Consider the following 57,671-nt stretch of genomic DNA (forward strand, 5'->3'; position numbering starts at 1 on the left):
AATCATCGCTTCTTGCTGCCTTCGACGCCTCACGGAAACTGATCTACGATGCTGCTCGCGAGGTCTATTCAAAGGCTCGGCAAACTTCCTATCGCATCACCGTGGAGGACATGAAGTAGCTTTTTATGCAATGATTGTGCCGGTCTGCCGTCGCAATTCAGCCTCAGTTGCTTTGCTCAAATTTAAAGCGCATGGTGCATGTCTCGACAGCTTTTGAAACGGGCGCTGTCGGTTGCGAGTGCATACTCCAGCCCCAATACAAGGAGGACGAAATGTCTTCCAAAATTATCAAGCCCTACTTTGGACCTACCGACTTTCGAATGATGCGTGAAATACTGCGACGCGCCGGCTATCGGCTTTACGATACCGCAGAAAACCGTGCCGCTCACATATTCGCAGCAAGGCTACTCATTCAGGAATTTCAATCTGGACGCTCACCATCGTGAGGGATGCCGCAGGTTTCTCGGCAACATGCCCGTAAGAATGTGGAAGTATCTCCAGCGGTGATTTGAACCATCACTGGATTGGTCCGGTAAAAGAATTAGTTAATTCCTCAAAAACAGGAAGTTTTCAAAATGCCCCGTGGTCAGAAAAGAAGTAACCGAGAAATAAGAAAGCCAAAGAAAGATAAGGTCAAGGAGAAAACTGCGTCAACAGATGTTGTTGCAGGTCGCTTTCCTACTCCTGCCAATGACTTGATCAAAACCAAACGGCATTAGTTATAGCTGTGTCTCCCACTTTGCTTGGTGAGGAGACACAACCCGTATCGGGGTGCAATCATGCCAACATCTAAATTTAGTTCAATAGGCAATTTGTATTGCGAAGGAAAGAACCTCGGTTCTGTTAGCTACAGTATTTCCATACTCACGGAAGGCGAGAAGACGTTTACAAAGGGCGTCTTGTGGGCAAGCATGGATATACTCCGGCAGGCTTATCTAGGAGATCTTGTTCAATTATCATCGGAAAAAGGTAACGGTTTGCTGAACGTGGACGTAAAGAACGTCGGCACACATGGAAATGCTGACTTCATTATAGTTGGAAAGCAGACGTTTTAGGACGTTGCATACCAGTACTTAATAGACGTAGGAACCGAGCACCCACGCGACCAATCCGATGTCGATGCATATGATGAGAAACGCGATCAGATACACACTCAATTTACGATCCAAAGATTTTTGGGCTGACATTTTATCCTCGCCAGATTGATCACGTGTCATTGAGACGATGCCAGCCCGGTAAGCTCCTCGTGAAACAGGCCTCTCGATGCTTACTCGAAGTCGCCATGTTCAGCTCGACGTCAGGAAACGCGGATTATCAGCCATGGGCCAACCTCAATCGGAGCCGCTTTCGAGGAGGCCATCGCAAGACCAAGGATTTTGCAGTGACTTGCGGGGCCGTATAGCCACCCTCATTCTCCCAGGCTTCCAGTTCTCTTTGATTGGATTGTGATAGCCGTTGGGCGCGGATTGCCAAAAGCATATCCAGCATCTGCACAGGATCATGGCTTCCGTCGCTGAAAATTTCACAAAGGTGTTTGGCGGCTTCCAGGCGAGTCTCTGGTTTTTCGCAACCCTCCAGCGAATATCCGGAACGTTGCAGGAAAGCACGAAGCGAAGGGAAATCTTCTGGGCCAAAGTAGGATAGACGTGAAGCGGAAGACATCGCGTGTCCCCCTTCATTTTGGGGCAGGAGATTATTCTCTCCCAACGACAGCGCCCGTTTCAACTGCTGTGCATAATAAACAGTGCGCCTTTTCGACCTAAAGCGCAAGCAGACATTAGGGGGCGGCCCAAGCAAGGATATCTTCACATTTTTGCCAACAGTTTCCACTGACCCGGAAAACGGCGATACCCTATTGGTCGAACGGGGGGATCGCACCTCCTGAACTGATCCGCGATCCCTTCGAAGCGCCGCCGAACGAACTCGAGGAAGCAAGAGTTCCCAGGTAGGTAGAATTCGTGCAAGCTATTCAGATAAGAGTGGTATAATCCATTTCAACGCGCAATAAGGCGCGTTCGATCGTTGAAGATCGGATTTCATCATGAAAAATGCCCAATGGATAAATTCCGCTTTTGGCGGAGCGATAGTTGGTGCGATTGCAACAATGGCTGTTGGCTTTACCTTCGGCGGCTGGGTCACGGGAGGGACGTCAGAACGTCTTATCGCGTCCAATATGTCTGACGGTGTGGCACTCGCGCTTACACCATACTGCCTGGAAAAATCGAAGAATGATCCCGAGGCCGTAAAGGTGATGGCCGAATACAAAGCCGCACCGGCCTATTCGCGCCGCACGCTTATCGAAAAATCCGGCTGGGCCACGCCGTTGGGAGCGGAACAACCGAATGCTGCGCTCGCCACAGCATGTAGCAATGCGCTTGCTAAAGCGCTTTAGCGCGAATGCAAGCGTGCATTAACAGGAGGCTGAAATGAAAAAGGAGCGTTCATCCCCATCGTCCGAACACAATCAACCTGTACGTCCGCGCCATGAAGAGGATCAGGCAGCCAGTAAAGGCGACCTTAGAAATGCTCATCGGCAGATGAGTGAACCCTCCCGGGATTGGACCAGGCTTGCAAACATCTTGCGACGTGCGTGCGGTGGATTTTCCCGCTCGCGCACGGGACGTCATGGACCGAGAGGTGGTAAACCCGATGAGAAATGATACAACCGCGCTCGAACGGAAGGTTCTGGCTCACGAACAGATACTTCAGGTCCTTATCGGCCATCTGGCTGAGACTGAGCCCAAGTTTCTGGATCGATTGAAGGCAGTGTTTACCCGTCATCATAATCTGGGAGTAAATGAGCAGGACTATTTTGACACAGCTCAATATGCAGAGCAATTCATTCGTGAAATTGAGAAAATGCAGGAATACAAGGCAACAAGATAATCCTCGTTGGTTCATTGGAATTTAAGAAAAATTCGAAGGCAATTACTATCGACTTTCAATCACTGCTGGAAGCATTATCGCGCTTAAATCCTGGACTTGCTTATCGCGCTCCGCGCACGACGCTTGTACCGGGCTATTCGGCGACATACACGGAAGGCAATTAAAGGCGGCACTCCAAGAGCGCAGAGCCTAGTTTCGTCGAACAGAGCACATTGCCAACCCAAAAATGCGGAGTGTTGGTTGGTGGCCAGTATTCGAATAAAAAACGTGTGCCGACTGCCAATCGAACCAAGCGGCTCCTTTTTTATCTGCCATCCTCAAACAGGATGAGAACACCATCGTTTATGGTCCTTCTATTAAACCTGACAGCCTCATAGAAACGCCCGGGAGCACTTCAGCTCACCATCAATTGCTCCGGCAAACGATAAGAAAGGGAATGTAATGATTGTAAACGTTGGAGCCGCAAGGCGCGAATGGGCAGATACAGCCACAATCTATAACGAAGCACTCAGAGTATCTCATACAGAAGCTACATCTGATGGAGGGCTGCAGATCAGTTTCGTAGCATGCGCCATTCATGGTCGAGAGCGTGGTTCATCCCATTATCGATATACCGTCATCCTTACATCAAGCGAGTTGGCGATCCTAACTGCACAAACTAAACTTGATTGAGCGAGACTGTGAGCCTCGAAGGAGCCGGCCACTAATTGGTATAAACGTTAAACGCTGGACTGATAGCAGGCTCAGTTCTTGCCGCATCGTTCCTGACTGGCAATTAGCGCATCTCAATAGCAGGGCCAGCGGTTCAGACCCCTGCACGGTATTTGAGAATTCTGGAGTGAGGGCAGGGATCAAGAATCTTGACTTTGAATCAGAAACAGAAATTCGCCACTCAATTTGCTCCGCTTACATAACGCGTGAACCGCAACTGGCCGCTGCGCGTCAGGGCGCCTTTGTCGACCATATCCTGCAGATCGCGGGTGGCGGTGGCACGCGAGGTTTTTGTAATGGCCAGATAATTGTCGGCGCTCAGACCACCAACAAAGCCTTCGGGCCCGGCTTCAAACAACCGTGCTACAACCTTTTCCTGTCGCGGATTGAGGACACCGCGAAATCGGCCATAAAAATGCGCTTTGGCGATATAGAAGTGCACCCGTTGCAGGGTGAGCTGCTGCGCTGCCAGCACGGTTTGCCCAAACCAAACCAGCCATTCTGTCACATCAAGCGTGCGCTGATGCTGTTCCAGTTGCGCGTAATAGGCTTTGCGGTTCTGTTCGATGGCAAAACTCAGCAGGATCAGACTGGGCTGGCCCAGCGATTGGGCGAGGGCTTTTTCGGCCAGTGCGCGGCCCAGCCGCCCATTGCCGTCTTCAAAGGGGTGAATGCTTTCAAACCAGACATGGCTTAGCGCAGCCCTGGTCAGCGCGGGGAGGGGCGTACCGCCGGTCAGAGCGCTTTCGTTGAACCACGATATGAACCGATGCATTTCGTCCGGTACCTGCGCTAATGGCGGCGCCTCGAAATGAATCGTCGGAAGGTCCAACTGGCCAGAGACGATCTGCATGGCGTTGGAATGGCAGCGATAAGCACCGATACTTTCCAGATGTCGGCTGCCTGCCATCAACATGGTATGCCACCGAAACAGAGTGGCGTCATCAAGTGGCAGGGCATAGGTGCCATAAACGTCGACCGTCATTTCGGCGATGCCGTGTTCGCGCGGTTGCACTGCACGCCGATCTGTTGCCAGACCCAACTGCCGTCGCAGCGATGACTGCACACTGAGTTGGTCCAGCGTTTCGCCCTCAATCGCGCTCGTTTTGATCGCTTCATCGCTCAAAAGTTCGATGCGCAACAGATCACGCTCATCCGGATGGATGTGGCGCACGGAACCAATCACCTCGCCGGAGGAGAGCAGGAATTGCTGCTCCAGACTGCGTAACGCCGCAGCATCGTAGCGGAAATTCGGCCAGTCAGGTTGCGCCAGTTCCAGATCATGAGCGATAGTGTCCTTTGCTATAGATCATCTATCTTAGTATACTGAGTGATAGGAGCGTCTCTTATCGCTCAGGAGCGCTGCTCGTCAAATTTCTGCCTCGCAGTCTCAACTGTCTGAAGATTGGCCTCTGCCCAAATCCAAACGCCGCAGAACGCCGCTCCTAAACTCATACCAAGATCAGTCAGTCGGTAGTCCACGCGTGGTGGTACAACTGCATGCACTGTGCGCGACACCAGTCCATCACGTTCCATTTGGCGCAGCGTCTGGGTCAGCATCTTTTGACTAATGTTAGGGATATGACGCGCTAGCTGCGTAAAGCGTAACTCTTCATGCTCATTGAGTATTTCGAGAATAATCATTGTCCATTTATCCGCGACCCGACCAATGAGATCATTGACCAGTGCCTCGACTTTTGGATCAGGCGCTCTTGCGTGATTTTTCTCTGGGAGACTTGACGGTGTCGTGTGTTTCAAACCGGACAATACTCTCTTTTTGGTAAGTATAAATCTTTCAGGTGCCTTCTTTCCTTTAGATAGCAATAAGCTCATTTAAGAACCAGTGGTATTAGAGCGCGGTTCGATCTGACAGGAACAAATCGTTGCTCTCACGAGCTTTTCTAACGCGCATTCCTGAAAGCCGTTTCATACTTTCGGGATGCACTCTGACGGAGTAAGTCGCATGAAAACAACTGGTAATACGATTCTGATCACCGGCGGCGGGTCAGGTATCGGGGAAGCATTAGCGCACCGTTTTCACGATTTGGGCAACACTGTCATCATTGCCGGGCGGCGCAAGGGTGTGCTTGAGCGAGCATGCATCGGACGTGACAACCTGCATGCGATAACGGTTGATGTAGAAAGCGACTCAGACATCTCGGATTTTGCGCTGGATGTGATCACGCAATATCCGAGACTAAATGTACTTATTAACAATGCTGGTATCATGCGGTCTGAAACTCTGGATCGTCAGCGAGATCTCACTGACGCTGAAGCAATGATTACGACAAACTTGCTTGGTGCTATCCGTATCACCAATGCGTTTATCAATCACCTTGTGGTCCAGCCTGATGCGGCAATGGTGAACGTCAGTTCCGGTCTTGCTTTTGTTCCACTGTTTAGCGCCCCGACTTATAATGCGACCAAAGCAGCAATCCATTCATATACCATTTCATTGCGCGAAGCTTTGAAAGGCAAGATTGAAGTCATTGAACTCGTCCCACCTGCTGTTCAGACAACACTCACGCCGGGGCAGGAAACACGTACGGGCTATCAGCCATTGTCTGAGTTTACGGATGAGGTCATGGCGTTGTTTTCACAGAAACCGACGCCGACAGAAATACTTGTCTCGCGCGTGGGATTCCAACGCTTTGCAGAGGCCGAAGGACGTTTTGATGAGGCGCTTGATAAGCTCAATGGTATGGCGAGAAAGTTTGGGGTTGGCTGAAAATCAGAGGCCCTTCTTTTTCATGTTCAAAATGATGTATGAGTGCCTGTACTATTGATATGACTACCAGGCCTTTAAAGAGCATCCTCACTGAACATGTGCGGTCCCTTCGCCATTCGCCATCAGGGGATTGTGCCGGATTGGCAGTGCATTAAATCCAACATCGACTTTTTGCTTGCGTGAAGTACCTCGCCCCATGTCGGCTTTGCGTCTTCATTGCAGACGTTACTGTACAATTCACACGCACTCCAAAGCGGTCATTCCGCTTTTTCTTGCTGCTAACGACCATTATGGGGTGGAAAGCTAAATGACCGCTTTTGGCTGGCGTGGCAAACAACCGGACGGCGCGCGCGACTCCACAGGCCTCATCGCAAATGAACTGGCGAAGTGCCGTCTCCGATGTTCGGCCAAGACCGGACCTTTCCGGGGCGCACGTATCAATTCAAAAAGATGCGCGGCTCGGGCTGCCGGCTTGTGACTTGATCACTGTTTTGGTTCTTGAGCCAGAATTCGAACAAATCGAAGCCTGCGTCGAGTTTTTCGATATGAACGACCTGGTTGGTTTCCTCCTCATCATAAGGCGCAGCAAGCCCTTCAATGATCGAGGCGTCGCCGACCACAACGTAGTCGAAGCGCTTCAACATTCTTTCTGCGATCGTTCCATGGCCGCCGGTATAGATGAGGGCCGCCTTCGGCTTAACTCCAACACGGTAGATCTCGGGACCAACTACCTCGTAGTAGACCTGATCACCCATCGGGCGATGGATAAGCAAGTGCGGCGGAGCCAAAAGACTGCTCGCCACATTTACCTGCAGCCGTGCGGTTCGAACAGTTGTGTTCTCACGGTAGACAGTCAGCTCGAGAGTTTCCTCTCGAGGGCGGTTGGACGTCGTTTGAAATCTAATGACCCCATCAGAGGACATCGCAATACGACGCAAATCCTCATCTGACTCTATGGCGGGTAAGCTGGTCAAATAGACGTAGGCGACGTTTGCTAGCTCCCTCGTGCCCTGCAGGTTCCACCGGGACGACCTCAGCTCCTGGCTGCCCACAATACTGGCGAACGCCTTGGGATTGGTAATGTGGGACAGACGAAGATCGAAGTCATTGTCCGCTCGTGGCCGACATGTGCCTGAGGCAAATCGCGTCAGCCGCTTCGGCCCGTTAATGATGCACCGATAGAGCTGCGCCCCGTCGTCATAGCGCCTCACCAGACCATTAGATCGCACTTCCACAATCAGCCGTGTTAAAATTGTCGCGCGCGGGCTGCCGACGTCCACAGAGAAACGCGCGACATGAATATTCGGACCAACGTTGAACCCAAGTATTGGCGGGCCGAAGAAGCTCAATTGAAAAAAGCGCCAGTATGGCCGCTCGAGGAAGATCAGCTCTGGCAGCAGCACGCTCCCGAAAGTCGCATGCCCGAGTCTCAACTTCACTAGGCCGTGAAAACGGTTCTGAAGGCTCTCATCGAGTGCGGGAGAATGACGGACTAGCGGCCCGGCGAGTCGCCAATCAAACGACGTGTTCAATTCCTGATTCTCCAGTGGATCATGTGTTTTCGTGAACGAGAATGCGAATTGGTGTCGCTCCAGTCGGTGAACAGATTATCAGCTCGGAGCCGTAACATTACGCGCCGATCAAGCGCTGATGAGCCATTGGGCTCGTGAAGCACCGCCCCGCTGCGCGTAATCCAACCCGTAGATCATAAGATCGGCAAGATGCGTATCCACAGCACCTTTGGATATTCCCGGCTGAACGCCGAAGACTTCGAAGGTCAATCCTGTTGGAGGTGCCTCTTCCAATGTCTGCCTAAACGTCTGGAAGTCGCCGATCGCAAACCGGGAGGGACTGCGGTGACGTCCTGCATTTATGCGGTGCTCGATGTGCTGGACCAGTACAGCGGCATCACAATAGGTGATGGATTTCAGCATCTGCCCCGAAACTTCGTAGACGTCGTTGACGCGTCCGCCGGACGGGGCGCCGCCAGCGCCTTTGCAGTGATATAACCTGACCACTACGGTGTTATCGGGGTTTTGTATCGCGGCGATGTAGTCCGCCGCCTCACCGCTCCGGTGGTCATAGACCAGCGCAATGGTGTTGGGTACGGCCATCAGATGTCGCTCAAGCCATCGATGGACGCTCAGCCTCCCGTCCGGTTGATCTGGTCCGAACTCCAAATCGATCTTGCAATTGTGCCAGTCAAGAGCCTCCGCATCACCGTCGCGCAGCTGGGTCGCGACTGCTGTTGCAGCTGCGATCAAGTTCACGCCCACGAAGGAGGACTTGTCGGCCGCGTAGAAAACCGGCGGATGCTCGGACAGCCATGACGCCAAGTCCGACCATTCGTCATAGCCAGTATGGATCTCGACATCCTTCGCGCCAACTTTCGTGAACAACGCACCACCATCGATACCGAAGCGGAAGCTCTCGTTGAAATTGTCGGAGATGATATCGAAGGTCATGGCGGACCGCGAGCCATTCACCTGCCAATTGCCCAGCTCTAGGTCCGTTATATTGCCATAGGACCACGGTTCGCCCGCTTGGTTTCTCCATCGAATCCGTGGCGCGATCCGGTAAGCCTGTTTGTGCCAGCCAGCGGCGATGATCCGGTCGGGAAGCTGTCGAAGGGTACGGGCATGCTGAATAATGTCTAATTGCGAGGCCGAAATGCCGCCCCCTCCGCCGAGTCTTCCGTTGAGCTCGGTGATCCATTCGATGTATTCCGCGACGGTCAGGCGCTGATTGGACCAGATGCGAGAACTGCTGCTGGCGCCGATCGTCTCGCGGACGTCTTCATCACCGACACCGCTGCCGAAAAAGTGCCCTTGGGAATAGGCTCGGGCGTCACCGCTCGTTATCGCGCGCTCCGCAGCCGGACCTGTCATCACTCGGTAAGACTCAGCCTGAGAATTAACCGCAGTGTTTCTCAGGCCGACGTTGTAGAATCTTAGGCTGTTTAGTCCGCTCAACGCACGGCGCGTTCGCTCATAGCTAATAGGCCTATGCTGGTCGGGCAGCGCGGTCTGAATGAGGTCCTGATAGATGCGTGCCGTTCGGCGAGTCGAGCCGATGAAGCACAGATGAGAGGCTTGATTGTAGGCCAGGAGGAAGGCGTCATGGCGCACGTTGACCAGAACGTCGGACGTCGCCCAACTCGGCGGTGAAGTGTCGACGGTTAGCAGTAGCGACATTAGCCCGTCCTCCGATGACCATTGCTTCACTACCCTCAGATCACGGCCTATGGTATCGCCGAACTGCGAGAAGTCCGGTTTCGCGTGGCATTCGAAGATCTGCGCGTGTGCGTAAAGCTCCAACAGAAGCGGCGTCACGGAATCGTAGTCCGAGTCTGTCTGCTTTTTGATCTTGAGCAGGTCCAGGACCTCCCGATCCGCTTCTGCATCCGCGATCTGCGCCCGAGCGACTTCATCGATCAACTCGGCGACGTCGATCCCTTCCTTGAATAGCTTCAGCGACGCCGCCTTAAGTCGCGAAAGTGGCGCCACCAGCGTAGCATCGCCGGTCGCAGCATCGCTCGTCCGTGCGAAGCGGCCGATGAACTGCAATGTAGGCACCAGGGAACGATGGGGCGCGTGGAGGGCCGCGATCTTCAGCTTGGGAAAATCGTACCCCTCACCGAACATGTCGACGCAGACCACACCATCGATCTCTCCTGCGAGCAGTTCCATCTCCGCCGTGTCCTGGGCACGCTTAGAAGCGTGGCTATCGATGGTCCTGACGCGGGCCCCGGCCTCGGCATAGACCTCGACCAGCTTCCGCGCAGACGCGATCGTCGCCGCGCGGGCAAAAATGCGATGGTCAAAGCCAATCGCTTGGTCGGCACGCAGCCGCGCGACCGCAGTTCGGGCAACCGAACGATCGATCTCCTCGTCATCGTTTGCGTTCTGCACTGGCGCCGAAGTGAATGTCACACGACCGAATGCCGACTCCTTTGCGGCCTTCGATACCGGATAATAGTAAGCCATTCGTCCCGGAATTACCTTTCGATCACGGCGGAACGGCGTGGCGGTCAGGAAGACGAACCTCGCGTCCGGGTAGTGCGCAAGGAAGGCCGCCCATGTTTCTGCGGGTGCATGATGCGCTTCGTCGAAGATAATGACGTCGAACAAATCCGCTGGCGCCTGCGGCGCGATGGCTGGTGAAAGGCTCTGAGGGGTAGAGATCACTACGTCCTGTTCTGCAAGCTTCGACCACTCGGCCGCATCTGCAGGTGCACCTTTCTGACTGTAGACCTTGGGGTTGGGCGTGGTCTCGGCGACGACCCGGAGCCGCCGAAGGACGGAAAGCTCCTTGAAATGGCCGGTAGTCTGCCGCCGCAGTGCGTCGGACGGCTCGACGACTAGGAGGCGCCGTGCCCTCAGCGAAAATGGCAACGCCATCAGGAGAGCCGTCTTTCCGTAGCCAGTGGGCAACGAAATAATCGCCGGTTCATCGTAGACCGAGAAATGCGCCAGCGAAGAATGCAGGGCGCCCAACTGTCCAGGGCGAAAACCCGTATTGGGCGCACCTATCAGGTTCAGTGCGAGATCATTGTCTATGAAGTATGGCATCAAATCCCCCTGCAGCATTGGACTACATTCCATTTGATCTCGCAAGTCTCGCCTTTTAAACTGAAAATGGTGCCTTCACGAATGACCGCTTTCGGGACGCGACAATAGGTCATGGAACGGCCGATATGAGGGTCGCAACCGGCCGATCGGCAATGCGCCTTCCTTTCGGACGTAAACGTCGTTACCGCTCATGCCGAAGAGCGGACACAACTCCATGGCGGCGTCACGTCGCCTTTGCGCCAAGGGCGGTCAATCCGTCACTACTTAGCGCACTAGGAGGGTGGTGGTAGCTAAAGCACCGGCACCAGGAGCGGCTGGGCACCCTCATGCCGCAAGGAAACGAGATGTCTACATAGTCTACGCGTTGGTTTCGATCTTCACTTCAATAGCTCGTTCCACCCGAAGAGCTTTCAATTTGTCGGCAAGGGCACCCCGCGCCTGAGCAAAACCCTTCGCCCTAGGCAAGCCAAGCCCGAAGTCTCCCTCCGTGCATTCGAGCGTTCTCTTAAAGAGCGTCGTCACACGCCTGGCACTCATGTCTCGAACACGCATTTGCGTGTCTTCCAATACTGTCTTTGCGTTCAAGACCCTGACACCCCCCGTTCCATATACGAAGACATATGATGCATCGGTGATGCCCAACAATTTCGCGCAAGCATCGCGCAGTTCACCCTCAGCTCGATTAAGATTGCGCTGCAACTTCGCCTGCACCAGAAAGCCTTTGCTTTCCCTTCTTCCACCGTCTCCGACGACCTCGATCCCAACATACAAGTCCGCACCGATGTCCTTCTCAAGTGCACCTTGCCCTCGGTCGGGGATATCTTGTGTCATTATCCGGATATGATTTCCCAAGATGTCCTTGCCGTTAAGTTCACTTTCGAGCATCTGTCCAATCCGCGCGGTTAGCGGCGCCTCTTGTGTCAATCCAGCGATGTGCTCGCGGACTGCGGCGTCTATCGTTTTTCCCAAAGCCGAAGCGATGAGGTCTCTCGCAATTGGATCGTGGCCAAGCATCTCTGGGTCCTTTGTCGCGGTACGAGGCGGTTTCGAGGGCCTCAAGGCTGCTCAATTGGTCGGTCAAGCGCGATCTCTACACCTGCCCTGGCGGCGAGGATCTACTTTCTCGTCAGACAACCTACAAAAAGGGAGCGTTCATTTGTCGACGAGACTGGCGCGAACCAGGTCTGCTTCGCGCCTCCCACTCGGTCATTTGGCAAGTCATGGCATAACTTGTAAGCGGACATTCTCACGGCAACTAGCCTGCCATAGTCCGCAAGGAGCTTCAGCATCCGCCAACGATCGAAATAGTACGCTGTGCATATGTCCGGACTTCGTCGTCTACAAAAGCCGCATTTGGATCGTGGTGGAAAGGCGCCGTGAACTGATTGATGTCGTCCAAGTCGTTATACTGCGGCGTTAGAGGATGGCTGGCGTCCGCGCGAATAATCGCCAGCATGTCGCCCAGCCATTTTCCGTCTAGGATTTGGTTGGGAAACCGGTAGCGGATGTATTTTTCCAAGAGCGGCCGCATCGCAGTCCGCATTTCCCGCGCGTTGTTGTTGCGGCCCTCGGCGAACTCCTGAAGTAACATATGGTCTTGAAGATAGCCTTCCTTTACTTCCCACTCGATTTCCCAAGGCTCGATTGACGAGCCGGTGGAGGTCCCGGAAATTTGTATCGTCGTACAGGCCACGCTGTGGATCAGGACGCGTACAGCGTCGAGGAAGAACTTATCGTGGCTCAGGACGATCGTCTGAGCTGCCTCGCCGCCTGTCCTGACGATCTCCTTCGCCGTCATGGCGCGTCGGAAATCGTCGAGGCTCGTGAAGGGATCGTCGAACACTACGAGCTTGCGGGAAAGATCCGCGTCTCGCTTTAGCTGCGCGAGGAAGAAGGCCAGCGCGAAGGTATTCTTGTCGCCTGTGCTCATCGTCGTGTCGAACCCCGGATCGTTTTCGCCATTCCGTGTCACGTCGACGTCGTTGGAGTCGAACCGCAAGCAGTAGGTCGACTGCGGCACCTTCCCGATATAGTTTTTGCCGCACTTGGCCAGCCGGAACCCGGCCCCGAATGTGGCTAGGATCTTGTTGATGTCGACCTCATACGCTCCAAGAATTGCCTCGTCATAGATATCCAACTCCTTCTTCTTGGCGTCCTTTTCATCGACCAAAGCATTCTTTTCATCCAGCAGTTTCTGGTAGCCGGTTGCTAGCGTGAGAACCGGCTCGACATGCCGCTTCCGGACGGCTTCAAGCCCCGCCAAGGTCGCCTCCACCGCGGCTTTATTTGCCGCGGCGCTTCCCTCCTTCACGGCCTGGATAAGCTGATTTGCTGCGGCAACCTTTTCTGACGCGGCGTTGAGTTCCTTTACGGTTAAAGACCATTTCGCATTTGCTTCGATGAAATCGGCAGACTCTGGCACAGCTTCCAGAGGAACTTCTGTCTTATGTTGTAGAACGGCCTTCGCCGCCTGGAGGAGATCGTCAATCTCGGCAACTATCCGAGTCGCCGCTTCCGGGCCCTGGTATTGGTGGTCGCAGTAGCCTCCCCAGAAAGCCGCATCAGCCTCCGCGTCCTTGAAGGCCTGCTCGCACTTGAGCGCTTCCGCTGCCGACAATGCTCCAGTGAGCGCCTTACTCATGTCGGCAATTGTATCCTTGTGATCCGCATAGGCCTCGCTGAAATAGCCGCGATAGGCATTGATCAGGTCATTGTTCGACATCGTTTTGGCGCAGAATGGGCAATTTTCACCAGTGGTATGTTTCAGCCCCTGGGCTAGCCAAGTTTCACCACCCTCGTGAAAGTCGTGAGCCGCGATCTGTTGTCTGACGCGCTCGGCCGCATCGGCCGTGATCCCGTCAACACCCTTGGCAAGAAGTGCGGCGAAACCTTCCGGCAATGCTGGCAACTCTGGCACGCTCAAGAGCTTACGGGATTTGATGGCGTCTAAATCATTGATGGCCTTCAGTTTAAGCGTAGCATCCTCGATCTTCTTGTCGACTGTGGGATCAGCAGCGAGCTTGAGAAACGCTTCGAGCTTAAAGCCCTTCGGCACATGCTGCTCAAGCACCTTTTTCTCAGTCGTTATCTCGGCCTGCTTCGCGGTGGCGTCGGCATCTAACTTGTCAACCTCCTCCGCAAGAGCTACTCCGGTAGGACCGACGACAATGCGATAAAAATTGCGGCGGTGCTCGACATCCACCTGATCATCGCCATGGACGTTTTCGTTAACAAACTGCTGGTCGAAGATGTGAATGTCTGGGCTGGATCCGCTCCAGGCACCGTTCGAGAACCGTACCGGACCCGTGTCGAGCAGCAAGCCAATCGAAGGATCGGATGTGGCTTTGAACGTTTTCCGGCGCGTGACGAGCTTCGGGTCGTTGAGCCGAAGGGACCGAAGGATTGCGCCTAGAGTTGTTTTGCCGCGGCCATTACCTCCATAAATCAGCGTGAACGGCTCATAGTTGCCTCCGCCGATGCGCGCCGATTTGAAGCGGCCTACATTCTTTATCTCGGTTATTTTCTTTAGAAACAAACCCGCCCCTCCTCACCATTGGGGCTTCCCGGCCCACCTTCAATTGGCGAAAGCTACTATTGCGCGAGTAATTGATTGTTGCAACACATCACGTGCCCAAGCAAACAGGTGATACTCTCTTGAGCATTTTTAGAAGGCGAAGATAGGATTGCCCTCCACTATTGCGCTGTGGGAACTGCAAACTTCTCCCCCCGCTTTTGGTATAGCGTAAGTGGGCCAGATCCTATTGTGTGCCTCCGCCGGTAATGTCAGCTTTATATGTGGGATGCTCCAACAGCGAACAGTCCGCTCCCGTGAAGGGTTTCGGGCGCCGTTAGGCGTACGAAAGTCCCCGGGGACGGAACCCGCGGACCACAATCAACGGTTATGGGGATTTTTCTTTTTGGCTGATGTCATTGATGTTGCGCAGCCGGGAGGTGGTCCCATTGCTGCAGTCGGACAGCTTTGCGGTGTGTCCACATGGGATCGTCGACATAATGGTCGGTGAGCGCCGCTATGCCGCCGGTGATGATCATGCTCAGCACATGCGGGTGCGTTGCCGAAGATCGAGCGCTTTCGGCTGAATGTCGAGCTATGCCATGCCGGGTCATGGCGAGTTCTCCCGATTTGTTGTGGGTGTGTTTGGCGGCCCGCGCGGTTGTCGCCATCGCTCGAACACTTCGATGACGATCATGCGCCCTCCACAGCAAGAGCATGGCGGGCGGAATTCATCAGGCTCCTTCGACTGATCATTCGCCGCCGTTGGCGTGACAACGTTCAGCAGTTCGCGCACTAGCGCCAGGCTGATCTTGCGCGCGCCGCTGGCGAGCAAGCCATAGTGGCGGATGCGATGGAAACCGCGCGGCAGCACGTGGAGCAGGAAACGTCGAATGAACTCGCCTGTAGCCAGCGCCATGACCTGCTGGCGATCAATCCCGTCGCGGCGATAATCCTTGTAGCGGAATGTGACACTGTCATTGTCGAAGGCGATCAGGCGATGGTTCGAGATCGCGACCCGATGCGTGTAGCGTGAGAGATAAGCGAGAACGGCTTCCGTACCCGCGAATGGGGCCTTTGCATAGACCACCCAGCGCTTGGCTAGAACAGGCTTAAGGTGATGCAGGAAAGCGCGCCGGTCGGTGAGATGCGCCATCGATCCGAAGAAGACGAGACGGCCTGCATCGCGCAGGGCGTTGAGCCTTGTGAGGAACAAACGGCGAAACAGCTTGCCGAGAACGCGCACCGGAAGCAGGAAGGCTGGGCGTGACGAGACCCAGCGGCTTCCGTCAAGCGAGATGCCGCCGCCCGGCACGATCATATGGACATGCGGATGATGGGTCATAGCCGACCCCCAGGTGTGGAGCACGGCGGTGATGCCGATGCGCGCGCCGAGATGTTTTGGATCGGCAGCAATCGTCAGCAGCGTCTCCGACGCGGATTTGAACAGCAGGTCATAAACGACCGCCTTGTTCTGGAAGGCGATGTCGGACACCTCGGTCGGCAGAGTGAAACGACGTGGAAGTAGCCGACAGGAAGAAGGTCGGCGTGGCGCTCCGCGAGCCATGTCCGCGCAGCAGCGCCCTGGCACTTCGGACAGTGCCGGTTGCGGCAAGAGTTATAGGCGATCCGCCACTGGCCGCAGTCTTCACAAGCTTCGACATGCCCGCCAAGCGCTGCGGTGCGGCAGTTCTCGATCGCCGACATCACCTTCAACTGGTCGAGGCTCAGATGCCCGGCATGGGCGATCCGATATTCAGGACCAGCAGCATCGAAGATATCGGCAACCTCAAGCGAGGCCTTCATGGCTCAGCTGTCAGGCGCAGACCCTTCCGCTTTGAACAAACCAAGTCGATCCAGCGGACTCGTCACTGAGCGCACAGTGCGTGTCACAACCTTGGTGTAAAGGGCCGTGTTGTTCAGCTTGGCGTGACCGAGCAGTACCTGGATGATGCGGATATCGACGCCGTCGTCCAGAAGGTGGGTGGCAAACGAATGGCGCAGCGTGTGCAGTCCCACGCGCTTGTCGATGTCAGCCTTGCTTGCAGCTTCGACTACAACGCGGTGCAGTTGGCGCGTGCTGATGGGCCTCAGCGTGTTGATGCCTGGAAAGAGCCAGCCATCCCGCCGCATGACGCCCTGCCGGTAGCCGGCTTGCCACCATTGGCGCAGAAGCGTGAGCAGATCTTCTGACAGCATGGCGTTGCGTCCATGCCCGCCCTTGCCGCGCTCCACTCGCAGAAGCATGCGCTCGCTGTCGACGTCGGCGACTTTCAGCGAAGCCACTTCCTATACGCGCAGTCCCGAACCATAGGCAACGGCCAGTGCCTCCTGATGCTTGAGACAGGTTGTGGCATCAAGAAGACGCGTCACTTCCTCACGGCTCAGAACCACCGGCAGTTTGCGCGGGTGCGCCAGCCGCACGAGACGGCGGGCAAGGATCAGGGCGATCAATCGTGGTATTGAAGAAGAACCTCAGCGCCGACACGACACTGTTCATCGTAGGCACCGGGACGCCCTCGCTTTGCTGCCATATCTGGAAGCGGCGCAAATCGTCCACGGACGCGGTATCGGGGGGCCTCCCGAGAAAGCTGGCAAGTCGTCCGATGTCGCGCAGATAGTTGCGTTGAGTCTCGTGCCCGAAGTGGCGCAGGTTCATGTCGTCGATCAGGCGTTGACGAAGCGGGCTGATCGCGGGCGAATTCGGTTGGTTGTGCATGGTCAGGCTCCTGGTTGAAGAAGCCAGTCATTCTCTGCTCGCTCCGAGCGACACTCAACGCAGAGTGCAATGGTCGCTCTGTGCTTGTTACCTCAGTCGCACGCGCCTTCCTGCGAAGCGGGTTCGTTCTCCGGCCCCATTCCGGTCGTTAGGATCTGATGCCCGTTGTTTGACAATCAGCAAATCGCCCAATGACATGTGCCAGCGGTTCATATCCCTTCAAGGCGTTACGGAGCTAAATTGCTGCGGGTGAGAAGCAGGCCCCAGAATCTTGACTGGCGATCATACGGATCGCTTTCGAACTCCGACCGTCAACAACCGCCGCGAAAAATTTCTCAATTCGCAGCGGTGACTCTCGTCCGTTCATAATATCATGGATGATGCATGATATTTGACTCTACGTTCTCAATCTGATACAGCCTTTTGTGGTGGAGAACTAAGGGAGGGTGAAATGAGTGGTAGGAACGCACTGATTGTTGGCGTCACCGGCATCGTTGGTCGAAACTTGGCCGAGGAATTGCTAAGCGATGGCTGGGTGGTTTATGGGCTGGCGCGACGACCGGAATCTGCGCCGGCAGGCGTGATCTCACTGAAAGCAGATCTCAACCATTCGGAAGAAGTCCGCGCCGCCCTTGCTAAAGTCCCGGTTACTCACTTGTTTCAAGCAGCATGGACGCCAGCCGCCACGGAACAAGAAGCTTCAGACGTAAACGCGCGTCATCTAGATACGGTTCTGGATGCTATTCGCGCCGGCGCTGGACGGCTCCAGCATGTCGTGCTTGTGACTGGTGTTAAGCACTATCTTGGGCCATTCAAGGATTTTGGGTGTTATCTCCCAGAGACGCCTTTTCGGGAAGGCACCCCACGTTTGCCGCTTGAAAATTTCTACTACGCTCAGGAAGATCGATTGTTTTCGTCCGCCGAGCGCGATGGCTTTACGTGGAGCGTGCACCGTCCCAATGCGATTGTCGGGTTTGCAGTCGGTGCGCTCATGAATACGGGTGTGACACTTGCCTGTTACGCCACGATCTGCAGGGAAACAGGAAGGCCATTCGCTTTCACCGGCGCCGAAGAGCAATGGAACATGCTGACCGAAGTTAGTGACGCGCGTCTGATCGCCAAGCAACTTGCGTGGGCGGCGGTTACGCCTGCGGCGCAAAACATGGCCTTTAATACGGGCAATGGTGATGTGTTCCGCTGGCGTCGGATGTGGCGCGTAATTGCCGATTATTTTGGTCTTCAGGTTGCGCCCTACGAGGGCATTCAGCAATCCTTGCAAGAGCTGATGGCAGATGCAGGACCAATCTGGCGCGATATCGCCCTACGCAACGGTCTTGTTGAGCCAGATATCAATCGACTCGCGACTTGGTGGCACAGCGACGCCGACTTCGGGCGAAAGGTTGAATGTATTTCCGACATGACCCGTAGCCGCAAGGCAGGTTTTCTTGAGTACCAGTCATCCGATGAGACTTTTATAGATCTCTTTCGTCGGCTCCAGGTTGAGCGGATTGTTCCAGCCTACTGATGCAGCCAGTATCCCAAAGGTAAATAGGAATTATGATCGTCTTCGGTTCTCCATCGAGATATTATCAAGGGCCCGGTTGTCTTGACCGTATCGGTAGTATCGTTCGCGAAATAGGTGAACGCATTGTCGTTCTGGCGGATGCGTTTGTGTTGTCAATGCTAGAAAATCGGTTGCTCAAGAGTCTTGAGCAAGCTGAGCTTCAGGTACAAGTTCTGCCATTTTCAGGCGACGTCACATATGCCGCAATCGCAGATTTGGTCTCGGCGGTTAAGACAGGTCAATTTGGCGGACGAGTGGATGCGATCGTCGCAGTTGGTGGAGGCAAAGCTATTGATACAGGCAAAGCGCTCAGTGATCGGCTGCACTGTGCGATTGTCACCGCGCCAACGGCTGCAGCCAATGATGCGCCGACATCAAAAAACTACGTTATTTATGACGAGAACCTGGTGCTTGTTGAAGTCGCACATCTTGCTGCAAACCCGCGCGCGGTGATTGCAGACACCGAGATTATTGCGAGCGCGCCGCGCACTCTTCTTGTCGCGGGGATTGGGGATGCGATCACAAAAGCCTTTGAAGCGAAGCAATGTTACGAGGTTCAAGGCAAGACGATGTTCGGTGAGCGTCCTTCGCTTTCCGCATTGAGACTGGCCGAAGCGGCCTATGAAACGGTGCGCGAATACGCAGTGGACGGACTGGCGATAGCGGGAACCCAGCAGCCTGGTTCAGCGTTCGAAAAGCTGGTGGAAGCACTGTTCGTTATGGGAGGGCTCGGGTTTGAGAGCGGGGGTCTTTCAATCGCTCATGCGATGACGCGCGGCTTATCGCGTGTTCCAGAAGCGGCGAAAGCAATGCATGGACAACAGGTCGCCTATGGACTGCTTGTCCAACTGACACTTGAGGGGCGTTCGGATGATTTTCTGACCGATCTGCGCGCTTTCTATGAAGATGTCGGATTGGCAAAGTCACTATCAGCTTTGGGCGTCGCCGACGTCCGCGCTTCTGATTTGCAAGCAATCGCCGGGCCAACACTTGCTGCACCGCACGCCAGTAACTTTATTCGCACTTTAACCGAAGCCGATCTCATTGACGCAATGCGTCAAGTCGAGATCGCCGGTCGGTGCTCTTAGCAATCAAAACCAGGAGTACTATAATAATGGCTTCAATGGCTGGCGCATCGACAGCGCACAAGTCCAACAGCTTCGAACCGTCGGATGAGACAGTTGCAATGCTCAAGGAGCGTGCACAATTTATCCGTCTGGAAACAGTTCGAATGATTGAGATCGCGAAAACGGGTCATTATACGTCGGTATTCTCCGCGGCGGAGATATTCGCCGCACTCTATTACGATGTGATGCGTATTCGACGTGGCGAACCGAACTGGGCGTCGCGTGACCGGTTCACAATTGGCAAGGGTCATGCAGCGGTTGGACTGTTTCCGATCTATGCGGATCTCGACTTTTTTCCTACGGACTGGCTCGACAACTATACCCGTCTTGGCAGCCCGCTCGGTGATCATCCCGATATGCGCAAGGTTCCAGGCGTGGATTTTTCGTCCGGCTCAATCGGTCATGCGCTTTCAAATGGGCTTGGCATGATATTGGCGCAGCGCTGGACCGGCGAAGACTACAAAGTCTTCTGCATGATGGGTGATGGGGAAATGCAGGAGGGCCAGGTATGGGAGGCGGCTATCGGTGCTGCCCAACACAAGACCCGCAACCTGATCGCCATCATCGACCGTAACGGTTATCAGCTCGACGGTAAGGTCGATGATATCATGAACGTCGAACCACTGGATGAGAAATGGCGCGCCTTCGGCTGGGAGGTTCATGTCGTTGATGGACATGACGTGGCGGCAACGACCGAGCTACTACGGCGCGTGCGCGCCGATGACCAACGTCAGGTTCCTTGCTGCATTATAGCCAGGACCATGAAGGGCAAGGGCGTCTCCTATATGGAAACCGAGCCGGGCTGGCATCTGGGTTATCTCGATCCATCGGATGCCGAAGCCGCCATTGCTGAAATCAAGTCGCGGGAGATCTAACCATGAACCACACCCTTTCTCCCAATTCCTGGCAATATCGTGGCTTGAACGCAGCAAATCCCGGCCTTGATCATCTCTCGAACGGTCTGATTGATCTTGTGAAGGCTGGTCACAACGTTGTGGCGGGTTCTGCCGATCTGCAATATTCGAACGGCCTCAATCGGTTTGCATCGGTTTACCCTGACCGATACATTTCCTTCGGCATATCCGAACAGAACATGGTGAGTGTTGCAGCTGGCATTGCTTCCTGCGGTGTTACGCCGTTTGTCGCGACTTTTGCTTCTTTCATCGCACTGCTCGCCTGCGAGCAGATCCGCATGGACGTTGCTTACTCCGCGCAACCGGTGCGAATGATTGGCCATCATACTGGTATATCGCTGGGCTTCTACGGGACGTCGCATCACGCAACAGAAGATATAGCAACGATGCGCTCGATTGCCGATCTTTCCGTCGTCTCGCCTGCGGACGGTGCTCAGCTCGAAGCAGCCATTCGCGCGTCGGCCAATCATGATCGACCGATTTATTTCCGTATCGGTCGGGGTCGAGATCCAGTTGTTTACGACAAGGATACGACCTTCGTTTTCGGCAAGGCGCATGAACACATCCAGGGCGAAGAGCTGACGATTATTGCTTGCGGTATGGCTGTTCACGGGGCGCTTGAAGCGGCCCGTGCGATGAATGCCAATGGTCGCTCTATCGGGGTGATCGATATGGCTTCAATCAAGCCTCTTGATCGCGAAGCTATACTTTCTGCTGCTTCACGCACGAAGAAAATGATGACTGTTGAAGAGCACAATGTTCTGGGCGGGCTTGGCGCGGCTGTAGCCGAGGTTTTGGCTGATGAAGGCGCTGGCGTCAAACTCAAGCGGCATGGGATCTACGACGAGTACAGTCTCATTGCGCCACCGACCCATCTTTATGCGCACTACAAATTAGATGGTGCCGGCATTCGTTCAGTTGCCGAAGAGTTTTTGAATTCTTGAGGTTGAGCACGAATGTGCTGAAAGGAAACGACATGAAAACGGCTATTATTACGGGCGGTGGCACGGGTATCGGCCTTGCTACGGCAACGCAATTGGTGGCGCATGGCTATCGCGTCATCGCTGGTGGGATGGACCGAGAAGATGAGCTGCCGGAAGGCGTGGAGTTTGTAAAAACTGACGTTACAAGCATTGAAGAACTCGACAGCTTGATGCAACGCACGGATCGCATCGATGCCCTTGTCAATTGCGCCGGTGTACTCCGCCACGACAAGGAATGGGAGATCGACGATTTTCGCTTCGTTATGGATATCAACCTGACAGCCAGTCTTGCGGCGGCTAAAGCGGCGCTTTCGGGATTGGAGGCTGCAGGCGGTTCCATTGTGAACATCGCCTCTATGTGGAGTTTCTTTGGTTCGGCGGGCTCCCCCGCTTATTCTGCGTCGAAAGGTGCGATTGTTTCGCTGACGCGCTCCATGGCTGTCGCTTGGGGCAAGAAAGGCATTCGAGTGAACGCCGTGGCTCCAGGGTGGGTCAATACGCGTATGTCGTCGAAGGCCAAAAACGACCCGGAACGCGGCCCGCGTATCGCCGCGCGTATTCCGCTGGAACGTTGGGCCGAACCCGATGAAATCGGTAAAGTGATCCGTTTCCTTGTTTCTTCGGACGCATCTTACGTGCACGGCGTGGTTCTACCTGTCGATGGTGGCTACTCGGTCGCCTGATCGAAATTAAGATATATCATGCATCATGCCTTGAAAGACGCGTCGGTCTATGGCAATGCTGCAAGTTGGAGCGAGTGCTTAGGGGAGGCAAATGACAAACGGGTTCGCAATCAACCGTGAAAGCCGCGTCTGTGAAGTGATGCGGCGAGCGCTATTGGCGATCGTCTCGACGCCCGCTTATCCCGCGCTTGTATTGTTGTTGGCTTGCGCGGCGGTGCTGCAGCCGCGTTTGCTGTCGATCCCCTTTATGTTGATCGTCTTACGTCAAGCTGCTCCGTTGGCTCTGGCGGCGATCGGTCAGAGCTTGCCCATGATCGGTCGTTCGATTGATCTTTCAGTTGGGGGTGTTATGGCGCTCTCCAATGTCGTGCTCGCGTTACCGATGATATCGAAGGGCGCGCCCATATGGTCGCTGGCGTTGCCGCTGGCAATTGGCGCTATTGTCGGCTTGGCGAATGGAATTCTGATTGTCGGCATGCGGGCTTCCGCCGTTGTAGTCACTCTTGGAATGTCGATAATTCTCGTCGGGGCAAGTTATATCGTTAGTGGTGGCGCACCTGGCGGTCAGGTAAACCCGATCATTCGATATGTGGCTACGGGACGCATTGGCATTTTTCCCTTGGCGGGGCTCGTACTGATTGTGGTGGCTGTTATAGTCGCCGTCATACTGCGGCGTTCCGTATTTGGGCATACACTTCGATCCATCGGTAGTAGTCATTCCGCTGCTAGGCTTGGTGGCTTGTTAGTGGTGCCGGGACTTTATCTTGCTCATGTAATGAGTGGGCTCCTGGCGGGAATCTCCGCGATCATCCTGACGGGATATATCGGCACAGGCACGCTCAATCTTGGCTCAGACATTGTTCTGGCTTCCGTTGCGGCGGTCGTACTTGGCGGTACGAGTTTCGGCGGTGGCCAAGGTGGCGTGATCGGCATTTTTGTTGGGGCTCTGACGCTGACATTTCTCGCCAACTTGCTTACCGGTATTGGCATGCCGCAGCCGGTCCAACTCATTATTCAAGGTGTAATCATCGCAAGTGCTGCGGCTATCGCCGTGCGCCGCAAAGGCTGAAATATCCGGACAACCGGAGTAAAGGGCGCAATATGCGCATAGTGGGAGGAAGAAAATGAATTGTCACATATTGGGAATTCTCGCCGCCGCGAGCCTCATGGCGTCTACTGCTATCGCCGGAGCGCAGTCTGGCATTGAGTTAAGTCCCGCTCTTCAGGCGGCGGAAGGCGCGCAAACGCAGACGCTGCAACCGTCCAAGAAGGAGAGTTTTGTCATCGGCCTTAGCAACATCTCCGTCGTCAACACCTGGCGCGTGCAGATGATTGAAGAAGCAAAGTATGAAGCCAGGCAACATTCCGAAATCAAGGAAATGGTGGTTACTGATGCTGGGGGTGATACTAACAAGCAGGTTGCCGATATCGAGGATCTGCTAGCGCGCGGGGTCGATGCGCTTCTCGTCGCGCCGGGTTCTGAAGTGGCCTTAAACGGTGTTCTCGATAAAGCCTATGCTTCGGGAATTCCCGTGGTGATTTTTTCGTCCGATGCCGGTTCAAAAGATTACACCGTGAAGATTCTGGGTGATGATGTTGATTTCGGTCGCGCTGGTGCAGAGTTTCTTGCCAAAACATTGGGTGGAAAAGGCAACATTATCGGGATCCGTGGCATTTCCGGAAATTCGATCGATAATGATCGATGGAAGGGGGTCGAAGAGGTTTTGAAGAACTATCCAGATATCAAGATCATTGATACGGCCTTTGGAGATTGGGCTTATGACAAGGGCAAGAGAGTTTGTGAATCGCTTCTGACGGCGCACCCTGACCTGAATGGCATCTGGTCTTCCGGCGGCGCCATGACACAAGCTTGCGCGGAAGTGCTCAATGAGAACGGTTTGCCGCTGGTTCCGATGACGGGCGAGGGTAATAATGGTTTCTTGCGCATTTGGCAGGAAATGGACCTAACCAGTGTTGCGCCACAATACCCCACATGGTTCGGCCAGCAGGCCGTCATCGCGGCACTTCGCGTGCTGAAGGGAGAACCAGTTGCAAAGGACTATTTGCTACGCCCGGCACCGATCACCAAGGATGAAATATCCAAATATTATAACGCTGATCTGAGCGATGCATATTGGGTCGGTTCAAGCCTTCCAGAGGAAACGCTGAAAAGCATTTATGCGAAATGATGTGGGTAGCGGATTAAACGCAATGCTTCTGGAAGCAATAGACATAAAGAAGTCGTTTGGAAGAGTGGAGGCGCTCAAGGGCGTCTCGCTCCGCCTGCGCCCATCCACCGTTCATGCGGTGCTCGGCGAGAACGGTGCGGGAAAGTCGACTTTGATGAAGATATTCTCAGGTGTCTTTAAGCCGTCATCAGGCACGCTGCGGATAAAGGGAGAAGACGTTTCCTTGGCGCATGCCGAGCAGGCGCGCGTTGCTGGAGTGTCTACGATCTTCCAGGAGTTTATCCTGCTGTCCAATCTGTCCGTGGCTGAGAATTTATTTCTCGGCCGCGAATATCGAACACGGTTTGGCGGCCTTGATCGCCGCAAAATGGAAGACGAAAGTGGGCGCGTGCTTGAAGGTCTGGGGTTGTCAATCGATCCGGCGATCGTAACATCACGACTGCGCGTTGCGGATCAACAGATGGTGGAAATCGCCAAGGGGGTCATGCGAGATGCCGACATCTTTGTTTTCGACGAGCCAACGGCAGCTCTGGGAGACCGCGAGGCTGAACAGCTTTTTGGGTTGGTGCGAACTCTAAAGGCTAAGGGCAAGGGTATTCTCTATATCTCGCACCGATTGCCTGAGCTATTTGACCTCTGCGATGAGGTTACAGTCCTGAAAGACGGACAATTCGCCGGTCATTTCCATGTCGCTGATACGAACCCTGACCAGTTGATCTCTACGATGGTTGGGAGAGATTTAGGGCAGCTCTATCCGTCGCGCTCAGAAGAAGCATCTGCTCATGTGTCGCCAGCATTGGAGTTTGTAGATGTAGCTACAGAGGGTCTCCCGGGCCCGGTAGACTTTTCGGTGGGGGCGAACGAAATTATCGGACTGGCGGGGTTGGAAGGGCAAGGACAGATCGAAATTACGCGAGCTCTATTCGAGGGATGGCCCACAACTTCCGGTGAAATCCGGCTATTTGGCGATGCTATCCGTCACTCAGATCCCAGGGGAGGCATTCGCGCCGGCGTTGGCCTGATCCCGGAAGACCGGAAGGGAGACGGCATCTATCCAACGCTGGGCGTTGATCGCAATATTGCTGCCAGTCTGCTGCCAGGACGCGGATTGTTTCGTCTGGCGCCAACTCCCAAGGATGAAATCCTTAAACAGATCGGCAAGCTTAATATTCGCCTTGGTTCACCGTCGCAGCCTATCGGGGAGCTTTCGGGGGGCAATCAGCAAAAAGCGCTACTCGCAAGGTGGCTTCTGCGTGGCGTGAAGTTGCTGATATGCGAAGAGCCGACACGTGGCGTCGATATCGGAGCAAAATCGGAAATTTATGCGCTACTCCGTAATCTTGCAGACCGCGGTGTGCCCGTCCTTGTCACTTCCCGGGAACTTCCGGAGCTGATCGGCCTCTGTGATCGTATCATCGTTGTTCGCGAAGGCGCGACGGTTGCCGAGTTCGACGGAAAATCGGTGACAGAAGAATTGATTATGCAAGCAGCCGTCGGAGGACGAACGCAATGAACCTGCTGACATCTCATTCGGCGATTGCTTTGCGGCGGCGGTCCGCTTGGCCTGTTTTGGCATTGCTATTCCTCCTGGTCATCGTTCTCGGGGTAATGTCTCCGGGAATATTGTCGCCGCTGAACCTCACCAACATTTTGAATCAGCAGGCCAGCCTCATTTTCGTCACCATAGGGCAGGCGATCGTTGTGCTGACCGGAGGGCTGGATCTCTCCGTCGGGTCTGTTGTTAGTCTGACGACTGCGATCGTAAGCATGAATAGTCCTTGGGCGGTGCCGCTTGCCATTCTTGCCGCGCTCGTCACCGGCGCATTCAACGCCTATGGCGTAGTGTGGTTGCGTGTCCATCCGATCCTGATGACGTTGAGCACGATGACCGCGCTTCAGGGCGTAGCGCTTCTGCTCCGTCCCATCCCCGGCGGAGCGGTTCCTGGCTGGTTGGTCACCTATTCGAATGGTAATCTCTACGGCGCGCCGTATCCGGTCTGCCTTGCGGTTCTCACCGTATTCATTGCTGGATTGTCGCTGGCGCGCAGCCGGTTCGGTCTGCATCTGCTTGCCAGTGGCTCTAATCCCGACAATGCCCGCCTCGGCGGCGTAAATTCCAACAGGGTTGTAGCGGCCGCCTATGTCTTCTCCTCGTTGTTGGCTTGCGTCGGCGGAATTAACGTGGCCGGACGTCTTGCCAGCGGCGATCCGCTTGTCGGTTCGCAATTTGCTATTGATTCCGTTGCTGCAACCGCGCTCGGTGGAACACTATTATCAGGTGGGCTGGGAGGCGTTTCTGGCCCTGTCGGTGGCGTCCTCTTTCTGGCATTGCTCGCTAATGGGCTGAATTTTTTGAATATATCGACTTACTATCAAATGATCATAAAGGGCGTTCTCCTGATCGTCGCGGTCAGCGCCCACCGACGCAAGAGCCCCGGGCTCTGACATGGAAGGAATTACAACGATGGAAATCAAGGCGATCGTCGATTGCAAAACCATTTTGGGCGAAGGACCGTTGTGGGATGTTGGCGAACAGAAGCTTTATTGGATCGATTCTTATGGCGCTAAAATCTTCCGTAGCGACGAAAATGGTAGTGGCGTCGAAAGCTGGGACGTGCCGCAGAAAATTGGTTCGCTGGCGTTGCGAGAACAAGGCGGAGCGATCCTTTCGCTCGCCGATGGCTTCTACACGTTTGATTTCACAACGGGAGCGATCAGCCTTATTCAAAACGTGAAGCACAAAGCATCTACAGTTCGAATGAATGACGGCAAGGTCGATGCTCGTGGGCGCTTCGTTTCCGGCAGCATCGAAATCACAGAAAAGGGCGCCGATGCGGAACTTTACAGCGTTGGCGCTGATCGAACAGTTCGGATGATTGATGATAACATTGTGGTCTCCAACGGCCCATGCTGGAGCCCGGATGGCCGTATTTTCTATTTCGCTGACAGTCGCTCACGGGCGATTTGGGCGTATGACTACGATCTTGATAGCGGAAATGTCAGCAATAAGCGAAAGTTCTGCGAATTCGGTCCGGAGGATGGCTTGCCGGATGGCGCTACTGTGGATGCGGAAGGGCATGTCTGGAGCGCAGGCGTTTATAAAAGCAAGATCCATCGGTTCAACCCAGCGGGTGACAAAGTGTTAAGTATTGATATGCCCATTGTCTGCGTAACCAGTGTTATGTTTGGCGGACGTAATCTTGATCGCCTCTATGTTACTTCCATGAAAGAAGCGCCTGTTCCAGGTATTAAAGAAACCGGCCCATTGGCTGGCTCTCTTTTTGCCGTTGATGGTTTGGGCGTCAGGGGTGTGCCTGAGTATCGATACGGTGGATAGTGGATCTCGCAGGGGTTTCCATGCTGGTCGGAACGCGTTGGAAGCATTATAACCTTCCCAAATTAGTTAAGAGGGCTAGATGCAAACCAAATCATTGTCCCGAGCAAGCCTTTCAACGCAGCTTTATCAAGAGCTGCGACAGGGATTGATGGATGGATACTTCCGTCCAGGCCAGCGATTGACGATCGCGGCCTTGGCCGAGCAGTATGGGACGAGCATTACCCCCGTACGCGAGGCGATCTTTCGCCTCGTCAGCGAAAAGGCGCTGGAAATGAGAGCGGCGACATCGATCGTCGTTCCAAAGCTGACCTCCCGCGATTTGCGGGAGATCATTTCAATTCGTGTCGAACTGGAAGGTATCGCAGCGCAGCGTGTTGCTGAGATCGTAACCCCGAAGCAGATCGAAGATTTTGTTAGTTTGAACGAAAGCTTCATTAAAGCCGCTGCAACTGATCCAGAGCTCGCTAGCCGCATCAATCGTGACTTCCATTTTCGAATATTAACGCTGGCAGGACTGCCCTACATTGAATCCATATGTGAAAGTATGTGGGCGTTGATGGGCCCGTTCCTCCGAACATTTCACGAGGAGATACCTGTTCGTGAACTCTCCGGACGCGACCACAAGCACTTTAATCTCATAGATGCATTGAAGGACCATGATCCTGAAGCCGCCAAACTTGCCATGCAGCAAGATGTGCGATGGAGCTACGAGCTCGTTGCTGAGCAGGAGAGAGCTGAAAGCCGAAATTGAATATGGCTACTGCATTTCTGTTACTCGATAAAAATGTGCTGACCATTTATCGATTGCGGCGTTACTGTAGCGAGTCAATTTGATGGCCAAACTTCACAGGATACGTTCTCGCGATATTAAGAAAGACTCGATTTTAATTCGAACCGTGCCGACCGCGATTGTCATTCAATTTTGTGCAAAGACAGAGAGACGCAATTTGTTCTAACTCGTTGAAGAATTGTGGTTTATTGGGAAAGGCCGATGTTCTTGACTGGCGATCAGTAAGCCCTCTCAGTCGCTCTAGACAAAACTATACCCAGCGGACGGCTCTCGATACGAAGGGCCGAATCTGGCAGGAGTGTTGGTTTGAACTCAGTGTAATCTGCACATTGGACCAGACTTTTGCTGGCAAGAAGAGGGTTCGAGTCCGGTTGGATACCGGAAACGGACGGAGCAAGCAGTTCAGTCGCCGTTTACGCACTCAAGTTGCCCGTGGCTTTTCTGGGTTCTCTTCCACGCGAGGCTATGGAACAGATTCGCGGGCTGTCCTCCACGTGCTCATAGCCTGACAAGCGGCAGGTTAATAGGCGAACGACAAACTTGTCTCAGATCCAATATATCGCAGAACTCTGTCGCAACTTTTGAGAATATTTTCGTTCTATCTGATCCATAAGCTCCATCAGGTCCGCCAAATCCATGTTCTCCTCCTCTATTTTTGAAGACGCGATGTAATCCGTCGTATTTAGATATATACGAACAAATTACCAATTTGCTTAAATCTGGTACAGTATTCGTGGCTTTGGGAAGTGCTCATTCAATCTGGTATTATGCGAATACGTATATTTTGAAGTGTGGTTTCCAGATACCTAGCTGCAGCTTGTACTCGAATGAGGGTCCCGAAAACTTCGATGAGCCCGTATGCCTGCAGGCGAGTGAATGATATATGTGTCACGTTGGATTGAGCAAAGTCGGTGACACGCCGCCGTGAAAATGACGATTGAGATAGATGAGCGGTTCCATTTCCGCATCAGCCATCTGAACGTCGAGAATCTCACCAAAAAATATAGTATGGGAATAATAGGCTATTCGATCCGAGACGCGACAATCGAACGATGCCAGTGCCCCAACCAGAACGGGTGCTCCGGACTGGAGTGTTTGCCACGTACCCTTTGCGAACCTTTCGAGCCTCTTTGCGGAGCTTGAGAATTGGTCGGCTATGTCGATATATGCCGATGGTAGAATATTGACACAAAAATTGCCGCAGACATCAATGATGCTATGTGCCGAAGCATTCTGGTTGACACAAATCAGAAGTGTTGGTGGTTCGGCTGTAACCGAATTGACCGCAGTGGCGATCAGTCCGCCGCGAGTATCGCCTTGTCCGGTCGTGATGAGCGAAACTCCCGCGGCAAGGCGGCGCATTCCGGCTTTATACTGGGTGGTTAGATTCTGTTCCGGATTGGTCATTGTCGTTCCCCTTTGCTTTTTGATCGATCAATGATTGAAAGTTCTGGGCGGTGGCATTTTGCATCGTCCGCGTCGCAATGATGTTGCTGTTGCGCCATGACTGGCGAAGCCCGAAGTTTTCCTCTGGTATTGTTTGAAGCAGCTCGTTGTGAATTTTGGTGGCTAGGGAATCCGGCCAGTCGTAGTCAGTGCGCGCCTCCTTGCCCATTTTGCGCATCATCGGGCCGAGGTGATTCACAAAACCACGGAAACCATCGGGCGAATTCAGATGTGCAACTTCGAAGGGACCGATCGTCGCCCAGCGCAGGGCCAGCCCTTCGGTGACGACACGATCTATGTCGGATGCGGAGCAGTAACCCTCACCGACAAGATGCAGTGCTTCGGCGACGAGCGTGTATTGCAATCTATTGAGCAAAAAGCCGTCGATTTCCTTATTCAACGTAACTGGCGCCATTCCGAGCGATGTCATGAAAGCATGAGTCCGCTCGATTGTTGCGGCGCTCGTCGCGGGCGTTCCACACAATTCCACGAGGGGAATGAGAGATGGTGGATTGACCGGATGGGCAACCAAAGCACGTTCGGCGCTTTCGATTGTTAAAAACTCCGATCCTTTGATGGCGGAGGTGGAAGAGGCCAGAATGGTATAAGGCTGCACCAGCCCTTCAAGGTGGGCGAACAGTTCGCGCTTGACGTCTCTGTCCTCCTTGGCGGATTCCTGTACGTGATCGACCGTATCGACGGCATCGTCCAGCCGGTCATGATAAGAAATGCGTGCCATTATGGACCGAGCGGACTCGGCGATCGAGCCGCTCTCTTCCAGTAACATCAGTGTTTCAGCAATCAAGCTTCGGGAGCGATCATAGGCATCGCTTCCCGCCGCATCGAACATGGAAACATCACAGCCGCCTCGGGCAAAGGCGACAGCCCAGGCAGAACCGACAAGACCGGTTCCGACACATGCCACTCTCGTCACAGTAACCTCCCACTTATTTGCGCGCCCATTTGCGCTCGAACGCCCAGACATCCTCGAATCCGATCAGGGAGTTGAATTCCTTGAACGAAAAGAGATCGAGATTGGGCGAATTAGATGTCCCTTCCGCCTTCAATACGCTGAAGGCGATCTCTGCTGCACGCGCAGCAGCAAGCCCAGTTGCCGATGGAAAGATCGCCATGTTGTAGCCCAACTCCTGCAATTCCTTTGTTGAGCGGATCGGCGTCAATCCGCCATCGGCCATGTTTGCCATGGTCGGACGGTTCAGACGACGGCAGGCCTGACGCATTTCGTCTTCGCTTTCCAGCGCTTCGACGAACAGGATGTCGGCTCCCGCCTCGCCATAGGCTTCCATGCGCTTCAGAGCGCCTTCGAACCCGTCGGTCTGGCGCGCGTCGGTTCGAGCGATGATCAGAGTTTCGGGGCTGCGACGCGCATCGACTGCTACTTTGATCTTCTCGACCATATCTTCGACCGGAACCACGCGCTTGAATGGCGTATGGCCGCATTTTTTTGGAAACTCCTGATCCTCGATCTGGATTGCCCGTACGCCCGCTTCCTCATAGCCGCGCACCGTGTGATGCACGTTCAGAAGGCCGCCATAGCCAGTATCGGCATCGGCGATGACACCGGCCGAGACCATGGTGCAGAGCGTCCTAACCCTGTCAACCATCTGGGTGTAGGTTGCGATGCCAGCGTCGGGGAGGCCATAGGCAGAAGCAGTCATCCAGTATCCGGATGCATAGGCGAAGTCGAAGCCCATCTTGTTAAAGACGGCTGCAGTGATCATGTCGTGGATTCCAGGCGCCACGACAAACTGGCCCGAGGCAAGGGCGGCTTTCAGGGAAGGTTTGGTCATATCAATTGTTCCATGATTTCATATAGGTGATAACGTCCGTTTCATTGACGACGTCGCCATATTTGGCGTCCATGTCGAAGAGGTTCGCTTCGTGCGGCGCCGAATGGCGATCACCGACAGCATCGCGAACGATGATCGGAATGAAGCCGTGCGACGAGCAATCCACACATGTGGCGCGAACGCAGCCGCTGGTTGAGAGGCCGGTGTGGATCAGGGTGTCAATGCCGAGCGAGGCAAGTGTCGATGCAAGTGAGGTGCCGAAGAATGCACTCGGATATTGTTTGGATATGACAATTTCGCCCGGTTGCGGCGCAACGCCCTTGGCCCACGCGCCCATTGGACTGCCCTTGATGAAATTGTGTAACGTCATTGACTTTTGATAAAAGCGCCCACCATTTATGCCGCCATCGGCGTAGACCACGTTGGTATAGAGGACGGGAATACCGTTCGCCCGGGCCATATCGACGAGGCGAACGGCCGAGGCGAGCGCGTCTTCCACGCCGGCATAAAGCGCACAGTTCGGATCGAAATAGGCTTCAACGAAGTCAATGAGGATCAAAGCCGGTTTGCGACCGTAACCGAGGCGCTTGCCGAAAGCGCGTTTGTAATTGGCGTCAAGGTTTTCCTGGTCTGCCAAGAGCGGTCTCCCTTTCCAGGTCGTTAAAATATGAAAGTTGTTCAGTCGAAAGATAAAGCCACGGCGTCTTTTGCCGCTGGCCTTGTTCAAAGGCAGCGATATCATCGGCATCGTTTGCGAGAATGGACCCGATATCATCGAGTCCGCGCAGAAGCGCTTCCTTGCGATGCGGGGGGATATCGAAGCTGATTACCGGGCCTGAAGTGAGTGTAATCGATTGCGTCAACAGGTCGACGGTTAGCATCTCTCCAGCTTCCGCAGATGCGCGGATGCGCATAAGGTCTTCTTTGTCGGCTGCGATGGGCAGAACCCCATTCTTGAAGCAGTTGGCATAGAAAATCTCACCAAAACTTTCAGCAATAACCACACGAATGCCGAAATCTGCAAGCGCCCAGACAGCCTGCTCGCGGCTCGATCCCGTGCCGAAGTTTCTGGCGGCGACGAGGATTTCCGCCTTGTCGAACGGCGGCAGGTCGAGGACGAAGGGCGCTGTATCCGGGGCCGCGCGCCGTTCGTGGAACGCATGCTCTCCCAAACCCTTCTTGTCGAGAAGCAGCAGGAAACGCGCGGGAAAGATTATATCCGTGTCGAGGTCATTTTCATTGATGCTGGCCGCGACGCTTTGAACGTTATCAAACGGTTTCATGATAGACCCCCCTTGTCGCGAACGTCGGTGAGATGTCCCGCCAGAGCAGCGGCGACAGCCATAGGCGGGCTCATCAAATGCGTTCGTCCACCTTTGCCTTGTCTTCCCTCGAAGTTACGGTTGGAGGTCGATGCGCAGCGTTCGCCCTCGATCAGCCGGTCGTCGTTCATTGCAACGCACATGGAACAACCGGAGGCGCGCCACTGGAAACCGGCATTGATGAAAATGCGGGCAAGGCCTTCAGCTTCTGCCTGACGCCGCACGGCATCCGAACCAGGGACCACGATGGCTTCGACATGACCGGCAACCTTTCCATTGCCCACCACCGCTGCCGCTGCACGCAGGTCTTCGATGCGTCCGTTTGTGCATGAGCCGATAAACACGCGGTCGATACGAATGTCGGTAAGGGGGGTGCCGGGTTTGAGTCCCATATAGGCAAGACTTCGTTGCATGCGTGCCTGTAGCGCCGGATCCGTTTCCCGGGCAGGGTCCGGGACAAGGGCGTTGATGGGGGCGCATTCTTCAGGCGTTGTTCCCCATGTCACAAAAGGCGAGAGCGTAGAAACGTCGATCTCGATTTCCTGATCGAAAATGGCATCTTTGTCTGAAGGGAGGCCCTTCCAGAAAGCGATGGCTTCGTCCAGAACTTTGCCTTTCGGTGCTAGCGGCCGATCTTTCACATAAGCAAATGTCTTTTCGTCAGGTGCAACCACGCCGACCCGACTACCGGCCTCTATCGACATGTTGCACAGTGTCATGCGCTGCTCCATGGACAGGGCGCGCACAGCCGACCCGGCATATTCGATGGCATAACCCGTGCCGCCACCAACTCCTATCTTGCCGATGATGGCGAGGATCAAATCCTTGACCTCGACACCACGGGGGCGATCGCCCTCAAGGCGGATGCGCATCGATTTCTGCCTGGCTTGGCGCAGCGTCTGCGTGGCAAAAATGCATTCGCATTCACTGGCGCCGATTCCAAAGCCGATCGCACCGAAGGCGCCGTGAGTGCAGGTATGGCTGTCACCGCATACAACCACGGTTCCAGGCAAGGTGAAGCCGAGTTCGGGGCCGATGACGTGCACAATGCCATGGCGGCGGTCTCTCATGGGGATATAAGGCACGCCGAAGGACCGGCAATTTTCCTCAAGTCGTGCTACCTGTCGCGAGGCAAGCCCCTCCGCGAGAATCTGATCGCGGCGCGTGGTCGGAACGGCGTGATCGGCAACGGCAATATGCGCCTCTGGCCTGCGGATGGGGCGTTTCGACGCTTGCAGGCCAGCGAATGCCTGCGGGCTTGAAACTTCCTGCACAAGGTGTCTGTCGACATAGAGAAGCGAAGTTCCATCCGAATAGTTCTTCACCACATGAAGGTCCCAGATCTTTTCATATAGCGTACGCGGCCGAGCCGAATTTCCACTCATCAATACGATCCTGGCAGTCTCGCCCGGCCGTTTCGGTGGGCTGAAAACAAATTGAAGTTGCTGTTCTGAAAGAACTTGCGTCTATCGATTAGCTGGCACTATAGTGATTTTGCATGCGCATGCAAGTTCTTTCAAAATTTGTTCGGCATGCGTCAATAAGAAAGGAAGATCGATGAGACTCGGAGTCGACGTCGGGGGAACATTCACTGATTTGCTTCTTCACGACGATAAAACCAAGCGCACATACCAAGCCAAGACACCTTCCACTCCGGAAGATCAGTCTGTCGGCGTCGCCAATGGCGTAAAGCTGATTTGCGAGAAGGCTGGCATTGCGCCCAGCGACATCTCGCTGATCCTGCATGGAACGACGGTGGCCACAAACGCCGTTCTTGAAGGAAAAGGCGCAAGAGTGGGCCTTTTGGTGACAGAAGGCTTCGAGTACACTCTGCATCTCGCCAAATCCTGGACGCCCGGTCCGCTGTTCGGCTGGATCGTCATGGACAAACCCGATCCACTTGCTTCGCTGGCCGATACAAGGGGCATCCCAGAGCGCCTCAATGCGCGGGGTGAAGTCGTGCGCGAGCTGGATCGCGAAAAGGCTGCCGCACTCATTGATGACCTGTGTTCATCGGGCATTGAAGCGCTGACCATCTCACTTATGCATTCCTATGCAAACCCGGTTCACGAGCGGCTGCTGGCCGAGATTGTGGCTGAGCGTTTTCCGCATATTCCAGTCTCTTTATCATCGGATATTCTTCCGGAATTCCGCGAATATGATCGCGCCATCACGACGGTGATGAACGACTATGTCCGTCCGATCATGACGCGCTATCTTTCGCGTATCGAAAAGCGCCTGAAGGAAGACGGCGTTAGCGCCCGTCTGCATATTGTCCGTTCCGATGGTGGCTTGATGAGTGCTCAAGCAGCTTCCGAACGCCCGGTTCACACGGTGCTGTCCGGTCCTGCAGGCGGCGTGACTTCCACGGTCATGGTTTCTCGCCGAACTGGGATCAAAAAACTGCTTGCCTTCGACATGGGCGGAACCTCTACCGACGTTTCGGTCATCCTCGACGGCGAGCCGACGATTTCCCGCTCAACAGAGGTAGGGCCTTTCCCGGCTAAGGTGCCGACGCTGGACGTCCGCTCGGTCGGCGCTGGCGGTGGTTCCATCGCCGAGGTTTCTGAACTGACCAAATCGCTGCGTGTCGGCCCGCGTAGCGCTGGCGCCAGACCGGGACCGGTCGCCTACAGCCGCGGCGGTACTGAACCAACGGTTAGCGACGCCAATGTGGTGCTTGGATATCTGCCGCCCGTCCTGCTCGGTGGCGATATGAAACTCGATGTGGAAGGCGCGAAGAACGCCGTCGCAGGGATAGGCGAAGCTCTCGGACTTTCAGCAGAAGACGCGGCTCAAGGTATTATTGACATCGCCAATGAGGTCATGCTCGGTGCGTTGCGCGTCATCACCGTGCAGCGCGGTCTTGATCCGCGTGATTTTGGCATTGTTGCTTTTGGTGGTGCGGGGCCATTGCACGCGAACTCGATGGCAGAATTACTGGGCTGCTATCCGGTTGTCGTTCCAGCCAATCCTGGTGTTCTTTCGGCACTGGGCTTTCTCGAATCGGAGTTCAAGAACGAATTCGTTCAGACTTTTATTCATTCCAGTACCAATCTTGTCGCGGAAAACGTTTGGAGCCGCTTCGATGAACTGGAAGCCAAAGCATTCATCTGGCTTGAAGAAGAAAAGGTGCCAGCAGCAGACCGCACCCTGAAATATTCCCTTGATCTGCGTTACGAACAGCAGGGATTTGAAGTCACGGTCGACCTTGATGAGGCCGTGCTGCGAGGTCGGGGAAGCTTCGAGAGTGTCTTCGAGAAGTTTCATGCTACCCATGAGCGGCTGTATGGCGTTCGCTTTCACGTCCCCGTTGAACTGGTCGCGCTGCGTGTCATCGCAACAGGCGCTACCGTGCCAGTGGAAGAAGCCGCTCCTGCTGCCGCGGGCGATGGCCAGAGCAGCGCGCTTATTGAAACACGTCGAAGCTATTTCAAGGGCCGCTGGATCGACACTCCAAACTATGATCGCTCGAAATTGAGCGTCGGCGAGCGCGTGGCCGGACCGGCAATCATCCGGCAATACGACACGACGACGGTGCTTCTGCCCGATCATTATGCCGAGGTCGATGCGCATGGAAATCTGCTGATCTGGCCGAATATCAAGAGGAACTGAGATGACCAAGGTTGATCCAATTACGCTCGATATCATCGAGAACGCTCTGAAGAATGCGCGTTATGAAATGGATGGTGTTGTCGTCCGTATCGCACTGTCCCCGGTTATCCGCGAGCAGCACGACGAATTTCCGATGATCTGCAATGCACGCGGTCAAATGGTCGTCGGTCAGTTTGGTTCCTACATTCCCGCGATTGTCGAACAGTTCAAAGGCGATTTGAACGACGGCGATATCTTCGTGTGGAACGATCCCTATGCCTGCAAAGGATCCATCTCGCACAATAATGACTGGTGCGTGATGCTGCCGATCTTCCATGAAGGCGTGCTGGTCGGCTTTTCCTCCATTTTCGGCCATATGGTCGATGTGGGCGGCAAGGTGCCGGGATCGATGCCATTCGATGCGCGCACCATCTGGGAAGAAGGTTTGCGTATTCCGCCGGTTCGCATCTATGAGAAGGGCGTGCTCAACAAGGGCGTACTCGACATCATGCTCAACAACACGCGCACACCGGATATGAACCGCGCCGATCTCATGGCGCTCGTCGCCGGTTGCCGCACTGCGGCGCTGCGCGTGCGCGAAATGTGCGATCGCTTCGGTCGTGAGACCTATATGGAAGCGTGCGACATGCTTCTCGATCGTACGCGCGACGCCATGAGCGTGCTGATCGATAAATATATTACCGACGAACCGGTTTCGTTTACAGACTATGTCGACGATGACGGTGTCGGCAACGGTCCGTTCAAGATGACATTGTCCATCTACAAGAAGGACGGAAAGGCGGTTTTCGACTGGACCGGTACCGACCAGCAGGCGGAAGGGCCGATCAACTTCCATATCCATGAGGGCCTCTGCAAACTTTTCTTCGGCGTCTATATGATCATGGCGTTCGATCCATCGATCCTCTTCAACGAGGGTTTCTACGATCTCTTCGAAGTCATTCTTCCAGAAGGCAGTTTGCTCAACCCACGATTCCCGGCAGCTCTTTCAAACCGCCTGAACACGCATACCCGCTTTTTCGATTGTCAGGCGGGCGCGCTCGGTCAACGTGCGCCGCATCTTTCGATGGCGGCGGGTTACGGCACCAGCCCCCACTTTATCTATACGGGACACGACAAGAACGACAAATATTTCCAGCTCATGGAATTGTTGTTTGGCGGTGTTCCGGGGCGTCCACGCGGCGATGGACTCGACGGTCATGCATGGTGGCCGCTATTCTCGGCTACACCCATCGAGTATATTGAGAACTACTACCCGATCCTCATCGACAGCTATCGTCCGATCAAGGATTCTGGCGGTCCTGGTCTTAACCGTGGCGGCGCTGGCATCGAAAAAGTCTATCGTATGCTAGAGCCCGGCAAAGTTTCCATCCATGACGACCGCGAGATTGTTCCGCCATGGGGTATCAATGGTGGCCTTTTCGGCGGAACGTCAAGCAAATGGCTTATCCGGAACGGCGAGAGTAAAGCCGAACGCATTCCCTCCAAGATTGACAATCTGGCCGTGAATGCCGGGGATGTAATCGTCTTCAGGACGGCGGGCTCCGGAGGTTGGGGAGACCCGCTTGACCGTCCGGCAGATCTCGTGGCGCGCGATGTCCGCTATGATCTGGTTTCGGTCGAGCAGGCTTTCGAAGGCTATGGTGTCGTGGTGACGCCGGATGCTCAGGTTGATGAAACGAAGACCGCAGCTCTTCGGGCAGAGCGCAAGCGTGAGCGCGGTGAACCTGAACCGTTCAGTTTCGGGTTTATTCCGACTGCGCAGGCTGCAGAATAATCAAAACCAGCCGCAGAGCCTCAAAGCTTTGCGGCTGGTTTTTTCTGTTGTTTTATTTGCTGAAGATGCGCGGGATCGTTGCGCGCCAGAGCATTTCGCCGGGAACCGCGACATCCTTTTGGAGGTCGAATTCTTTCTCCGCGTTGTCGAGCTGGAGAAGTTGCAGAGTCTCGAAAACCATGCGTTGTAAAGGCTGGCACACTGTTGTCAGCTGGTAGGGTGGGCGCCCGCTTTCCGGAATGCCATCGAAGCCGGCTACCATCACATCTTCAGGAATCCGTTGCCCATAGCGCAGTCGCAGCGTGTCCATGGCACCCATCGCCATGATATCGGCGATGCCGAAGATTGCATCGGGCATGTCGCGCCCGCTGGCGAAATGCCGATCGATTGCAGCTGCGCCGCCTTCGTAAGTGGAGCCACCGGCATATTCGAGAATATTTTCACGCCGGATCCCGTTTTCTAGAAGCCGCTCGGCGAAACCTCGGACACGGTCCTGACTCGTCGAACCGGTTGGGTCACCGGTGATCATGAGAAAAGTACTGGCGCCCGCAGCAAGAAAGGCTTCTGCAATAAGACGACCGCCCGCCACATTGTCGCAACGCACGCCATATGTTCCGCTGAATGGAATATAGCGATTGAACAACGCAACAGGAATTCCGCGATCCTGACAAAGATTGACCATTCGTGTGGAAAGCTGCGCAGAAGTGAGGATGACCGCTTCTACCTGATACTGAAGAATTTTCAGAATGGCATCGTCGGTGCTTGTTCCATCGCCGAGCGCGAAGGTCAGGGCTTGCCGCCCCATTTTTTGCAGTTCGAAGCTGAAGGTTTCGAGAACATGCACATAGAACGGATTATGCAGATTGCCCAGAATGAGAGCGACCATATTCGATCGATTGGTCGTAAGACTGCTGGCGATCGAATTTGGCACATAATTCAGCTTGCGTGCCGCTTCGATAATTTTCTGGCGTGTCGATTCTTTGATGCTTGATCCCGGTGTGAATGCACGCGATACGGCCGATTGCGAAACGCCCGCCAATGCAGCCACGTCAAAAGATGTCGTTCTCAGGGAACGTCCTTGCATAAAAACCTCTCGCAACCATACGCATCTCGAAGGCACTCTGGGTATAAGCGGTGGCGCCGCAACTTACAGTTTACAGTCGAGCACCCGTACCGACTATTTGCAACTCATCTCAAATTTTTGAGGACTTTGCAACGGAGAGCTCTGCACAACATTTCGTTAAAAAGTATAATAATTGCATGCGTATTCATTTTTTGCGTCTGTTCTGAATCAGGCTGCAGTCCAGCCGCCGTCAATTGGCATGACTGTACCGGTAATAAACGACGCCTCATCACTAAGGAGGTAGCATGCCAGATTTGCGACCTCCTGCGCAGTTCCAAAGCGCCCGAGAGGATGGCGCAATCGCGATGCTTCGATAGCCTCAGGAGATGTGTGTGAAAAGACCCGGTCCATCATGGGTGTTTCAATAGCACCGGGCGCAACCGCATTCACACGGATATGGAATGGTGCGCAGTCCAGGGCGAGGCTCTTGCAGAACGAGTTTATCGCGCCTTTTGACGTTGCATAAGCGATGCAGTTTCTGCCGCCAGATATCGAAAGTTGTGTGGAACAAAGGAGAATATTACCACCACGAGCCCTTTTCAGATCGTCAAGAACCGCACGGACAACATTGACACTTCCCATGAGATTGACCTGAAAACAACGCATCCAGTCAGCGTCTTCTACAGTTTCAATAGCGCCGGAGCATTCGATACCGGCAAAGGCTGCAACCGCGTTGAACGGCCCTCTGTCTGCTCGAACCGCATTGACACACTCATCGACCTGCGCCCGGTTTGTGACATCGACCGTGTAAAATTCTACGCCGTGAATGCGTTCTGACGGAACTTGCCGGTCGAGTCCAATGACTTGCGCCCCTTCCTGTACAAGCTGAACGGCTGTTGCGTAGCCAAGGCCGGATGCCGCGCCTGTAACCACGATACGCTTTCCGGAAAAGCGCTTCGCGTTCAATAGGGGTGCTCCTTTAGCCAATCGATATAAGCCGCCAAACCCATATCGAAGCTCACGGCCGGTTCCCAGCCGAGATCACGTTTGGCCGCATCGATTAACATATGGCCTTGAACATCCGTATCCTGTAGCAGACCGGTACCGATGGCTGCACTGATCTGCGGCAGCAGGTGGCGTATCTTCTCCAGCATATCGCCGACACGGACGAATTCACGTCCGTTGATATTGTATGCCGTTTTCGGCAGAGATGGAGCAGCAAGAGCCATTCTGATGGCTTCAGCGACATCATCGACGTGAACGAATTGGAGGTAATGATCGGCGCCGGTCGCGAGTTCGTATTTTTTTCCCAAAGCCGATCGAACGATTGGCTGGATCAGCGCATCAGTCATGCGCCCTGGCCCATAGACCCAGCCTATGCGCAAAGCAACAGCGCTAACACCGCGCCTTTCTGCAAAACTTTGCAGAATGAGATCGGTGGCCGCTTTGCTTGTTCCATAGAAAGTGGAAGCTGTGAGAGCGGCGTCTTCGTCCATCGCCGACAGGTCCGTTGCATTGCCATAGGCCGAAACCGATGACATTGCGATGAAACGGCGAAATTTCAGTGCCTCCGCCAGGGAAAGGAGCTGGGTTGTGCCACGGATATTGATATCCAGCACTTCTGCCGGATTGTCGTTGAGCAGCATCGGTCCAGAGATACCGCCACAATGAACGATGCTTTGGCATCGTCCGGCGATTTTGCCGGCATGCAGGCCGATATCGCGAATGTCGGCAGCGTAAAATTCAATACCATCCAAAAAGGGCTCTCGTGGCGAAACCGTATCGGTGGCGATCACTCCATACCCGGCCCGAACCAGAACTTCAGCAGTTTTACGACCGATGAAGCCAGCTGCTCCGGTGAGGAAGACAGTTTCGAATTGTTCCATCATCTCCAACACCTCACGCGATATCCGACTCTTCGCGGCCACGGGCGAACTGCGACACGGTGACTGCCAGGATGAGAGCTGCACCGTTGAATGCGCTCGTTACCCAAAGCGGAATACCGAGCATGGTGAGTCCGGTGATGCCGGTAGCTAGAAAATAGACGGCGATCACTGCACCCCAGGGGTTGAAACGTCCCGGCATAATTGCTGTGGCGCCAAGATAAGCGGCCGCGAAGGCGGGTAGCAACAGGTTCAGGCCGGAGAACGGGTCTGCTGCACCGAGCAAGCCGGCATAGACGATGCCGCCGACGCTTGCGAGGACGGAAGAGGCTATCAGGCATCCGACGCGCACACGCGAAACGTCGATACCGGAAAGTCGCGCCACTTCACGGCTGCGGCCGACGAAGAGGATACGCCGCCCGAGTGGCGTGAATTCGAAAACAAACCAGATTATGAGCGCAATCAGAATGACATAATAGAACGCATAGGAGATGCCGAAAAACTTGCCGCGAGAAACAAGGTTGGTGAGAATTGGCGAAATGCCGCCAATCGTGGAAGAGTTCGTCATCCACTGTACGATGCCTGTGAGTACTGATGTCATACCAAGTGTCACGACAAGCGACGGGATACGGACGAAAACGATGAAAAATGAATTGATCGCACCGATGATAATGCCGATCACGAGTGCTATGGGAATCACCGCTCCAATGGGCAACTGGTAAATGACGTTCAATACACCAATCGTGACAGCGGACATGGTCAGCGTCGCACCGACCGAGAGATCGTAATCGCCTGCGGTCAACGGAATGATCAAAGCGAGTGCCAACACCGCGCCCGGTGCCTGTGTGGCGAAAAGAATCGAAAAGTTGGTCCAGGACAAGAAAATGCCCGGAAGAAGGATCGAAAAAGCGACGATAATCAGAAACCAGACCCCGACCAACGCATAGCGTTCGATATTGCGGCCAAAGCTAAGCGTCGTGGACTTTTTTTCATGCTGCATTGATACTTGTGTGACCATAACAGGCCTCCGCAATAGTGTCTTTTGTGATTTCGCTGCCGCTCAATTCGGTGGCGACCCGGCCTTTTGAGAACACAAGAACCCGGGTACAGAGATCGGCAAGCTGTTCGAAATCTGAACTGGCGCATATGACTGCGGCACCACCCTCTGCCGCTTTCCTTATGACGTCGAAGACCTGCTGTCGGGTGCCCACATCGACGCCTTGCGTCGGTTCATCCAGCATCAGGAATTTTGGAGAACGGATCAGCCATTTGGCCAAAAGAACCTTCTGTGCATTGCCTCCGCTGAGCGCGCCGAGATTGAGATTTGGATCATTGGGGCGTACCTCATATTGCACACCGAGTTCCTTTGACCTCTTCACCATCTCGGCTCGTCGCAGGCCAAAACGCCCCATGAAACGACCGAGGCTCAACACTTGCATGTTGTCGGTAATCGAAAGCGACATGGCTCCGCTCGCTTTCGGTCTGTCTGCGGGAAGCAAAGCCATTCCTAGGTTGACGGAACGTTTCGGAGACGCGCTTGTGAGATTTATTTCCTGGCCATCCAGTACAAGTGTGCCGCTGCCGGTCTTCGTCGCGCCGAACAGAAGATAGGGGATCTTCTCGTAGCCCGATCCAATGAGTCCTGTCATGCCGAGGATTTCACCCTGGGCAACGCGCATTTCGGGAACATTCAGTTCCGGCTCCGCAATATCCTTGATATGGACGCGAATGGCGCTCGGCCCAGACGCGGGCAACGCTGTCGTGGTTCGCATAACGCGGCGTCCAATAATGCTTTCGACGAAGTCGTCATGACCGGCATCTTTTGTCACCAGGGTCCCGGAGACGAGCCCATCTCTCAGGATAGTTGCGCGATCCGTGATCTCCCGCACTTCGTCAATGTCATGCGAGATGAAAATGACGCTGTCGCCATGTGCGGAAATCCGGCGCACCAGTTTAAACAGGCGCGCGACACCCTCCTTAGGCAGGAACGGTGTTGGTTCATCCAGAACGAGGATGCCGCGTCGACCACTCTGCTCACTGGCAATCCGCAGGTCTTCCGCTGCTCGCACGATAGCAATCAGAGCGCGATCGGTTTGCGACAAAGCAGAAATACGACCTTCGAGGTCCATGTCGATGTTGAAACGCTCAAGCGCCTCACTGGCGGCTTTGCGCTCGACACGCCAGTCGATCCACGTATTCTGCCCAGTAATTGTGGCAACGCGCATATTTTCGAGAACAGAAAGCGAAGGCACCAATCCGAGATGCTGATGCACGAAGGCCATCTGGTAATCGCGGAAAGCGCCCGCGCGCATCGGCAGTTCCAGAGATCTGCCGAAAACGGATATCGAGCCCCCCGCATCGGGCGCGTGGAAACCAGACAGAATTTTCACGAATGTTGACTTGCCGGACCCGTTTTGTCCCAGAAGTCCGTGAACCTCGCCGGGGGCAACGGAAAAATCGATGCCTTTAAGGGCGCGTGCGCCCCCAAAAGTCTTGGCAATCTTTGAGACCAGCAGAGCAGGTACCACCGCTTGCAAAGCCTGTTCCGGGTTTGCTTCTTCAGGTGCTATCGACATTGCGATCACTGCATCTTCCAGGTCTCTTTGAAACCTTTCACATAATCTTCGCCATAGCCTTTGTTCGGTTCGGCCGGCACGCCCGCAGATTCAACGTTGGATGCGTCGAAGATGTAGTAGGGTACGCCGATGTCTTTAGGCATAGGCAGACCGGCGAGCTTGCGCATGTATCCGTCGATGGTGGCGCGGGCCACCCAGTCGAGACTCTCACCGATGTCCATCTCGACCTTGCCCTCACGAATGAAGTCGAGAACAAAGGGCGTTCCGTTTGAGGTCGCGATCTTTACCGCCTCACTCTTGCCCGTGAGGTCGATTGCCGGCACGACAAATTGCGTCATGCTGTCATAGATCGGAATGACGTAGTTAGCGTTCGGCTTGGCTATCAACGCTGACTGCACCGATGGCTGGATTTTCGTACCCCACTCCGTAATGCCAACATTGATTTCCTGCACGATGGTGCATTTAGGGCAGTTCTTCTCAAACGCGTCGTGAATACCCTTGACCAGCGGTGCGGTTGGAGGAACCTCATCAGACTTTACCACGATTGCGTGGGCATCGCCCTTGGTCTTGTAGATCATCCAATTGCCAAGCAGCCAGCCCTGACCGTAAAAGCTGACCGGCAAGTCGCCTTCCAAAAGTTTGTTTGCAGGTTGTGATGGGTCATAGAAATGCGAGGTGAAAACCTTGACGCCCGCATCCTTCGCCGACTGCAATTGCGGCTCAACCACTGCCGGGTTTACTCCGGAAATGAGATCAACGATATCGATTTTGTTCTGTATGGCATATTCGATACCCTGTACCCACTGATTAGGTTGACCCTGATTTTCCCACTCGCGGACGTTCAGGCCGATCTCTTTTCCTACAGCAATTTCTCGAGTGATGATCCCCTTGAGAAACTGGTTCGAACTGGTGTTTGGGATCGACAGCATTGACTTGCCTTTGGCAACGGCTTGAATGTCGTAAGCCTCACCAGCAGGTGTGTAGACGGGCGGTTTGCGGTGCGCCTCGATGATTGCCGTCGCGCGGGCCACCCCGTCGCTCGTTTCGTCCGCCCGTGCCAAGACCGTTGAGGCCATCGAAAGCAGCAGGAAGCTCGCGGTTACCAGCAATGCCTTACGTCGATCGTTTATCATTCGAAGTTCCCTCTATTTCCTGTAAACCAGGTTTCTTTTCGCATACGTATTCATTCATCTGCCGCTTGTGCTTGTCAATATGTTTATTTCGCTATGTTACGGGCTGCACTTGCGGTCACATTCGAGTAATATCGTCAGTAAATTCAATTTAATCATTTGTTTTATAAAGATAAATCGCTACGCTTGATGCTCTGTTTGAATATTTCTCATGTGGCTTGACAAGGAGCAGATTTGCCCAAATTCTGAATACGTATGCCAAAATGAAGGGAACAACCATGGCCAAGCATCTCGAACTCGGTTTATTTCTGCCCAGCACCAGCGGTGGATTGATTATGGCCAAGGGAGAACCGCCGCAGAACAAAGCAAGTTATAAACTCAATCGCGACGTCACACTGGCGGCGGAAGCGGGGGGCATCGAGTTTGTTCTGTCCCAGGTAAAATGGCGCGGCTATGGGGGCGAGTCCGGTCATTGGGATGCCGCGCTGGAGTCTTTTACCCTGATGTCGGCTTTGGCCGCTGTCACAAGCACGATCAAGCTTTACGCTTCGGTGGCTGTCCGCACGATGAATCCCGCTGTGCTTGCAAAGATGGCGGCGACGGTTGCCGATGTTTCCGAGGGGCGCTTTGGTGTCAATATCGTGGCAGGGTGGAACAAGTTTGAATATGCCCAGATGGGCCTTTGGAGTGACGACGACTATTATCTCAACCGCTACGAATATGCTGACGAGTATCTGAGCATTCTCAAGCGTCTTTGGAGTGAGGAAAGTGTGACTTTCGAAGGCAAGCACTTTAATCTCACGGACTGCAAGTCCTGGCCCAAACCTTCCTATCCGCTGCCTGTCGTTTGTGCAGGCCAGTCGGAAGGCGCGCTGAAATTTGTCTCGAAACAGGCCGATTTTTCTTTCGTTGGTCGGATGAACGATACACCCGAGCAATTACGCGACGTTGTCGAAAAGATTTCGGGACTTGCTGCTGAGCAGGGGCGGACAGTTCGCTCCTACACGCTTCTCAACGTGCTGGCTGCACCGACTGACGAGGAGGCTGAGCGCGAACGCGGTCATTATCTGGCAAATAAGGATGACGTTGCAATTCAGGAATTTTTGCGCGTGTCGGGTATGGACGTCAATCGCGCCGACTATCTGAAGCTTGATCCCGCGACGGTCACCTTCATGTCGATTCCTTACATTGTGGGGTCCTACGCCAAAGTGGCCGCTTACCTTGATAGTCTTGCGGAGCAAGGGCTGCACGGTGTCTGTCTGACTTTCCCCGACTTCGCGACTGACGTCCCCGATTTCATCGCCAATGTGATGCCGCTCATGAAATCAAGAAACCCGAACTGATAAAAGCCGACGGGTGGTACTTTTGTCACCACCCGACCTCGGTTGAGTTTCATGTTGGAGCACAGCCCAAAAAGTGTGAAACGGTTTTCGAAAAAAGCGCGTTCTAATCGGCAGTCCACCCGCCGTCGATCATGAGAGCGGTTCCCGTGACCATCGATGATGCGTCGGACGCGAGATAGAGCACGGCCGCCATGATGTCCTCCACCTTGGCGAGGCGACCGAGTTTGATCTTATCCTCAATCCAGCGTACGCGGTCTGGATTGGCAAAAGTTTGTTCGGTGAGCGGTGTGCGAACGAAGGTTGGGCAGATGGTGTTGACGCGGATATCGAATTTGCCCCATTCGATGGCCATGGACTTTGTGAAGCCTTCGACCGCGTGCTTGGAAGCGCTGTAGACAGCGCGGTCTATTCCTCCGACCTGCGCCATCTGGGACGAAATATTGATGAGTGATCCCGCTTTGCTTTCCTGGATCAAACCTTTGGCGACTGCTCGCGTCAGAAAATAGGAGCCGCGAACATTGATGCCGAAAACAGCGTCGAAATCGGCAATAGTCGTTTCGAGTGCTGGCGAATGACACGCGAGTCCCGCACTGTTAACAAGAATATCGAACGGCCCATGGAGGGCGATCTGGCGTTCTGTTTCTTCGCAATTTGCGATATCCAGCGGAAGGGCCACGGCTGAATATCCTTGGGCACGTATGGCATCGACCGCTTCTGTGAGTTTGTCGACACTGCGAGCGGCCAGAACAACGTTAGCGCCAGCTTCCGCCATGGCAACAGCCGCACCGAGACCTATGCCTGACGAGGCGCCAGCCACAAGCGCGCGCTTGCCGTCCAGTCGAAACGAAGGGGTTTTCGGAAGTTTCATCGGATCTAGCCTCGACTTTAACTCAGGGATGCGCGGGCGGCGTTGCGCCCGCGCTTAGCACGCTATTCGGCGGCGACGCCATAAGGAACGTTTTGACCACCATACCGACGCACACGAATATTCGCCTGTTCGGCATGGCCGACAAAACCTTCCAGCATGCAAAGCCGCGAGCAATAGGCACCGATTTCGGCGGCGGCGGCGTCGGTGGTGATACGCTGGTAGGAATGGGTTTTCAGGAACTTGCCCACCCAGAGCCCGCCCGTATAACGCCCGGCCTTCTTTGTCGGCAAGGTGTGGTTTGTGCCGATAACCTTGTCGCCATTCGCGACATTGGTACGCGGCCCGAGGAATAGCGCGCCATAGGAATGCATGTTTTTCAGAAACCAATCGTCCCGATCCGTCATCACCTGAACATGTTCCGAGGCAATATCATTAGCTACTTCGAGCATTTCCTCGTACGTGTCGCAGACGATCACCTCACCATAATCCCGCCAGGAAATGGAAGCCGTTTCTGCCGTCGGCAAGAGGGTGAGCAATCGATCAATCTCAGCTATTGTGTCGCGCGCGAGCGTCTCCGAATTGGTGACAAGGACGGCCGGAGAATTATATCCGTGTTCGGCCTGACCAAGGAGGTCCGTGGCGCAGATTTCCGCGTCGACTGTTTCGTCTGCAATGACCATTGTTTCCGTAGGGCCAGCGAAGAGATCAATGCCCACACGACCGTAAAGCTGCCGCTTGGCCTCGGCCACAAAGGCATTGCCAGGACCGACCAGCATATCGACGGGTTTGATTGTTTCGGTGCCAAGTGCCATTGCCCCAACTGCCTGCATGCCGCCGAGAACATAGATTTCGTGCGCGCCCGCCTTGTGCATCGCGGCGACGATAGCAGGATGCGGCTCGCCCTTCTGCGGTGGAGCGGACGCCACGATGCGCGGAACGCCCGCCACGGAGGCGGTCAGTACCGACATATGAGCAGAAGCGACCATCGGGAATTTCCCGCCCGGTACGTAGCAGCCGACGGACTGGACTGGAATATTGCGATGCCCGAGAATGACACCCGGGAGTGTTTCGATTTCGATATCGCGCATGGACGCCTTTTGCGCTTCGGCAAAACGTCTGATCTGCGCTTGAGCGAATTCTATATCGGCCATGTCGCTTGCCGAAACTTTACTCATCGCCGCTTCAATCTCAGAAATGCTGAGGCGGAAGGACGGAGGTGAGAATTTATCGAACTTTGCAGACAGTTCGCGCACTGCACCGTCGCCGCGTGTTTCAATATCTTTCAGTGTCGTTTCTACGGTCATTCGAACTTTAGCATCATCCTCGGCTCGCTCGGATGCTGGCTTGCCTCGCTTGAGATAGGTAATGCTCATTGGCTAGTCTCCCTTTGCACCAACGTTTTACCGTGCTATTTACTGGGCCTGCAAGTTTTCATCAGTAGACTGAAAAATTTTCACGAGAGAAGACGATGAAGCCAACCGCCAAGCAAGTCGCGCATGCTGCAGGTGTGTCGCTCTCTGCTGTTTCGCGTGCCTTTACTCCGGGTGCGCCGTTAGATGAGACTAAACGCAAACGTATCCTGATGATTGCCGAGAAACTTGGCTATATCAGTCCGGCTCGCCGTACGGCACAGGCCATCGCCAAGGACACGGTAACACTTGTTGCTGGCGATCTGCTCAATCCCTTCTATCCGGTGGTTCTGGATACGCTTGCCCGGCAGTTGCAATCGAGTGGGCGTCAGTTGCTGGTTTATGCCGTACCAGCACGGGAAGACGTGGATGCCCTGATCGCGCAGATCATCGCCGCCCGGCCCTCAGGTGTGATCGTCACCTCGACCCGTCTGACCTCCGGTATGGCGCGCGCCTGCCGTCAGCACGGGATCAAGGTGGTCCTCCTCAATCGTGTCCAGCGCGACGTTCGCGCGCACACGATCTCGTGTGATAATTATAGCGGCGGTCGTGACGCAGCGCGTCTCCTTCTCAAACGAGGCCGTCAGCATATTGCTTTCATCGGGGGTCTTACCAATACCTCGACCCATCAGGAGAGGGCGCGTGGATTTCGTGATGAGCTCAAGGAGGCGGGATTAAACCTTTATGGTGAGGTCTCAGGTGACTTCAATTACAATGTGGCCTATGGAGTCACCCTGTCCCTGCTTATCAAGCCAGGGTCCCCCGACGCCATTTTCTGCTGTAATGACATCATGGCGCTCGCTGCAATTGATGCAATCAAGGAACGTGGTATGGTTGTCGGAGAGGACATAGCTGTCGTAGGATTCGATGATATTCCGATGGCAGCGTGGACATCTTATCGCCTCAGTACAGTTCGCCAGCCCATTGAACGCATGGTTCAGGAAGCAATTCATATTATCAGCGATGATAGTCTCAGACCGTCCGACGATGGCTTTAGCCGCTTGTTGCCCGGGAAGCTAATGATCCGCGCCAGTGCATGACCAGCTTTGGTATGCATAATTTCTAGTGACGTTAAAGTTAGCGATAGCTTTTGTGAATCACCAGAAATGCTGTGTGTAAGAGCTATACTTGGCTCTCCATACAAACAGATGAAAACGAGCAGCCGATCCTCCAAATCAGGTTATTTCCTGCCCGCAGTAGCAAACTTCGTACCGTATGAAGTGATTCTGACTGGCAATCAGATCAACCAGACTTCTCCCCTGTCAATTGAGAATCCTGACGTGATTTCAGGAATCGGTAACCGGACAGAGAGCCTTAGTGCAAACAACATGATCTTAGACGTGGGTTCTGGTGCCGATGCCAACATAATCGAGATCTTGAATGATCTTGCGTATGATCCGGCTCACGGCGATCACCTTTGTGTCCTCGACGCCTGTTCTGGAAGCGATGAAAAGGCGACCGTTCTCTACGGGCGGATGGGTTGCGACCATGCGCATTCCACCGTCTTTCACATATCGTTCCGCCATGCGAACAGGGAGTATTGCCGCGCCCAATCCTCCGGCGACAAGTTCTGCGATCACGGCAACGCTGGTACAAATGCTAACCTGTGAGGGAAACAGGGCCTCGGCGGCGAACCATCCGGTCACCTGTCGATACATCGCGGAAGGTGCCGGATTGGTGACGACAGGGCGCAACCATAAATCCTTTGGCGTCACGGGCTGAGATATATGCCACGCTGATGGAATGACCCATGTGGTGGGTTGCACACCCAGCGGCTGCAGGGTCATTTTCTCATGCCCTGTGGGGTTGAGAATAACAGCCAGATCAAGCCTGTCTTCCAAAATTGCAGCTTCCAGGCCGGTGCTGATGGATATGCTCCATTCTGGAGTTAGTTGTGGATGTTCCTGTTGCAAGGTATCTAATAGTGGCGGAAGACAATTGACGGCAAAGCCTTCAGCCAGTCCAACGCGCACGGGTCCCACTAAGGGCAGGGCGGTATTCTTTTGTCTGATCTCAGCAATTTCGTTCATGATAGTGGAAATATGTGGGAGCAAGGCCTTGCCGTCCGGCGTGACGACGAGCCCGCTACCATTCCGCTCAAACAAATCCGTTTGTAACGCGTCACGTAATTCCTTCAGACGGAGTGAAGCCGTTGGCTGCGCAATATTCAAGTGATTGGCAGCCTTATGAACTGAGCCAAGTTGTGAAACCCAGTAGAACGTTTCCAGCTGAGAGAAAGTCAATCGCATCATTTGAAATCCTGATATTACCTCCTCAGATATTCAGATTTGATCAGATATAGCAATAGTTGCTATCGGTCTGCTTCTGTCTCAGGAGGAGAGGATCAATGACAACTGAAAAAGCAGTCATCAGAAAAGCGGCATGGCGAATCCTGCCCATCATCATGATATGTTACTTTGCGGCGTTCCTGGATCGGGTGAATATCGGGTTCGCTTCGCTGACCATGAATCAGGATCTGGGGTTCACGGCAGCCCAGTTTGGCTTCGGGGCAGGCATATTTTTTCTTGGCTATATTGTATTCGAACTGCCGAGTAATCTGGTTCTCGCGAAAGTCGGGGCGCGCCGCTGGATTGCCAGAATTCTGATCACGTGGGGAATACTTTCCGCAGCAACTGCCTTCGTTTGGAACCCGACGAGTTTCTATGTTGTCCGCGTTCTGTTGGGTGCTGCGGAAGCTGGGTTCTTTCCGGGCATCATCTTTTTCATGACACTCTGGTTTCCAGCAGAATATCGTGCTCGCATGTTTGCGACGTTCAATATTGCCGTGCCATTTTCTTCCGTCATCGGCGCGCCACTGTCGGGCTTTATTCTCGAATATATGAACGGCGTTGCAGGTCTCAGCGGCTGGCAGTGGATGTTCGTCATCGAGGCAATCCCTGCCATCGTGATGGGCTTTGTGGTCTTCTTGTGGCTTCCAGATTCACCTGATAAAGCCACTTTTCTGTCAACTGACGAAAAGAGAATACTGAGTTCTCGCATCGCCAAAGAGCGCGACGCACGCGAAGCGACCGAGAAATTCACTATTGGCAAAGCCCTGCGCGATCCACGTGTTCTCCTCATGTGCCTTATCGCAGTGGGTCTGGTCATGGGAACAACCGGTATTGCGATCTGGATGCCGCAATTCGTCAAATCATTCGGTCTGAGCAATCTGCAAACGAGCTTCGTCGTCGCTATCCCGTCGATTTTTATGGCTGCAGCCATGATTCTGGTCGGTCGCAGTGCTGACCGTACCGGCGAGCGCGTGTGGCATGCAGCCGGGCCATTCATCGTCAGTGCTTTCGGCTTTGCGCTGGCCGCTTTTGCTACATCGCCCGTGGTCAACCTCATCGGTCTTACCATCGGCGCGGCGGGTATCGGTGGAGCATCGCCGAATATCTGGATTTTCCCCTCGACCTTGCTGACCGGAAGTGCAGCCGCCGCAGGGATCGCATTGATCAATTCAGTCGGGAGCACCGGTGGCTTCTTTGGTCCGACAATCATTGGCTGGGTCAGGGATACAACGGGCGGCTTCCAAGGCTCACTGCTGTTCCTTGCATTTGCGATGGTCGTGACCGCAGGCGCTATTCTGATCCTCGGCAAGTCCATGCGTGAAATGCTGCACGCGTCGCAAGCTCAACACGGTACGAGAGAAAAAGCGTGAAAATCAACGAAATTCGACTTTACCATCTGAGTGCACCCCTCGCTGAACCGATCGGTAATGCCAAGGTGTTCTTCGACCGGCGAGAAACGCTGCTTGTAGAAGTAGTAGCAGGCTCGGATAGTGGCTGGGGCGAAACCTGGGCATTGCCAACCGCCGCCGCCAGTCTGATTGAAGTCAATCTGGCCCCGCATGTACTTGGACAAGATGCGCAGCACTATCGTCGTATCTGGCAGGATATGTGCCGGCCATTCGAAACGAGGAGCGGCGTCGCCATGATGGCGATATCGGCTCTCGATATGGCAATTCACGACCTTGCTGCCAAGCAGCAAGGTATTCCTCTCCATGTTTTGTTGGGAGGCGCGCGCCGGGATCGGGTGCCGACTTACGCGAGCGGGCCTTTCTTTAAGCCCGGCGGGCACCCTTATCGGGATTTCGAGCGTGATGTGGAAAGCTACCTCGCCGATGGCTTCAAGTCGATTAAACTGCGGAGCGGCTATCGTCCTGCAGACGATGCGAGTGCAGCCCTGACTGTTCGCAAAATGATCGGCGGCGACGGCGACTTGATGATAGATTTCAACCAATCAATCACTGTCCGCAATGCGATTTCGACATTTGAACTGCTTGCTGAGGCTCAGCCGCTCTGGATTGAGGAGCCGACGGTGCCAGTTGATCTGGCAGGGTACAAGCAGGCATCAGCGCATATTAAATGTGCCATAGCGGGCGGAGAAACCTTTGCTTCGGCTCGTGATTTCTTGCCATTTCTAAATGAAGGCGTGATGGATGTTCTGCAACCGGATATTGCCATCTGTGGCGGCTTCAATGGCGTCGAGCAGGTTGCCGTTCTAGCCGATATCTATGGCCGTCCACTTATACCGCACGTATGGGGTAGCATCGTGAATTTCCAGGCAGCCTTGCATCTGACTGCGACACTCCCGGCCTACCGAGGAGGCAGAACTGCGTTTCCGTTCATGGAATACGATGTCGGTCCAAATCCTCTTCTGGATTTGGTGGGGCGACCCCGCGTCGGGGCTGATGGCACGTTGCCAGTTCCCAGTACGCCTGGTTTGGGTATAGACATTTCCCAAGATCTAATCGCGCCATATATTGTTCGAAGCTGTCAGGTCGCCTAGCGAAAATAGAATAGAATTGTTATGCGGACAATATTGGGTGCTCATCTGGTGATAAGCATCCCAATTGGCAATGTTCAATCGCGCTATCGCATAGTGACAGCGGGAATGGAAAAGAGACCAGATTCAATCGAGAGACTATCAAACGTCCGATCTAATCTTTGCAGCAAGTTTGGAATTAAGCCTTAGTTGCATCTTGTGATCCAGCACATAAGTTACTATTTCTACTAGCGAAATTCTTGCCGATTTTCATCACGAAGGAAGGCGAAAAGAGTCTCTTTATATCAGTTGTAGGATCGCCCTCCACAGTGATGATATCGGCTAATTTCCCAGTCTCCAGCGTTCCGGTGTCGATTTTTGTGCCCAATACTTCTGAGGCTATGGCAGTGCCAGCGTAAATCGTACACCACTTTTCAAACCGAGCTGGCAATCGCGCAGCATATATTCCCAGTGGCGTTCGTAAACAGCCCTTTCCCAATCGGGATAATGGAATTTTTCATAAGCCTGTCGATGGAAGTGAATCTGCGACAAGGTCGTCACCACGATCTTTCGCTCATGCACCAATCGCTGTCGCGTGTTAGATGATGTCAACGCCGCCATCCAACGCGAGCTTTACCGCACACCAACAGCGTGTTTCATTATTCAAGAAAATAAAGCGTACTTGTAAGGTTAATTTGCAACAAAACCGATTTTTTTACCTACAATACTCAGTCTTGTATTGCCCTTGAATCAAAGCATTCGTAACAGAAAATCGTAAAACCTCATGTCCTGTGCTCGGGACACGTTAATGCGGATGCCTCTGCCCAGGGGATTTTGTTTGTCGATACAAAACACGCTGCCAGGTGCTATGAAAATGCTTTCCTTAGCGCCCGCTCGGGCCAATTCGATATCGCTGACGCCTGCCGGCAAAAGTAGATATTTGTAATACCCCCCAAGGCTATCTGCAAAACATTGCCAGCCGGCTTGGTCGATTCTATGCTGGAATGCGTGTGAAGCCGTCTCAATCCTCTGCCAAAGGCGTTTCAAATGCCGGTCGTAATGGCCGTCTGCAATCAATCGGTGAAGCAATCGCTCGATATGACCCGAACTGTTGACTGTGGTCAGCATCTTCAATTCGGTGAGTGCCACGATGATATCCTCTCGCGCGACGATAAAACCTGAACGCAAACTTGCTGACAATGTCTTCGAAAATGTCCCAACCGAAATAACGCGATTGACTTGATCAAGAGTGACCAGGCGATGTGCCGGAAGCGGCAAGTCACAAAATGGATCGTCTTCGACTATCAGGATATCATGGGCACTCGCCGCGGCAAGTACCGCATGGGCGACCGGTAAGGTAATCGAACCGCCCATTGGATTATGCCCCAGCGATTGGGTGAAGAACATCTTTGGTCGCTCTGATTTGAGCTTCTCGTTAAAGTCATTGACGTCCGGTCCTTCGGGTGTGCGGCGTACACCCACCATACGTATCTGCGCCAAGGCAAGTTTAGCAAACAGTGGGTAATAACCCGGATCGTCAACAAGGACTGTATCCCCAGCTGATAGAAGTCCGCGAATGATAAGGTCTAGCGCATGATTGGCGCCAAAACTCAATAATACATTTTCCTCGCCTGCGCGAATGTGCTGGTTTTTCAGTCGATGGGCGATCTTTTGCCTTAACAGCGGAAAACCCAGCGCTGATCCGTAGGCATCGGAATCGGTGGTCAATGACCGGTCATGGATTGTGAGGTGTCGTTTGATTTCCGATTGTTCTGTCCATGCTGGCGGCGGCCGTCCGTCTCCTACCCGAATTTGAAAGCTCTGATCAAGCTGAGCGCTAAGAAGAGAAGCGATGTCCACCGCTTCCGCCACATGTTTCGGGCGTTGGTTATTTGCCGTATCAGGCTCGAAAACAACCGTAAATCCAGATCCCTTGCGTGCGGCAATGAACCCTCCGGCGACAAGCCGGTCGTAAGCCTCCACAACTGTATTTTTTGACACATTGAATTCGTCCGCCGCCTTGCGAACGGAAAGCAGCCGACATCCATATGGCAAAGCGCCGGAAACTATCTGTTCCTTCAAACGGGCAGTGATTGTTTCCACAAGCGTGACCGCAGAGGTGCTCAAGCCATTTGTAGAGGGCATGCTATCTCCATGCTGGTACAGTTGGTGACAATAATTAAAAACTGTACCTTTTCATAAGGGTAACAAATTGCCCATAAAACTTTCAAGAGGAACTTCTTCCGGGAGGCAGCATTGGCTGATTTAAACGTGAAAGCATCGCGACAGGACATTAATTCTCGTTTGGAGAATATGCGGAATCTCTCTCCCGCCGCACGATTGGTCAAAGTCGCGGATGCAGTGTCGCTGTCGAATGAGGAGGCGGACGTCTTCTCACATGCCGGCCTGCCGGTCGATCTCGCCAATGGGATGATTGAGAATGTCATCGGCGTATTTGAACTGCCGATAGGTGTCGCCACAAATTTTACCATAAATGGACGGGATTACCTTATCCCGATGGCAGTAGAAGAGCCATCAGTCGTTGCGGCTGCGTCCTATATGGCGCGGATAGCACGCAAATGCGGTGGGTTCCAGACCTCAAGCACTGGCCCACTCATGCGGGCCCAGGTGCAGGTACTGAAGCTGAGCGATCCGTATAGCGCGCGAATCCGGGTGTTGCAGGAGCGTGAGGCGATTATTACGGTGGCCAACGCGAAGGACAAGGTGTTGATTTCGCTCGGCGGCGGCTGCAAAGATATTGAAGTTCATATCTTTGAGGACACGCAGGTCGGCCCTATGGTTGCCGTTCATCTGATTGTGGATGTTCGCGATGCAATGGGTGCGAACACGGTCAATACGATGGCCGAAACCGTGGGGCCGCTGATCGAAAAAATAACCGGCGGTGAGGTCCGACTCCGTATTCTTTCCAATTACGCTGATCTCCGTCTGGCGCGTGCAATGGTGTCCCTGACGCCGGAAGCATTGAAAACCCCTGAATATGGTGGCGAGAGAATCGCCAGAGGTATTGTAGAGGCTTGTGCTTTCGCAGTTGTAGATCCCTACCGCGCCGCCACCCATAATAAGGGGATAATGAACGGTATTGATCCAATCGTCGTCGCCACCGGAAACGATTGGCGTGCGATTGAAGCTGGAGCTCATGTATGGGCGTCGCGCTCGGGCCGGTACACTTCGCTCACCCACTGGGAAATCGATGCAGCAGGGAACCTTATAGGCACACTTGAAATGCCTATGGCGTTGGGCTTGGTAGGGGGCGCTACCAAAACGCATCCCGCCGCTCGCGCGGCGCTAAAAATTCTCGGCGTGCAGACCGCTCAGGAATTTGCCGAAGTCACGGTGGCAGTCGGGTTGGCACAAAATATGGCCGCGCTTCGGGCTCTGGCCACGGAAGGCATCCAGAAGGGGCATATGGCATTGCATGCCCGCAATATTGCAATTGTTGCCGGAGCGATTGGCGAGGAAGTTGACAAGGTTGCGACCGCTCTCGCCGCTGACCATGATGTCCGTGTCGATCGTGCTAAAGAATTGCTCGAAAGCATGCGCAACGCATGATGGCGTGGACAGACGAATCCATGCAAATGGTGCGAAGTGCAACGAGCCAGGGACCAATTTGATACGCGCCTGGCAGATATGGAGGCCCCAATGAGTACTGATCGAGAAAACAGCCCTGTTCTTGCTAAGAGGACTGGTCCTTTGTCGGGGGTAATCGTTCTCGATGTGACACGGGTCGTCGCGGGGCCGTTTTGTGCAATGCTCCTGGCGGACATGGGCGCGACCGTTATCAAGATAGAGCATCCCAGCGAACCGGATTATGCTCGGACGTTCCCACCATTTGTCTCTTCTGGAGAGGCGCAGTTAAGCGCATTCTTCTCACAGTACAATCGCAACAAACTCGGTTTGTCGATCAATTTGAAATCTGAAGACGGAAAACGC

At 54.2% G+C, this 57,671-nt stretch carries 48 protein-coding genes and 3 pseudogenes (2 of these 51 cut by a window edge); 24 read left to right on the forward strand and 27 right to left on the reverse strand.

Going from position 1 to position 57,671, the window contains the following annotated elements; translation table 11 throughout:
* Nucleotides 1–119, forward strand: the 3' portion of a protein-coding gene (locus WIX40_RS23180; RefSeq protein WP_128095036.1) for a DUF1488 family protein. The gene continues 145 nt to the left of window position 1, outside the view; 119 of the gene's 264 nt are visible here — the last part of the coding sequence; the start codon falls outside the window, past its left edge; it ends in the stop codon at nucleotides 117–119.
* Nucleotides 120–272: 153 nt separating this feature from the next.
* A complete protein-coding gene (locus WIX40_RS23185; protein ID WP_161624171.1) occupies nucleotides 273–446 on the forward strand; it encodes a hypothetical protein in 174 nt (57 codons plus the stop codon).
* Between the two features lie 868 nt (nucleotides 447–1,314).
* Here WIX40_RS23185 and WIX40_RS23190 read toward each other — a convergent pair.
* The gene (locus WIX40_RS23190) at nucleotides 1,315–1,662 is read right to left on the reverse strand and encodes a hypothetical protein (RefSeq protein WP_256886526.1); all 348 of its coding nucleotides are present in this window, start codon (nucleotides 1,660–1,662) and stop codon (nucleotides 1,315–1,317) included.
* A 379-nt stretch (nucleotides 1,663–2,041) separates the two neighbouring features.
* Here WIX40_RS23190 and WIX40_RS23195 point away from each other — a divergent pair, with 379 nt between their 5' ends.
* Nucleotides 2,042–2,392 carry a hypothetical protein gene (locus WIX40_RS23195; protein ID WP_312472713.1) on the forward strand — a complete coding sequence of 117 codons (351 nt, stop codon included), beginning with the start codon at nucleotides 2,042–2,044 and terminating at the stop codon, nucleotides 2,390–2,392.
* 257 nt (nucleotides 2,393–2,649) lie between these two features.
* On the forward strand, nucleotides 2,650–2,886 hold the full coding sequence (locus WIX40_RS23200) for a hypothetical protein (RefSeq protein WP_094543862.1): 237 nt from the start codon (nucleotides 2,650–2,652) through the stop codon (nucleotides 2,884–2,886).
* An 892-nt stretch (nucleotides 2,887–3,778) separates the two neighbouring features.
* On the opposite strand, the pseudogene WIX40_RS23205 reads toward WIX40_RS23200, so the two are convergent.
* A pseudogene (locus WIX40_RS23205) lies at nucleotides 3,779–4,881 on the reverse strand (Fic family protein).
* Nucleotides 4,882–4,950: 69 nt separating this feature from the next.
* Entirely contained in the window at nucleotides 4,951–5,430 is a 480-nt protein-coding gene (locus WIX40_RS23210; RefSeq protein ID WP_339442504.1) for a winged helix-turn-helix transcriptional regulator, read from the reverse strand.
* Nucleotides 5,431–5,560: 130 nt separating this feature from the next.
* On the opposite strand from WIX40_RS23210, the gene WIX40_RS23215 reads away from it, so the two are divergent.
* A complete protein-coding gene (locus WIX40_RS23215) occupies nucleotides 5,561–6,325 on the forward strand; it encodes an SDR family oxidoreductase (protein ID WP_339442505.1) in 765 nt (254 codons plus the stop codon).
* A 437-nt stretch (nucleotides 6,326–6,762) separates the two neighbouring features.
* Here WIX40_RS23215 and WIX40_RS23220 read toward each other — a convergent pair whose 3' ends face one another.
* The 7 genes and pseudogenes from WIX40_RS23220 to WIX40_RS23250 form a co-directional block, all read right to left on the reverse strand.
* The gene (locus WIX40_RS23220; protein WP_339442506.1) at nucleotides 6,763–7,857 is read right to left on the reverse strand and encodes a hypothetical protein; all 1,095 of its coding nucleotides are present in this window, start codon (nucleotides 7,855–7,857) and stop codon (nucleotides 6,763–6,765) included.
* Between the two features lie 108 nt (nucleotides 7,858–7,965).
* Entirely contained in the window at nucleotides 7,966–10,914 is a 2,949-nt protein-coding gene (locus WIX40_RS23225; protein ID WP_339442507.1) for a DEAD/DEAH box helicase, read from the reverse strand.
* A 339-nt stretch (nucleotides 10,915–11,253) separates the two neighbouring features.
* Nucleotides 11,254–11,910: a hypothetical protein gene (locus tag WIX40_RS23230; RefSeq protein ID WP_339442508.1), complete on the reverse strand. Its 657-nt coding sequence runs from the start codon at nucleotides 11,908–11,910 to the stop codon at nucleotides 11,254–11,256.
* Between the two features lie 268 nt (nucleotides 11,911–12,178).
* A complete protein-coding gene (locus WIX40_RS23235; protein ID WP_339442510.1) occupies nucleotides 12,179–14,431 on the reverse strand; it encodes an AAA family ATPase in 2,253 nt (750 codons plus the stop codon).
* 392 nt (nucleotides 14,432–14,823) lie between these two features.
* Entirely contained in the window at nucleotides 14,824–15,021 is a 198-nt protein-coding gene (locus WIX40_RS23240; RefSeq protein ID WP_339442512.1) for a hypothetical protein, read from the reverse strand.
* Nucleotides 15,018–16,213, reverse strand: a pseudogene (locus tag WIX40_RS23245) (IS91 family transposase). The gene WIX40_RS23240 and the pseudogene WIX40_RS23245 overlap by 4 nt, the downstream one beginning before the upstream one ends.
* Before the next feature lie 3 nt (nucleotides 16,214–16,216).
* Nucleotides 16,217–17,126, reverse strand: a pseudogene (locus WIX40_RS23250) (tyrosine-type recombinase/integrase).
* A gap of 451 nt (nucleotides 17,127–17,577) precedes the next feature.
* On the opposite strand from WIX40_RS23250, the gene WIX40_RS23255 reads away from it, so the two are divergent.
* The 11 genes from WIX40_RS23255 (at nucleotide 17,578) to WIX40_RS23305 (ending at nucleotide 28,674) form a co-directional block, all read left to right on the forward strand.
* On the forward strand, nucleotides 17,578–18,651 hold the full coding sequence (locus tag WIX40_RS23255) for an SDR family oxidoreductase (RefSeq protein ID WP_339442513.1): 1,074 nt from the start codon (nucleotides 17,578–17,580) through the stop codon (nucleotides 18,649–18,651).
* 32 nt (nucleotides 18,652–18,683) lie between these two features.
* The gene (locus WIX40_RS23260; protein WP_339442514.1) at nucleotides 18,684–19,778 is read left to right on the forward strand and encodes a glycerol dehydrogenase; all 1,095 of its coding nucleotides are present in this window, start codon (nucleotides 18,684–18,686) and stop codon (nucleotides 19,776–19,778) included.
* A gap of 26 nt (nucleotides 19,779–19,804) precedes the next feature.
* A complete protein-coding gene (locus tag WIX40_RS23265) occupies nucleotides 19,805–20,692 on the forward strand; it encodes a transketolase (protein ID WP_371834174.1) in 888 nt (295 codons plus the stop codon).
* 2 nt (nucleotides 20,693–20,694) lie between these two features.
* Complete coding sequence (locus WIX40_RS23270; RefSeq protein ID WP_339442516.1) at nucleotides 20,695–21,675, forward strand: transketolase family protein; 981 nt, start codon at nucleotides 20,695–20,697, stop codon at nucleotides 21,673–21,675.
* 32 nt (nucleotides 21,676–21,707) lie between these two features.
* The gene (locus WIX40_RS23275; RefSeq protein WP_339442518.1) at nucleotides 21,708–22,397 is read left to right on the forward strand and encodes an SDR family NAD(P)-dependent oxidoreductase; all 690 of its coding nucleotides are present in this window, start codon (nucleotides 21,708–21,710) and stop codon (nucleotides 22,395–22,397) included.
* Nucleotides 22,398–22,488: 91 nt separating this feature from the next.
* On the forward strand, nucleotides 22,489–23,466 hold the full coding sequence (locus WIX40_RS23280; RefSeq protein ID WP_339442520.1) for an ABC transporter permease: 978 nt from the start codon (nucleotides 22,489–22,491) through the stop codon (nucleotides 23,464–23,466).
* A gap of 55 nt (nucleotides 23,467–23,521) precedes the next feature.
* The gene (locus tag WIX40_RS23285; RefSeq protein ID WP_339442522.1) at nucleotides 23,522–24,586 is read left to right on the forward strand and encodes an ABC transporter substrate-binding protein; all 1,065 of its coding nucleotides are present in this window, start codon (nucleotides 23,522–23,524) and stop codon (nucleotides 24,584–24,586) included.
* A gap of 22 nt (nucleotides 24,587–24,608) precedes the next feature.
* Entirely contained in the window at nucleotides 24,609–26,099 is a 1,491-nt protein-coding gene (locus tag WIX40_RS23290; RefSeq protein WP_339442523.1) for a sugar ABC transporter ATP-binding protein, read from the forward strand.
* Nucleotides 26,096–27,031 carry an ABC transporter permease gene (locus WIX40_RS23295; protein WP_339442524.1) on the forward strand — a complete coding sequence of 312 codons (936 nt, stop codon included), beginning with the start codon at nucleotides 26,096–26,098 and terminating at the stop codon, nucleotides 27,029–27,031. The genes WIX40_RS23290 and WIX40_RS23295 overlap by 4 nt, the downstream gene beginning before the upstream one ends.
* 19 nt (nucleotides 27,032–27,050) lie before the next feature.
* Nucleotides 27,051–27,923: an SMP-30/gluconolactonase/LRE family protein gene (locus WIX40_RS23300; RefSeq protein ID WP_339442525.1), complete on the forward strand. Its 873-nt coding sequence runs from the start codon at nucleotides 27,051–27,053 to the stop codon at nucleotides 27,921–27,923.
* Nucleotides 27,924–28,002: 79 nt separating this feature from the next.
* Nucleotides 28,003–28,674, forward strand: coding sequence for a GntR family transcriptional regulator (locus WIX40_RS23305; RefSeq protein ID WP_339442527.1), 672 nt, complete (start codon nucleotides 28,003–28,005; stop codon nucleotides 28,672–28,674).
* Nucleotides 28,675–29,601: 927 nt separating this feature from the next.
* Here WIX40_RS23305 and WIX40_RS23310 read toward each other — a convergent pair.
* The 6 genes from WIX40_RS23310 to leuC are packed head-to-tail and all read right to left on the reverse strand — an operon-like array spanning nucleotide 29,602 to nucleotide 34,677.
* The gene (locus WIX40_RS23310; protein WP_339442528.1) at nucleotides 29,602–30,120 is read right to left on the reverse strand and encodes a flavin reductase family protein; all 519 of its coding nucleotides are present in this window, start codon (nucleotides 30,118–30,120) and stop codon (nucleotides 29,602–29,604) included.
* A complete protein-coding gene (locus WIX40_RS23315) occupies nucleotides 30,083–31,144 on the reverse strand; it encodes a 3-hydroxyacyl-CoA dehydrogenase NAD-binding domain-containing protein (RefSeq protein ID WP_339442529.1) in 1,062 nt (353 codons plus the stop codon). Before WIX40_RS23315 ends, WIX40_RS23310 begins: the two co-directional genes overlap by 38 nt.
* Nucleotides 31,107–31,970 carry an isocitrate lyase/PEP mutase family protein gene (locus WIX40_RS23320; RefSeq protein WP_171319564.1) on the reverse strand — a complete coding sequence of 288 codons (864 nt, stop codon included), beginning with the start codon at nucleotides 31,968–31,970 and terminating at the stop codon, nucleotides 31,107–31,109. Before WIX40_RS23320 ends, WIX40_RS23315 begins: the two co-directional genes overlap by 38 nt.
* 1 nt (nucleotide 31,971) lies before the next feature.
* The gene (locus WIX40_RS23325; protein ID WP_339442531.1) at nucleotides 31,972–32,607 is read right to left on the reverse strand and encodes an isochorismatase family protein; all 636 of its coding nucleotides are present in this window, start codon (nucleotides 32,605–32,607) and stop codon (nucleotides 31,972–31,974) included.
* Complete coding sequence (gene leuD, locus WIX40_RS23330; protein ID WP_171319563.1) at nucleotides 32,585–33,253, reverse strand: 3-isopropylmalate dehydratase small subunit; 669 nt, start codon at nucleotides 33,251–33,253, stop codon at nucleotides 32,585–32,587. Before leuD ends, WIX40_RS23325 begins: the two co-directional genes overlap by 23 nt.
* Nucleotides 33,250–34,677: a 3-isopropylmalate dehydratase large subunit gene (gene leuC, locus WIX40_RS23335; protein WP_339442532.1), complete on the reverse strand. Its 1,428-nt coding sequence runs from the start codon at nucleotides 34,675–34,677 to the stop codon at nucleotides 33,250–33,252. Before leuC ends, leuD begins: the two co-directional genes overlap by 4 nt.
* A gap of 172 nt (nucleotides 34,678–34,849) precedes the next feature.
* Between leuC and WIX40_RS23340 the strand changes: the two genes are divergently transcribed.
* Entirely contained in the window at nucleotides 34,850–36,907 is a 2,058-nt protein-coding gene (locus WIX40_RS23340; protein ID WP_171319561.1) for a hydantoinase/oxoprolinase family protein, read from the forward strand.
* Nucleotide 36,908: 1 nt separating this feature from the next.
* Nucleotides 36,909–38,681, forward strand: a complete 1,773-nt coding sequence (locus tag WIX40_RS23345; protein WP_339442534.1) for a hydantoinase B/oxoprolinase family protein — start codon at nucleotides 36,909–36,911, stop codon at nucleotides 38,679–38,681.
* A gap of 52 nt (nucleotides 38,682–38,733) precedes the next feature.
* On the opposite strand, the gene WIX40_RS23350 is transcribed toward WIX40_RS23345, so the two are convergent.
* The 6 genes from WIX40_RS23350 to WIX40_RS23375 all read right to left on the reverse strand — a co-directional run bounded on the left by WIX40_RS23350 (nucleotide 38,734) and on the right by WIX40_RS23375 (nucleotide 45,336).
* Complete coding sequence (locus tag WIX40_RS23350; protein ID WP_171319559.1) at nucleotides 38,734–39,765, reverse strand: LacI family DNA-binding transcriptional regulator; 1,032 nt, start codon at nucleotides 39,763–39,765, stop codon at nucleotides 38,734–38,736.
* A 207-nt stretch (nucleotides 39,766–39,972) separates the two neighbouring features.
* The gene (locus WIX40_RS23355) at nucleotides 39,973–40,710 is read right to left on the reverse strand and encodes an SDR family NAD(P)-dependent oxidoreductase (RefSeq protein WP_339442537.1); all 738 of its coding nucleotides are present in this window, start codon (nucleotides 40,708–40,710) and stop codon (nucleotides 39,973–39,975) included.
* Complete coding sequence (locus WIX40_RS23360; RefSeq protein WP_339442539.1) at nucleotides 40,707–41,633, reverse strand: NAD-dependent epimerase/dehydratase family protein; 927 nt, start codon at nucleotides 41,631–41,633, stop codon at nucleotides 40,707–40,709. The genes WIX40_RS23355 and WIX40_RS23360 overlap by 4 nt, the downstream gene beginning before the upstream one ends.
* A gap of 10 nt (nucleotides 41,634–41,643) precedes the next feature.
* Nucleotides 41,644–42,645: an ABC transporter permease gene (locus tag WIX40_RS23365; RefSeq protein WP_339442540.1), complete on the reverse strand. Its 1,002-nt coding sequence runs from the start codon at nucleotides 42,643–42,645 to the stop codon at nucleotides 41,644–41,646.
* The gene (locus tag WIX40_RS23370; RefSeq protein WP_339442541.1) at nucleotides 42,617–44,203 is read right to left on the reverse strand and encodes a sugar ABC transporter ATP-binding protein; all 1,587 of its coding nucleotides are present in this window, start codon (nucleotides 44,201–44,203) and stop codon (nucleotides 42,617–42,619) included. Before WIX40_RS23370 ends, WIX40_RS23365 begins: the two co-directional genes overlap by 29 nt.
* Nucleotides 44,204–44,208: 5 nt before the next feature.
* Entirely contained in the window at nucleotides 44,209–45,336 is a 1,128-nt protein-coding gene (locus WIX40_RS23375) for a sugar ABC transporter substrate-binding protein (RefSeq protein ID WP_339442543.1), read from the reverse strand.
* A gap of 275 nt (nucleotides 45,337–45,611) precedes the next feature.
* On the opposite strand from WIX40_RS23375, the gene WIX40_RS23380 reads away from it, so the two are divergent.
* Nucleotides 45,612–46,676, forward strand: a complete 1,065-nt coding sequence (locus WIX40_RS23380) for an LLM class flavin-dependent oxidoreductase (RefSeq protein ID WP_339442544.1) — start codon at nucleotides 45,612–45,614, stop codon at nucleotides 46,674–46,676.
* Between the two features lie 103 nt (nucleotides 46,677–46,779).
* Here the strand turns inward: WIX40_RS23380 and WIX40_RS23385 are convergent, their stop codons facing one another.
* A complete protein-coding gene (locus WIX40_RS23385; protein ID WP_339442545.1) occupies nucleotides 46,780–47,544 on the reverse strand; it encodes an SDR family NAD(P)-dependent oxidoreductase in 765 nt (254 codons plus the stop codon).
* A 62-nt stretch (nucleotides 47,545–47,606) separates the two neighbouring features.
* A complete protein-coding gene (gene hisD / locus WIX40_RS23390; protein ID WP_339442547.1) occupies nucleotides 47,607–48,917 on the reverse strand; it encodes a histidinol dehydrogenase in 1,311 nt (436 codons plus the stop codon).
* A 95-nt stretch (nucleotides 48,918–49,012) separates the two neighbouring features.
* On the opposite strand from hisD, the gene WIX40_RS23395 reads away from it, so the two are divergent.
* The gene (locus WIX40_RS23395; RefSeq protein WP_339442549.1) at nucleotides 49,013–49,993 is read left to right on the forward strand and encodes a LacI family DNA-binding transcriptional regulator; all 981 of its coding nucleotides are present in this window, start codon (nucleotides 49,013–49,015) and stop codon (nucleotides 49,991–49,993) included.
* A 294-nt stretch (nucleotides 49,994–50,287) separates the two neighbouring features.
* On the opposite strand, the gene WIX40_RS23400 is transcribed toward WIX40_RS23395, so the two are convergent.
* Nucleotides 50,288–51,205: a LysR family transcriptional regulator gene (locus WIX40_RS23400; protein ID WP_339442551.1), complete on the reverse strand. Its 918-nt coding sequence runs from the start codon at nucleotides 51,203–51,205 to the stop codon at nucleotides 50,288–50,290.
* A 56-nt stretch (nucleotides 51,206–51,261) separates the two neighbouring features.
* Between WIX40_RS23400 and WIX40_RS23405 the strand changes: the two genes are divergently transcribed.
* Entirely contained in the window at nucleotides 51,262–52,614 is a 1,353-nt protein-coding gene (locus WIX40_RS23405; RefSeq protein WP_339442552.1) for an MFS transporter, read from the forward strand.
* A complete protein-coding gene (locus tag WIX40_RS23410) occupies nucleotides 52,611–53,744 on the forward strand; it encodes a mandelate racemase/muconate lactonizing enzyme family protein (RefSeq protein ID WP_339442554.1) in 1,134 nt (377 codons plus the stop codon). The genes WIX40_RS23405 and WIX40_RS23410 overlap by 4 nt, the downstream gene beginning before the upstream one ends.
* Before the next feature lie 375 nt (nucleotides 53,745–54,119).
* Here WIX40_RS23410 and WIX40_RS23415 read toward each other — a convergent pair whose 3' ends face one another.
* Together WIX40_RS23415 and WIX40_RS23420 are read right to left on the reverse strand one after the other, a co-directional pair.
* Complete coding sequence (locus WIX40_RS23415; protein ID WP_339442556.1) at nucleotides 54,120–54,332, reverse strand: hypothetical protein; 213 nt, start codon at nucleotides 54,330–54,332, stop codon at nucleotides 54,120–54,122.
* A gap of 138 nt (nucleotides 54,333–54,470) precedes the next feature.
* The gene (locus WIX40_RS23420; protein ID WP_339442557.1) at nucleotides 54,471–55,865 is read right to left on the reverse strand and encodes an aminotransferase-like domain-containing protein; all 1,395 of its coding nucleotides are present in this window, start codon (nucleotides 55,863–55,865) and stop codon (nucleotides 54,471–54,473) included.
* Between the two features lie 111 nt (nucleotides 55,866–55,976).
* On the opposite strand from WIX40_RS23420, the gene WIX40_RS23425 reads away from it, so the two are divergent.
* Together WIX40_RS23425 and WIX40_RS23430 are read left to right on the forward strand one after the other, a co-directional pair.
* Entirely contained in the window at nucleotides 55,977–57,290 is a 1,314-nt protein-coding gene (locus WIX40_RS23425; protein WP_339442559.1) for a hydroxymethylglutaryl-CoA reductase, degradative, read from the forward strand.
* 90 nt (nucleotides 57,291–57,380) lie between these two features.
* On the forward strand, nucleotides 57,381–57,671 hold the start of the coding sequence (locus tag WIX40_RS23430; protein ID WP_339442561.1) for a CaiB/BaiF CoA transferase family protein. 951 nt of this gene lie beyond the right edge of the window; 291 of the gene's 1,242 nt are visible here — the first part of the coding sequence; the start codon lies at nucleotides 57,381–57,383; its stop codon lies beyond the right edge, outside the window.

This window comes from Ochrobactrum teleogrylli, assembly GCF_037482325.1.
Lineage (GTDB): Bacteria > Pseudomonadota > Alphaproteobacteria > Rhizobiales > Rhizobiaceae > Brucella > Brucella teleogrylli.

What these genes read in the sequence shown, in the direction of transcription:
- WIX40_RS23360 (WP_339442539.1), bottom strand. Translation starts at nt 41,633, where the DNA reads ATGATGGAACAATTCGAAACTGTCTTCCTCACCGGAGCAGCTGGCTTC.
- WIX40_RS23240 (WP_339442512.1), bottom strand. Translation starts at nt 15,021, where the DNA reads ATGACCCGGCATGGCATAGCTCGACATTCAGCCGAAAGCGCTCGATCT.
- WIX40_RS23195 (WP_312472713.1), top strand. Translation starts at nt 2,042, where the DNA reads ATGAAAAATGCCCAATGGATAAATTCCGCTTTTGGCGGAGCGATAGTT.
- WIX40_RS23370 (WP_339442541.1), bottom strand. Translation starts at nt 44,203, where the DNA reads ATGTCGATAGCACCTGAAGAAGCAAACCCGGAACAGGCTTTGCAAGCG.
- hisD (WP_339442547.1), bottom strand. Translation starts at nt 48,917, where the DNA reads ATGAGCATTACCTATCTCAAGCGAGGCAAGCCAGCATCCGAGCGAGCC.
- WIX40_RS23285 (WP_339442522.1), top strand. Translation starts at nt 23,522, where the DNA reads ATGAATTGTCACATATTGGGAATTCTCGCCGCCGCGAGCCTCATGGCG.
- WIX40_RS23215 (WP_339442505.1), top strand. Translation starts at nt 5,561, where the DNA reads ATGAAAACAACTGGTAATACGATTCTGATCACCGGCGGCGGGTCAGGT.
- WIX40_RS23255 (WP_339442513.1), top strand. Translation starts at nt 17,578, where the DNA reads ATGAGTGGTAGGAACGCACTGATTGTTGGCGTCACCGGCATCGTTGGT.
- leuD (WP_171319563.1), bottom strand. Translation starts at nt 33,253, where the DNA reads ATGAAACCGTTTGATAACGTTCAAAGCGTCGCGGCCAGCATCAATGAA.
- WIX40_RS23270 (WP_339442516.1), top strand. Translation starts at nt 20,695, where the DNA reads ATGAACCACACCCTTTCTCCCAATTCCTGGCAATATCGTGGCTTGAAC.
- WIX40_RS23315 (WP_339442529.1), bottom strand. Translation starts at nt 31,144, where the DNA reads ATGTCTGGGCGTTCGAGCGCAAATGGGCGCGCAAATAAGTGGGAGGTT.
- WIX40_RS23275 (WP_339442518.1), top strand. Translation starts at nt 21,708, where the DNA reads ATGAAAACGGCTATTATTACGGGCGGTGGCACGGGTATCGGCCTTGCT.
- WIX40_RS23210 (WP_339442504.1), bottom strand. Translation starts at nt 5,430, where the DNA reads ATGAGCTTATTGCTATCTAAAGGAAAGAAGGCACCTGAAAGATTTATA.
- WIX40_RS23345 (WP_339442534.1), top strand. Translation starts at nt 36,909, where the DNA reads ATGACCAAGGTTGATCCAATTACGCTCGATATCATCGAGAACGCTCTG.
- WIX40_RS23295 (WP_339442524.1), top strand. Translation starts at nt 26,096, where the DNA reads ATGAACCTGCTGACATCTCATTCGGCGATTGCTTTGCGGCGGCGGTCC.
- WIX40_RS23375 (WP_339442543.1), bottom strand. Translation starts at nt 45,336, where the DNA reads ATGATAAACGATCGACGTAAGGCATTGCTGGTAACCGCGAGCTTCCTG.
- WIX40_RS23280 (WP_339442520.1), top strand. Translation starts at nt 22,489, where the DNA reads ATGACAAACGGGTTCGCAATCAACCGTGAAAGCCGCGTCTGTGAAGTG.
- WIX40_RS23305 (WP_339442527.1), top strand. Translation starts at nt 28,003, where the DNA reads ATGCAAACCAAATCATTGTCCCGAGCAAGCCTTTCAACGCAGCTTTAT.
- WIX40_RS23365 (WP_339442540.1), bottom strand. Translation starts at nt 42,645, where the DNA reads ATGGTCACACAAGTATCAATGCAGCATGAAAAAAAGTCCACGACGCTT.
- WIX40_RS23320 (WP_171319564.1), bottom strand. Translation starts at nt 31,970, where the DNA reads ATGACCAAACCTTCCCTGAAAGCCGCCCTTGCCTCGGGCCAGTTTGTC.
- WIX40_RS23380 (WP_339442544.1), top strand. Translation starts at nt 45,612, where the DNA reads ATGGCCAAGCATCTCGAACTCGGTTTATTTCTGCCCAGCACCAGCGGT.
- WIX40_RS23225 (WP_339442507.1), bottom strand. Translation starts at nt 10,914, where the DNA reads ATGCTGCAGGGGGATTTGATGCCATACTTCATAGACAATGATCTCGCA.
- WIX40_RS23190 (WP_256886526.1), bottom strand. Translation starts at nt 1,662, where the DNA reads ATGTCTTCCGCTTCACGTCTATCCTACTTTGGCCCAGAAGATTTCCCT.
- WIX40_RS23395 (WP_339442549.1), top strand. Translation starts at nt 49,013, where the DNA reads ATGAAGCCAACCGCCAAGCAAGTCGCGCATGCTGCAGGTGTGTCGCTC.
- WIX40_RS23185 (WP_161624171.1), top strand. Translation starts at nt 273, where the DNA reads ATGTCTTCCAAAATTATCAAGCCCTACTTTGGACCTACCGACTTTCGA.
- WIX40_RS23200 (WP_094543862.1), top strand. Translation starts at nt 2,650, where the DNA reads ATGAGAAATGATACAACCGCGCTCGAACGGAAGGTTCTGGCTCACGAA.
- WIX40_RS23350 (WP_171319559.1), bottom strand. Translation starts at nt 39,765, where the DNA reads ATGCAAGGACGTTCCCTGAGAACGACATCTTTTGACGTGGCTGCATTG.
- WIX40_RS23420 (WP_339442557.1), bottom strand. Translation starts at nt 55,865, where the DNA reads ATGCCCTCTACAAATGGCTTGAGCACCTCTGCGGTCACGCTTGTGGAA.
- WIX40_RS23265 (WP_371834174.1), top strand. Translation starts at nt 19,805, where the DNA reads ATGGCTTCAATGGCTGGCGCATCGACAGCGCACAAGTCCAACAGCTTC.
- WIX40_RS23260 (WP_339442514.1), top strand. Translation starts at nt 18,684, where the DNA reads ATGATCGTCTTCGGTTCTCCATCGAGATATTATCAAGGGCCCGGTTGT.
- WIX40_RS23400 (WP_339442551.1), bottom strand. Translation starts at nt 51,205, where the DNA reads ATGATGCGATTGACTTTCTCTCAGCTGGAAACGTTCTACTGGGTTTCA.
- WIX40_RS23385 (WP_339442545.1), bottom strand. Translation starts at nt 47,544, where the DNA reads ATGAAACTTCCGAAAACCCCTTCGTTTCGACTGGACGGCAAGCGCGCG.
- WIX40_RS23230 (WP_339442508.1), bottom strand. Translation starts at nt 11,910, where the DNA reads ATGCTTGGCCACGATCCAATTGCGAGAGACCTCATCGCTTCGGCTTTG.
- WIX40_RS23300 (WP_339442525.1), top strand. Translation starts at nt 27,051, where the DNA reads ATGGAAATCAAGGCGATCGTCGATTGCAAAACCATTTTGGGCGAAGGA.
- WIX40_RS23310 (WP_339442528.1), bottom strand. Translation starts at nt 30,120, where the DNA reads ATGACCAATCCGGAACAGAATCTAACCACCCAGTATAAAGCCGGAATG.
- WIX40_RS23290 (WP_339442523.1), top strand. Translation starts at nt 24,609, where the DNA reads ATGCTTCTGGAAGCAATAGACATAAAGAAGTCGTTTGGAAGAGTGGAG.
- leuC (WP_339442532.1), bottom strand. Translation starts at nt 34,677, where the DNA reads ATGAGTGGAAATTCGGCTCGGCCGCGTACGCTATATGAAAAGATCTGG.
- WIX40_RS23340 (WP_171319561.1), top strand. Translation starts at nt 34,850, where the DNA reads ATGAGACTCGGAGTCGACGTCGGGGGAACATTCACTGATTTGCTTCTT.